Origin of the sequence: Rhizobium leguminosarum, assembly GCF_019798305.1 — a bacterium.
Lineage (GTDB): Bacteria > Pseudomonadota > Alphaproteobacteria > Rhizobiales > Rhizobiaceae > Rhizobium > Rhizobium leguminosarum_U.
This window is the reverse complement of record NZ_JAAXDD010000011.1, coordinates 1-57,092: the sequence shown is the minus strand read 5'-3', so window position 1 is coordinate 57,092 and position 57,092 is coordinate 1. Positions and strand designations below refer to the sequence as shown.

56 protein-coding genes (1 of these 56 running past the window's edge) are annotated in these 57,092 nt (G+C 59.7%); 25 read left to right on the top strand and 31 right to left on the bottom strand.

Annotation, left to right across the window (positions count from 1 at the left end):
- Positions 1-421, bottom strand: partial view of an NAD(P)H:quinone oxidoreductase type IV gene (gene wrbA / locus HFO99_RS20135; protein ID WP_017993703.1) — the 5' portion only. 176 nt of this gene lie to the left of the window's left edge; 421 of the gene's 597 nt are visible here — the first part of the coding sequence; it begins with the start codon at positions 419-421; its stop codon lies beyond the left edge, outside the window.
- A gap of 300 nt (positions 422-721) precedes the next feature.
- Between wrbA and HFO99_RS20130 the strand changes: the two genes are divergently transcribed.
- The 4 genes from HFO99_RS20130 to HFO99_RS20115 all read left to right on the top strand — a co-directional run bounded on the left by HFO99_RS20130 (position 722) and on the right by HFO99_RS20115 (position 4,012).
- On the top strand, positions 722-1,498 hold the full coding sequence (locus HFO99_RS20130) for a competence/damage-inducible protein A (protein WP_130658813.1): 777 nt from the start codon (positions 722-724) through the stop codon (positions 1,496-1,498).
- A gap of 108 nt (positions 1,499-1,606) precedes the next feature.
- Complete coding sequence (locus tag HFO99_RS20125; RefSeq protein WP_128403024.1) at positions 1,607-2,449, top strand: universal stress protein; 843 nt, start codon at positions 1,607-1,609, stop codon at positions 2,447-2,449.
- 181 nt (positions 2,450-2,630) lie between these two features.
- The gene (gene gpt / locus HFO99_RS20120) at positions 2,631-3,125 is read left to right on the top strand and encodes a xanthine phosphoribosyltransferase (protein ID WP_128403025.1); all 495 of its coding nucleotides are present in this window, start codon (positions 2,631-2,633) and stop codon (positions 3,123-3,125) included.
- A 296-nt stretch (positions 3,126-3,421) separates the two neighbouring features.
- A complete protein-coding gene (locus HFO99_RS20115; protein WP_128403026.1) occupies positions 3,422-4,012 on the top strand; it encodes a hypothetical protein in 591 nt (196 codons plus the stop codon).
- A gap of 290 nt (positions 4,013-4,302) precedes the next feature.
- Here HFO99_RS20115 and HFO99_RS20110 read toward each other — a convergent pair whose 3' ends face one another.
- On the bottom strand, positions 4,303-4,584 hold the full coding sequence (locus HFO99_RS20110) for a hypothetical protein (protein WP_222363178.1): 282 nt from the start codon (positions 4,582-4,584) through the stop codon (positions 4,303-4,305).
- 121 nt (positions 4,585-4,705) lie between these two features.
- Here HFO99_RS20110 and HFO99_RS20105 point away from each other — a divergent pair, with 121 nt between their 5' ends.
- Both HFO99_RS20105 and HFO99_RS20100 read left to right on the top strand, forming a co-directional pair.
- Entirely contained in the window at positions 4,706-8,521 is a 3,816-nt protein-coding gene (locus HFO99_RS20105) for a vitamin B12-dependent ribonucleotide reductase (RefSeq protein ID WP_222363177.1), read from the top strand.
- A gap of 356 nt (positions 8,522-8,877) precedes the next feature.
- Positions 8,878-9,216 carry a hypothetical protein gene (locus tag HFO99_RS20100; protein WP_222363176.1) on the top strand — a complete coding sequence of 113 codons (339 nt, stop codon included), beginning with the start codon at positions 8,878-8,880 and terminating at the stop codon, positions 9,214-9,216.
- Between the two features lie 160 nt (positions 9,217-9,376).
- On the opposite strand, the gene HFO99_RS20095 is transcribed toward HFO99_RS20100, so the two are convergent.
- The 11 genes from HFO99_RS20095 to hppD all read right to left on the bottom strand — a co-directional run bounded on the left by HFO99_RS20095 (position 9,377) and on the right by hppD (position 23,258).
- On the bottom strand, positions 9,377-10,180 hold the full coding sequence (locus tag HFO99_RS20095) for an ASCH domain-containing protein (protein WP_222363175.1): 804 nt from the start codon (positions 10,178-10,180) through the stop codon (positions 9,377-9,379).
- A 55-nt stretch (positions 10,181-10,235) separates the two neighbouring features.
- Positions 10,236-13,331, bottom strand: coding sequence for a DEAD/DEAH box helicase (locus HFO99_RS20090; protein ID WP_222363174.1), 3,096 nt, complete (start codon positions 13,329-13,331; stop codon positions 10,236-10,238).
- Between the two features lie 10 nt (positions 13,332-13,341).
- Positions 13,342-14,655 carry an EH signature domain-containing protein gene (locus tag HFO99_RS20085; RefSeq protein ID WP_261323239.1) on the bottom strand — a complete coding sequence of 438 codons (1,314 nt, stop codon included), beginning with the start codon at positions 14,653-14,655 and terminating at the stop codon, positions 13,342-13,344.
- Positions 14,642-15,622 carry an OmpA family protein gene (locus HFO99_RS20080; protein WP_222363173.1) on the bottom strand — a complete coding sequence of 327 codons (981 nt, stop codon included), beginning with the start codon at positions 15,620-15,622 and terminating at the stop codon, positions 14,642-14,644. Before HFO99_RS20080 ends, HFO99_RS20085 begins: the two co-directional genes overlap by 14 nt.
- Complete coding sequence (locus tag HFO99_RS20075) at positions 15,622-17,655, bottom strand: MotA/TolQ/ExbB proton channel family protein (protein ID WP_315860490.1); 2,034 nt, start codon at positions 17,653-17,655, stop codon at positions 15,622-15,624. The genes HFO99_RS20080 and HFO99_RS20075 overlap by 1 nt, the downstream gene beginning before the upstream one ends.
- Before the next feature lie 370 nt (positions 17,656-18,025).
- Complete coding sequence (locus HFO99_RS20070; protein WP_261323252.1) at positions 18,026-18,670, bottom strand: IS3 family transposase; 645 nt, start codon at positions 18,668-18,670, stop codon at positions 18,026-18,028.
- On the bottom strand, positions 18,571-18,951 hold the full coding sequence (locus HFO99_RS33810) for an IS3 family transposase (RefSeq protein WP_315860489.1): 381 nt from the start codon (positions 18,949-18,951) through the stop codon (positions 18,571-18,573). The genes HFO99_RS20070 and HFO99_RS33810 overlap by 100 nt, the downstream gene beginning before the upstream one ends.
- A gap of 65 nt (positions 18,952-19,016) precedes the next feature.
- Entirely contained in the window at positions 19,017-19,649 is a 633-nt protein-coding gene (gene maiA, locus HFO99_RS20065; protein WP_222363172.1) for a maleylacetoacetate isomerase, read from the bottom strand.
- Positions 19,646-20,671 carry a fumarylacetoacetate hydrolase family protein gene (locus HFO99_RS20060; RefSeq protein WP_222363171.1) on the bottom strand — a complete coding sequence of 342 codons (1,026 nt, stop codon included), beginning with the start codon at positions 20,669-20,671 and terminating at the stop codon, positions 19,646-19,648. Before HFO99_RS20060 ends, maiA begins: the two co-directional genes overlap by 4 nt.
- A 54-nt stretch (positions 20,672-20,725) precedes the next feature.
- On the bottom strand, positions 20,726-22,087 hold the full coding sequence (gene hmgA / locus HFO99_RS20055; protein WP_222363170.1) for a homogentisate 1,2-dioxygenase: 1,362 nt from the start codon (positions 22,085-22,087) through the stop codon (positions 20,726-20,728).
- 61 nt (positions 22,088-22,148) lie between these two features.
- Complete coding sequence (gene hppD, locus HFO99_RS20050; protein ID WP_222363169.1) at positions 22,149-23,258, bottom strand: 4-hydroxyphenylpyruvate dioxygenase; 1,110 nt, start codon at positions 23,256-23,258, stop codon at positions 22,149-22,151.
- A 130-nt stretch (positions 23,259-23,388) separates the two neighbouring features.
- Between hppD and HFO99_RS20045 the strand changes: the two genes are divergently transcribed.
- The gene (locus tag HFO99_RS20045) at positions 23,389-23,892 is read left to right on the top strand and encodes an Lrp/AsnC family transcriptional regulator (RefSeq protein ID WP_222363168.1); all 504 of its coding nucleotides are present in this window, start codon (positions 23,389-23,391) and stop codon (positions 23,890-23,892) included.
- A 60-nt stretch (positions 23,893-23,952) separates the two neighbouring features.
- Here HFO99_RS20045 and HFO99_RS20040 read toward each other — a convergent pair whose 3' ends face one another.
- Positions 23,953-24,414, bottom strand: coding sequence for an Lrp/AsnC family transcriptional regulator (locus tag HFO99_RS20040; protein WP_168330138.1), 462 nt, complete (start codon positions 24,412-24,414; stop codon positions 23,953-23,955).
- A 123-nt stretch (positions 24,415-24,537) separates the two neighbouring features.
- On the opposite strand from HFO99_RS20040, the gene HFO99_RS20035 reads away from it, so the two are divergent.
- Entirely contained in the window at positions 24,538-25,329 is a 792-nt protein-coding gene (locus HFO99_RS20035; RefSeq protein WP_222363167.1) for a phenylalanine 4-monooxygenase, read from the top strand.
- A gap of 141 nt (positions 25,330-25,470) precedes the next feature.
- On the opposite strand, the gene HFO99_RS20030 is transcribed toward HFO99_RS20035, so the two are convergent.
- Entirely contained in the window at positions 25,471-26,178 is a 708-nt protein-coding gene (locus HFO99_RS20030) for a type 1 glutamine amidotransferase domain-containing protein (protein WP_222252874.1), read from the bottom strand.
- Between the two features lie 80 nt (positions 26,179-26,258).
- The gene (locus tag HFO99_RS20025; protein WP_222363166.1) at positions 26,259-26,765 is read right to left on the bottom strand and encodes a YybH family protein; all 507 of its coding nucleotides are present in this window, start codon (positions 26,763-26,765) and stop codon (positions 26,259-26,261) included.
- 344 nt (positions 26,766-27,109) lie between these two features.
- Here HFO99_RS20025 and HFO99_RS20020 point away from each other — a divergent pair, with 344 nt between their 5' ends.
- The 7 genes from HFO99_RS20020 (at position 27,110) to HFO99_RS19990 (ending at position 33,350) form a co-directional block, all read left to right on the top strand.
- Positions 27,110-27,835: an SDR family NAD(P)-dependent oxidoreductase gene (locus HFO99_RS20020; RefSeq protein ID WP_222252876.1), complete on the top strand. Its 726-nt coding sequence runs from the start codon at positions 27,110-27,112 to the stop codon at positions 27,833-27,835.
- Entirely contained in the window at positions 27,829-28,299 is a 471-nt protein-coding gene (locus HFO99_RS20015; protein WP_222252877.1) for a RidA family protein, read from the top strand. The genes HFO99_RS20020 and HFO99_RS20015 overlap by 7 nt, the downstream gene beginning before the upstream one ends.
- Before the next feature lie 39 nt (positions 28,300-28,338).
- Positions 28,339-29,343 (top strand): enoyl-CoA hydratase/isomerase family protein, encoded by a 1,005-nt coding sequence (locus HFO99_RS20010; protein WP_222363165.1) that lies wholly within the window; start codon positions 28,339-28,341, stop codon positions 29,341-29,343.
- Positions 29,344-29,495: 152 nt separating this feature from the next.
- Positions 29,496-30,029 (top strand): hypothetical protein, encoded by a 534-nt coding sequence (locus tag HFO99_RS20005; RefSeq protein WP_222252879.1) that lies wholly within the window; start codon positions 29,496-29,498, stop codon positions 30,027-30,029.
- Positions 30,030-30,062: 33 nt separating this feature from the next.
- On the top strand, positions 30,063-30,686 hold the full coding sequence (locus tag HFO99_RS20000) for an isochorismatase family cysteine hydrolase (RefSeq protein WP_222363164.1): 624 nt from the start codon (positions 30,063-30,065) through the stop codon (positions 30,684-30,686).
- A gap of 286 nt (positions 30,687-30,972) precedes the next feature.
- A complete protein-coding gene (locus HFO99_RS19995; protein WP_222363158.1) occupies positions 30,973-31,641 on the top strand; it encodes a VOC family protein in 669 nt (222 codons plus the stop codon).
- 422 nt (positions 31,642-32,063) lie between these two features.
- Entirely contained in the window at positions 32,064-33,350 is a 1,287-nt protein-coding gene (locus HFO99_RS19990) for an epoxide hydrolase family protein (RefSeq protein ID WP_222335940.1), read from the top strand.
- Between the two features lie 144 nt (positions 33,351-33,494).
- Here the strand turns inward: HFO99_RS19990 and HFO99_RS19985 are convergent, their stop codons facing one another.
- A complete protein-coding gene (locus tag HFO99_RS19985; RefSeq protein ID WP_222363156.1) occupies positions 33,495-36,335 on the bottom strand; it encodes an ATP-binding protein in 2,841 nt (946 codons plus the stop codon).
- Between the two features lie 266 nt (positions 36,336-36,601).
- On the opposite strand from HFO99_RS19985, the gene HFO99_RS19980 reads away from it, so the two are divergent.
- Positions 36,602-37,255, top strand: a complete 654-nt coding sequence (locus tag HFO99_RS19980) for a response regulator transcription factor (protein WP_222252884.1) — start codon at positions 36,602-36,604, stop codon at positions 37,253-37,255.
- A gap of 94 nt (positions 37,256-37,349) precedes the next feature.
- On the opposite strand, the gene HFO99_RS19975 is transcribed toward HFO99_RS19980, so the two are convergent.
- The gene (locus HFO99_RS19975; RefSeq protein ID WP_222335942.1) at positions 37,350-38,363 is read right to left on the bottom strand and encodes a L,D-transpeptidase; all 1,014 of its coding nucleotides are present in this window, start codon (positions 38,361-38,363) and stop codon (positions 37,350-37,352) included.
- A gap of 160 nt (positions 38,364-38,523) precedes the next feature.
- On the opposite strand from HFO99_RS19975, the gene HFO99_RS19970 reads away from it, so the two are divergent.
- On the top strand, positions 38,524-39,417 hold the full coding sequence (locus HFO99_RS19970) for a LysR family transcriptional regulator (RefSeq protein WP_222252886.1): 894 nt from the start codon (positions 38,524-38,526) through the stop codon (positions 39,415-39,417).
- 62 nt (positions 39,418-39,479) lie between these two features.
- Here the strand turns inward: HFO99_RS19970 and HFO99_RS19965 are convergent, their stop codons facing one another.
- From HFO99_RS19965 to HFO99_RS19940, 6 genes are all read right to left on the bottom strand, one after another.
- Positions 39,480-40,349, bottom strand: coding sequence for a hypothetical protein (locus HFO99_RS19965; protein WP_222363154.1), 870 nt, complete (start codon positions 40,347-40,349; stop codon positions 39,480-39,482).
- 61 nt (positions 40,350-40,410) lie between these two features.
- Positions 40,411-40,728 (bottom strand): hypothetical protein, encoded by a 318-nt coding sequence (locus tag HFO99_RS19960; RefSeq protein WP_222363152.1) that lies wholly within the window; start codon positions 40,726-40,728, stop codon positions 40,411-40,413.
- A 108-nt stretch (positions 40,729-40,836) separates the two neighbouring features.
- A complete protein-coding gene (locus tag HFO99_RS19955; RefSeq protein ID WP_222363150.1) occupies positions 40,837-41,418 on the bottom strand; it encodes a BA14K family protein in 582 nt (193 codons plus the stop codon).
- Positions 41,415-41,582, bottom strand: coding sequence for a hypothetical protein (locus HFO99_RS19950; RefSeq protein WP_222302485.1), 168 nt, complete (start codon positions 41,580-41,582; stop codon positions 41,415-41,417). The genes HFO99_RS19955 and HFO99_RS19950 overlap by 4 nt, the downstream gene beginning before the upstream one ends.
- An 85-nt stretch (positions 41,583-41,667) precedes the next feature.
- Positions 41,668-42,531: a DUF1236 domain-containing protein gene (locus HFO99_RS19945; protein WP_222363149.1), complete on the bottom strand. Its 864-nt coding sequence runs from the start codon at positions 42,529-42,531 to the stop codon at positions 41,668-41,670.
- Positions 42,532-42,645: 114 nt separating this feature from the next.
- Positions 42,646-43,044, bottom strand: coding sequence for a DUF1236 domain-containing protein (locus tag HFO99_RS19940; protein ID WP_222011950.1), 399 nt, complete (start codon positions 43,042-43,044; stop codon positions 42,646-42,648).
- A gap of 306 nt (positions 43,045-43,350) precedes the next feature.
- Between HFO99_RS19940 and HFO99_RS19935 the strand changes: the two genes are divergently transcribed.
- On the top strand, positions 43,351-43,617 hold the full coding sequence (locus HFO99_RS19935; protein WP_222363147.1) for a hypothetical protein: 267 nt from the start codon (positions 43,351-43,353) through the stop codon (positions 43,615-43,617).
- 95 nt (positions 43,618-43,712) lie between these two features.
- On the opposite strand, the gene HFO99_RS19930 is transcribed toward HFO99_RS19935, so the two are convergent.
- Positions 43,713-44,549, bottom strand: coding sequence for a class I SAM-dependent methyltransferase (locus HFO99_RS19930; protein WP_222363397.1), 837 nt, complete (start codon positions 44,547-44,549; stop codon positions 43,713-43,715).
- A 417-nt stretch (positions 44,550-44,966) separates the two neighbouring features.
- Between HFO99_RS19930 and HFO99_RS19925 the strand changes: the two genes are divergently transcribed.
- Together HFO99_RS19925 and HFO99_RS19920 are read left to right on the top strand one after the other, a co-directional pair.
- Positions 44,967-46,355, top strand: coding sequence for a sensor histidine kinase (locus tag HFO99_RS19925; RefSeq protein ID WP_222363145.1), 1,389 nt, complete (start codon positions 44,967-44,969; stop codon positions 46,353-46,355).
- A 2-nt stretch (positions 46,356-46,357) separates the two neighbouring features.
- Complete coding sequence (locus HFO99_RS19920; protein WP_064251258.1) at positions 46,358-46,981, top strand: response regulator; 624 nt, start codon at positions 46,358-46,360, stop codon at positions 46,979-46,981.
- Between the two features lie 28 nt (positions 46,982-47,009).
- Here HFO99_RS19920 and HFO99_RS19915 read toward each other — a convergent pair whose 3' ends face one another.
- Positions 47,010-47,519, bottom strand: a complete 510-nt coding sequence (locus tag HFO99_RS19915; RefSeq protein WP_222335948.1) for a hypothetical protein — start codon at positions 47,517-47,519, stop codon at positions 47,010-47,012.
- 288 nt (positions 47,520-47,807) lie between these two features.
- Between HFO99_RS19915 and HFO99_RS19910 the strand changes: the two genes are divergently transcribed.
- The 5 genes from HFO99_RS19910 (at position 47,808) to HFO99_RS19890 (ending at position 50,042) form a co-directional block, all read left to right on the top strand.
- Positions 47,808-48,305 carry a hypothetical protein gene (locus HFO99_RS19910; RefSeq protein WP_222252895.1) on the top strand — a complete coding sequence of 166 codons (498 nt, stop codon included), beginning with the start codon at positions 47,808-47,810 and terminating at the stop codon, positions 48,303-48,305.
- Between the two features lie 10 nt (positions 48,306-48,315).
- Entirely contained in the window at positions 48,316-48,717 is a 402-nt protein-coding gene (locus HFO99_RS19905) for a GFA family protein (RefSeq protein ID WP_222335963.1), read from the top strand.
- Positions 48,718-48,754: 37 nt separating this feature from the next.
- Entirely contained in the window at positions 48,755-49,549 is a 795-nt protein-coding gene (gene xth, locus HFO99_RS19900; protein WP_222363143.1) for an exodeoxyribonuclease III, read from the top strand.
- Positions 49,550-49,623: 74 nt separating this feature from the next.
- Entirely contained in the window at positions 49,624-49,854 is a 231-nt protein-coding gene (locus HFO99_RS19895; protein ID WP_222252898.1) for a hypothetical protein, read from the top strand.
- Positions 49,855-49,859: 5 nt separating this feature from the next.
- Positions 49,860-50,042: a hypothetical protein gene (locus HFO99_RS19890; RefSeq protein WP_222252899.1), complete on the top strand. Its 183-nt coding sequence runs from the start codon at positions 49,860-49,862 to the stop codon at positions 50,040-50,042.
- A gap of 32 nt (positions 50,043-50,074) precedes the next feature.
- Here the strand turns inward: HFO99_RS19890 and HFO99_RS19885 are convergent, their stop codons facing one another.
- From HFO99_RS19885 to HFO99_RS19865, 5 genes are all read right to left on the bottom strand, one after another.
- Entirely contained in the window at positions 50,075-52,159 is a 2,085-nt protein-coding gene (locus HFO99_RS19885) for an FAD-binding protein (protein WP_222363141.1), read from the bottom strand.
- A gap of 6 nt (positions 52,160-52,165) precedes the next feature.
- On the bottom strand, positions 52,166-53,335 hold the full coding sequence (locus HFO99_RS19880; protein ID WP_222335952.1) for a Gfo/Idh/MocA family protein: 1,170 nt from the start codon (positions 53,333-53,335) through the stop codon (positions 52,166-52,168).
- Between the two features lie 24 nt (positions 53,336-53,359).
- Positions 53,360-55,015: a GMC family oxidoreductase gene (locus HFO99_RS19875; RefSeq protein WP_222363139.1), complete on the bottom strand. Its 1,656-nt coding sequence runs from the start codon at positions 55,013-55,015 to the stop codon at positions 53,360-53,362.
- A 1-nt stretch (position 55,016) separates the two neighbouring features.
- Positions 55,017-56,561 carry a GMC oxidoreductase gene (locus tag HFO99_RS19870; protein WP_222363136.1) on the bottom strand — a complete coding sequence of 515 codons (1,545 nt, stop codon included), beginning with the start codon at positions 56,559-56,561 and terminating at the stop codon, positions 55,017-55,019.
- A gap of 15 nt (positions 56,562-56,576) precedes the next feature.
- The coding region (locus HFO99_RS19865; RefSeq protein WP_222363120.1) for a TOBE domain-containing protein at positions 56,577-57,092 on the bottom strand (516 nt) is incomplete at its 5' end.

Genomic DNA, 57,092 nt, shown 5'->3' with positions numbered 1-57,092 from the left:
CGGCAACAACCATGCCCTGGTGCAGGAAGGTGGGGATGAAGCCGAGGATGGTCGATTCCTGGCCGCCGTGCTGGGTGGCCGAGGAGGTGAAGACCGAACCGAGCTTGCCGACGAGTTTGCCGGCGAACCAGAGTCCGCCCGTCTGATCCCAGAAGTTACGCATCTGCGAGGCGACCGTGCCGAAGCGGGTGCCGGCGCCGACGATGATCGCATCGTAGTCGGCCAGTTCGTCGACGGTGGCGATCGGAGCCGCCTGATCGACCTTGTAGTAGGAAGCCTTGGCGACGTCTTCCGGAACCAGTTCCGGAACGCGCTTGACGGTAACCTCGGCACCGGCCGACTTCGCGCCTTCGGCAACGGCGTAGGCCATGGTTTCGATATGGCCGTAAGCCGAATAATAAAGGACGAGAACCTTCGCCATCTTCAATCTCCCTTGGAGCACTGGTTGAATTTCGTGACCGAGGGAGTTCTATCAGCGCCTATATCCGAACACAGCCATGCCATGAAGAACTCAGTGTTCAGCATCCGTAGACGAAAATTCACTTGCGTTTTCATTTCAGCAAAAATGAACCTATCGCCGAACAGCATTCAGATTTCCGGCTGGCTCGGCCTGAAATCTGAATGCTGTGCCCGCTTGCACTTTTCGGCATCATGCTCTGGCTGTTTGCAAAGCGGCCGAACGGCACTACCTATTCACCAGCCTCAGATCACGGAACATCCCATGAGCCAAGACATCGTCGTCACCGCCGCCATGCTCGCCATCGGCGACGAACTTCTTTCCGGCCGCACCAAGGACAAAAATATCGGCCATCTCGCCGATCTGCTCACGCTTTCCGGCATCGATCTCAAGGAGGTGCGCATCGTCGCCGACGACGAGGAGGCGATCGTCGAGGCGCTGAACGCGCTTCGCGGCAAATATGATTACGTCTTCACCTCGGGCGGTATCGGGCCGACGCATGACGACATCACCGCCGATGCCATCTCCAAGGCTTTCGGCGTGCCTTGCGAATATGACGAAGCGGCAATGACGCTGCTTGCCGAGATGTACCGGCGCCGCGAGATGGAATTCACCGAAGCGCGCCAACGCATGGCGCGCATGCCGCGAGGGGCGGTGCATATCGCCAATCCGGTCTCGACCGCGCCGGGCTTCATCATCGGCAACGTCCATGTCATGGCCGGCGTGCCGCAGGTGTTCCAGGCAATGGTCGACAATGTGCTGCCGACGCTTCGAACCGGCACGCCGGTGCTTTCGCTCGCCATCGCCTGCCCTTACGGCGAAGGCGAGATCGGCACGCCCTTGACCGCGATCCAGAAGGCACATCCGGAAACCAGCATCGGCTCCTACCCGCGCTATGTCGGCCAGAAATTCTCGACCGAGATCGTCGTACGCGGTCGCTCGCAGGCGGTAATCGATGCGGCCGGCGCCGAAGTCCGGGAGATGATCGACGCCATCCGCCAGAGGAAGGACATCGCCGAAAACCATTCCGCCGAGGCTTGAGGGAAACGCCGGAACTCAGGACCATCCTTGATCCCCATCAAGGAACAGCAGAACGGTCCGGTGCATTCCTTTCCTCGCGCAAGCCATTTCAGCGCAAGGAGAATTGATATGTCTTACAAAACCATTCTCGCCATTCTCGATACATCAGACAATAGCGGCGCGGTTGCCGATTTCGCCTTTGCCATGGCCGCTGAAAGCGGCGCCCATGTGATCGGCCTGCATGCCGAAATCATCTCCGCCGTGCCGCTGGTGGCGCCGATGGAAATCCCCGATCCCGTCGCCGTGCAGGCGCTGCAGGACATGGCGCATAGCGAAACGATTGCGGTCGAGCGTATCTTCAGGGCGAAAGCGGAGGCATCAGGCGCTTCCTCCGAGTGGCGCAGCTTTGCCACATCAACCGGATACGGCTCCGCACCGCTGATCGAAAGTGCGCGCAGCGCCGACCTCTTAATCGCCTCACAGGCCGACCCGGCCAGACCTTCCGACAGCCACGTCGACGTCGACAGTTTCCTCTTCGAAAGCGGCCGGCCGGTGCTGATGATCCCCTATATCATCCGCCAGCCGAAGCCGATCAAGCGCGTGCTTATCGCCTGGAACGGCTCGAAGGAGGCGGCGCGCGCGACCTTCGACGCGCTGCCGATCCTCAAAGCCGCCGACGAGGTGGAGATCTTTTCGGTCGATCCGGCCGACACGGCGCTGCAATCGCCGCTGACCGCAGGTGCCGACATCGCCGCGACGCTTGCGCGTCATGGCGTGAAGACGACGCTTTCGACGGCGCAAAGTGTGGACAAAAGCGCATCCCATGTCATCGAAAACAGGCTTTCGGACAGCAGCATCGATCTTCTCGTCATGGGCGCCTATACGCATTCCTGGCTCTGGCAGATGATCTTTGGTGGCACGACCAAGACCCTGCTGCAATCGATGACGGCGCTGACCCTGTTATCGCGTTGATTGGCTGCTCTTGCCTTTTGCCGGCAAATCCCGCTAATTGCGGCGACCGATGACAGCTTCGAGCCTCGGCCCCATCTCGCGCAGTTCCGGCTGCGCGATTTGCGTTTTGCCGATCGCCGCTTCAAGCCCGTCCGGTCGCCGGCAAACGGCGTGTCGTTTTTTCATGCCGCGGAGCAGCCCGATGTCCCTTCCCGATAAAGCCTTTCCCGTTTCCTGGGATCAGTTCCACCGCGATGCGCGCGCGCTTGCCTGGCGGCTTGCCGGCCTTGATCAGACGTTCAAGGCGATCGTCTGCATCACCCGCGGCGGCCTCGTTCCGGCTGCGATCATTTCGCGCGAACTGAACATCCGGCTGATCGAGACCGTCTGCGTCGCGTCCTATCATGACTATGTGAACCAGGGGGACATGGTGCTGCTCAAGGGAATAGCGCCCGAACTTCAGGAAAATGGCGGCGAAGGCGTTCTCGTCGTCGACGACCTGACGGATACCGGCAAGACCGCCGCACAGGTGCGCGCCATGCTGCCGAAGGCACATTTCGCCTGCGTCTATGCCAAGCCGAAGGGCGTACCGACCGTCGACACCTTCATCACCGAGGTGAGCCAGGATACCTGGATCTACTTCCCCTGGGACATGGGCTTCACCTATCAGGAGCCGATCGCCAAGGGCGCGCGCTGATCGCCACCGATCGCAACGCGCAACCTTCGCATTTACTACTTGAAATTGTTCCAGATTTTGTCGGCGAGGTTTTCTGAATCCGCTATCGGGATCTGCACATCTATTTTATCTTATTCGCATAAACACTGCATAATTCCTTAAATCGGAATCGATTTAAGGATAAAATTATGCAGAAATTCAAAGTGTTACAGCGTCCTTAGCGCGTCTAAAGAAGACGCGCGGCGCTGTAAGAAGCTGCGAATCGCGTCAAATTGCGCTTAAAGCGTGCAACAAACGATGCGATATAAGGAAGCAAGATGGCGCGGTGGGGGCATATAGGAGCGGTTGTGACCGTCGGGTTGGCGACCTTTCTATTTCCGCTGGCGCCTGTCCGCGCTGAGCCTGCCTACATTCCCCTCGTGCGCGACTATGTCGAGAAGCGGATCCGACCAATAGTGGAAACGCCATTGGTGCTGAACGCCATTGCCGAGCAGAACGCGAAATTCGACAATGTCAGCGAAATGGATATGCGCGTGCTCGACGAGACCTACCGGTCGGAGGTCGATCAGCACCACCTGCATATGGTCAAGCTGCTGCTCGACAAATCCGTGTCGCACTATCTGAAAGCCAGGCAGGACGCCTCGCAAGGGGTGATCGTCGAGTTTTTCGTCACCGACTCGCATGGGCTGAATGTCGGGCAGAGCACCATCACCGCCGACTATTGGCAGGGCGACGAGGAGAAATATCTCAGAACCTTCGCCAACAGCTCCCGGGAGATCTTCATCGACCGGGCCGAACGCAACGAATCCACCCAGAATCTCGAAACGCAGGCGAGCTTCGTCGTCATGGACGAAGAGAACAGGCCGATTGGCGTCGCCATCGCTACCATCGCCATCGATGCGCTCTAAAGCGCGTCGCAATCTTTCAGATTCGCTCCCCGCGCTTTAGGTCTTATTTCCAACGCTCGTCGTTACCGCAAAACCGCTTTACAGTTTTGCGCGACATGCTCTCAGGGCGCTGATTTCCTCTGCGAATCGCCATGCGCATTTGCGCCGGAAATGCCATCACAAGATTTGCCGCAGGACGCTTTTTTGCCGTTCCGACCTTTTCCTTAGCCGGCAACACCTGCAAGCCATTGTAATTTCAGCGCTCCCCGGCTTTCCCCAATCTCCACAGGCGCATCCACAACATGTTGTGGTTAGCAATCAATTAAAAGCCAGCCCTTGACGGAATCAGCTGTTTCAAACTTTACTGTTCCTGATGTTGCGGCGGCGACAGGACCGGAGGTAACGAGCCCGGTTCCCTTTTGAAAATTAGGACGCAGAATCAGGGCGATGGACCGGGAACGGTTCAGGCCTGACAGGGTTTTTGTGCGGTTTTCAGCCTCCAAAAAAAGTGACATTGGGACTGGCGATAATAAGCTGTTAATACTATATTTAGTGTTTGCAGCCACCATCACCACAAGATACAGGAAGGTCATCTCCGGATGACACCCCTGTCACGATACGGAAACGAGACTGGCTGCGCGACGACAAAGTGCCGCCGGATAGGAATTTTGCGCCGAGGTCGCGGGGACCGGGCGCCAACACGAGGTCAAGACCATGCGCATCGAACGTCGTTTCACGAAGGCCGGCCAAGGCGCCTATGCGGATATCGAATTCCGCAAGGCGACGAGCGAGATCAAGAACCCTGACGGTTCGGTCGTGTTCCGCCTCGAGAATATCGATGTTCCCGCGCAGTTCTCCCAGGTCGCGACCGACGTTCTGGCGCAGAAGTATTTCCGCAAGGCCGGCGTTCCCACTCGGCTGAAGAAGGTCGAGGAAAACGACGTTCCTTCCTTCCTGTGGCGCTCCGTTCCCGACGATGCTGCGCTGAAGGCCCTGTCCAAGGACGAGCAGACCGGCTCCGAAATCGATGCGCGCCAGGTCTTCGACCGTCTTGCCGGCACCTGGACCTATTGGGGCTGGAAGGGCGGCTATTTCTCCTCCGAGGAAGATGCCTCGGCCTTCAAGGACGAGCTTGCCTATATGCTCGCCACCCAGCGCGTCGCCCCGAACTCGCCGCAGTGGTTCAACACCGGCCTGCACTGGGCCTACGGCATCGATGGTCCCGGCCAGGGCCATTTCTACGTCGATCCCTTCACCGGCAAGCTGACCAAGTCCAAGTCGGCCTATGAACACCCGCAGCCGCATGCCTGCTTCATCCAGTCTGTCGAGGACGATCTCGTCAACGAAGGCGGCATCATGGACCTTTGGGTGCGTGAGGCGCGCCTGTTCAAATACGGCTCCGGTACCGGCTCCAACTTCTCGATGCTGCGCGGCGAAGGCGAAAAGCTTTCCGGCGGCGGCCGCTCCTCCGGCCTGATGAGCTTCCTGAAGATCGGCGACCGCGCCGCCGGCGCCATCAAATCGGGCGGCACGACGCGCCGCGCCGCCAAGATGGTGGTCGTCGACATCGACCATCCCGATATCGAGGAATACATCAACTGGAAGGTCAAGGAAGAGCAGAAGGTCGCAGCCCTCGTCACCGGCTCCAAGGTCGTCGCCAAGCATCTGAAGGCGATCATGAAGGCCTGCTTCAACTGCGAAGGCGGTGACAACGGCGATTGCTACGATCCCAACAAGAACCCTGCCCTGAAGCGCGAAATCCGCGCCGCCAAGAAGGACCAGGTTCCCGAGAACTACGTCCAGCGCGTCATCCAGTTCGCCCGCCAGGGCTACAAGGATCTCCAATTCAAGACCTACGACACGGATTGGGATTCGGAAGCCTACCTCACGGTATCCGGCCAGAACTCCAACAACTCCGTCTCGATCAAGGACGACTTCCTGCGCGCCGTCGAGAATGATGGCGAATGGAACCTGACCGCCCGCAAGGACGGCCGGGTGATGAAGACGCTGAAGGCCCGCGATCTCTGGGAAACCATTTCCTACGCCGCCTGGGCTTCGGCCGATCCGGGCATCCATTTCAACACGACGATGAACGACTGGCACACTTCGCCGGCCGGCGGCCCGATCCGCGGCTCGAACCCGTGCTCGGAATACATGTTCCTCGACGACACGGCCTGCAACCTTGCCTCGCTGAACCTGCTGCAGTTCAAGGACAAGGCCACCAAGCGCATCAACATCGCCGATTACGAACATGCGGTTCGCCTGTGGACCGTCGTGCTCGAAGTCTCGGTCATGATGGCGCAGTTCCCGTCGAAGCGCATTGCCGAACTCTCCTACGAATACCGCACGCTCGGCCTTGGCTACGCCAATATCGGCGGCCTGCTGATGTCGTCAGGCATTCCCTATGACTCCACTGAGGCCCGCGCCATCGCAGGGTCGCTGACCGCGATCATGACCGGCATCTGCTATGCGACCTCGGCCGAAATGGCTGCCGAGCTCGGCCCGTTCCCGAATTTCGCGCCGAACCGCGAGAGCATGCTCAAAGTCATTCGCAACCATCGCCGTGCGGCGCATGGCGAGAGCTCCGGCTATGAAGCGCTGTCGATCAACCCGGTCGCGCTGATCCATTCGGAAAACCCAGACCAGGATCTCGTCGCCCACGCCAAATCGGCCTGGGACAAGGCGCTCGAGCTTGGTGAACAGCATGGCTACCGCAATGCCCAGGTCTCGGTCATCGCGCCCACAGGCACGATCGGTCTCGTCATGGATTGCGACACCACCGGCATCGAGCCCGACTTTGCCCTCGTCAAGTTCAAGAAGCTCGCCGGCGGCGGCTACTTCAAGATCATCAACCGCGCCGTGCCCGACGCGCTGCGCACGCTCGGCTATTCGGAAAGCCAGATCGCCGAGATCGAAGCCTATGCTGTCGGCCACGGCAATCTGAACCAGGCGCCGGCGATCAATCCGTCGACGCTGAAGACCAAGGGCTTCACCGACGAAAAGGTCGAAGCCGTCAATGCCGCGCTGAAGAGCGCCTTCGACATCAAGTTCGTCTTCAACCAGTGGACGCTCGGCGCCGACTTCCTGAAGGATACGCTGAAGGTTTCCGACGAACAGCTCGCCGACATGAGCTTCAGCCTGCTCGACCATATCGGCTTCTCGAAGAAGGACATCGAAGCCGCCAACATCCATGTCTGCGGCGCGATGACGCTGGAAGGCGCGCCCTTCCTCAAGGCGGAACACCTGCCGGTCTTCGATTGCGCTAATCCTTGCGGCAAGATCGGCAAGCGCTACCTCTCGGTGGAAAGCCATATCCGCATGATGGCGGCGGCTCAGCCTTTCATCTCGGGTGCGATTTCCAAGACGATCAACATGCCGAACGAGGCGACCGTCGAGGATTGCAAGAACGCCTACATGCTCTCCTGGAAGCTTGGCCTCAAGGCCAACGCGCTCTATCGCGACGGCTCGAAGCTGTCGCAGCCGCTCAATTCCTCGCTGATCGAAGACGAGGACGATGAGGATGCGCTGGAGGAACTGCTGCAGGCGCCCCTGGCCGCCCAGGCCGTCACCGTCACCGAGAAGATCATCGAGCGGGTGATCGAACGAGTTTCGCGCGAACGCGAGAAGCTGCCGAACCGCCGCCAGGGCTATACCCAGAAGGCCGCCGTCGGCGGACATAAGGTCTATCTGCGCACCGGCGAATTCGGCGACGGCCGCATCGGCGAGATCTTCATCGACATGCACAAGGAAGGCGCCGCCTTCCGTGCGATGATGAACAATTTCGCCATCGCCATCTCGCTCGGCCTGCAATATGGCGTGCCGCTCGAGGAATATGTCGAGGCCTTCACCTTCACCAAGTTCGAGCCGGCCGGCATGGTCATCGGCAATGATGCGATCAAGAACGCTACCTCGATCCTCGACTATGTCTTCCGCGAGCTTGCCGTTTCCTATCTCGGCCGCCATGATCTGGCACATGTCGATACGTCGGATTTCTCGAACACGGCGCTTGGCAAGGGCATCCAGGAAGGCAAGACCAACCTGCTCTCCACCGGCTGGACCCGCGGCTACAAGCCGACGCTGGTGTCCGGCACCGGCGGCGAACGCCAGGCAGGCGAACCCAAGGGTGCGGCGACCGCCGCCCCTGCCCGCGCCACGTCCACCGGCACCGTGACCGCCTTTGCAGGCAGCGCTGCCCGCAAGCTGGAGCCGACGGTCGCCATCGCCACCTCCGAAATCGTCGCCTTCAAGCGCGATTACGAAGAACGCGCCAAGGAACTGGCGGAAGAGATCGCCGAAGAGGTGACCGAGGAACTCACCAGCGACGCAACGGCCTTGTTCTCAGACAAGGCGGCAGCCGACGCGGCAACGGCGAAATCCGAAGCCAAGAAGCGCGAAGCCGAACGCCGCCAGCGCTCGATCATGCAGGGCTATACCGGCAACATGTGCTCGGAGTGCCAGAACTTCACGATGGTGCGGAATGGCACTTGCGAGAAGTGCGACACGTGTGGAAGTACAAGTGGGTGCTCTTGAGTACTCTTCCTACTCCGAACCGGTTCGCACTAAAGCGAACCGCGTCAAAGAAGCATCCGCCCTTTGGGCGGATTCCGTTTAGGAAGACAGGGCTGAGGAGCGGAGCCCACTTCGCAGCCGAAGAAGCTCTGTTTTCACAACGCATGACGGGAAAACTAAGAAATGTGGGCAGACCTCACCTAAGATGAAGTCATTAATTCGATCTAGGGTCGACGGAACGGACTACGGCTAGAGCCTAGAGCGAGCGTCGTACATTCCGAACTTGGACGCCTTCAGGTGCGGCACGAAACCGATCAACTCGTAGACGTTCATCGATTGATCGAGGTTGGGGGTTGATGCGCTCTCGGGGGGACCATGTGTGGGCCGATCGCTTCGACGGCAATGTTGCCGACGTTTTCGGCGTTCAGGACGCGTTCGTCGTCAAGATCGTCGAGGCGCTGAAAGTCAATCTCATGGGAAACGAGAAAACGGAGATCACCCGTGGCAGGACGGACAGCCTCCGGGCGAAAGAGGCCTTCGACGAGGGCTGGAGTCTCTCTACCTTCGTTTCAATGCCAAGGACGACGCGGCGGCCGTCGCGCCGCTCAAAAGGGCAATTCAACTCGATCCCGAGTACGGACGCGCCTACGCCGCGCTCGCCTTGGTTCAGAGTCGAAGACTACGCTCTGGCACGAGGAGGTCCTCTTCAGAGATGATAACCTCCGTTTGTAGCCATGCACCGAGCTTTCGACCAACTGGAAAACGCCAGAAGATACCCTACGGCTCTCGGATATACGGTCCAAGCGCTGGCCCATCTGCGTTTCAGCCCGCCGCCTGGTATGCGGCCGTCCATCTCCGGTACTCCGAGCTACGTTTTCATGATATCCGCACCGTCACATTGTATTGATACGGTCCGGTCTCCTCGACCCGAACCCTGTCGCCTGCGACCACGCCATTGGCGCGGAAGAACGAACCGATCCAACCTCTCGCCCGGAATAATTTCTTCGACCCGTCTAGGTCGGTTCGAACCGTGCCTTGCCCCCAGTCGACAACGATTTCACGGGCCGCCTTTTCAGCCTTGCTAGAACCTCCGATTGCATCAGATGGAAAGCCATCGAAGAAGTTGCGCAGATAGATATGTTTGTGGTCGATGTTACCTTGGGTGATCTCCACCTCGCCAACGAATTTGCGGTTGTTCGCGACGGTGAGCGTTTCCGGCTCGGGAATTGCCGCGAGCACCTCGCCCGATTGTGGACCATGGTTCATCTGGCGGGCGATCGCATCGGTCACCTCCTCATCGAGATTAACCCATGTCACAGCACCGCTTTTGTGGCGATAGCGAACGGGCGTTTCAAGCCGGCGGACGTCGGCTAGCACCCACGGTGTGTTCCAACTCGCTACCTCGCCAGACCTGATCATTTCTTCGGGTATCCGATGTCGCTCGATCGTTTCGATCATTTGCTCGGGTGACTGCAGAGGATTTACATCGATAAGACGAGCCACGCCGTAAACTGAACCCATGCCCTTCCAGACAAGGCCGAACCACCCTCGATGGGACGTAGGCGTCGAGCGCATTTCCCAGTCCTTCTGACCAGCAAGTATCAAACTGATCCAGGGCTGGGCGATCACCAGCGCCTTTGTTACAACGACCGATGACCGAGCGACGATTTGACTGTTCATTTCAATCCTTGTTGGAGGGCTTCCGTTACCGAATTATTTTTCGAAGTCGCCAGCATTAGTCGATCGACAGAGAACCGTCGGCTGCCGCCACGGGCAATTTCAGATTGTCCCGCTGGAACATTCCTTGCATCGCGGCACTCACAGGGTCACCGCTCTCTGTGGCTTTCTCTGCCGTAAGCAGACGCTGTAGTGCGGCGACATCATCATCCGTATCGCCCATCGGCCACAATGCCGAGCTAGCCAGCCGGCGTTTCCGTGTCATCAGGCTCTGCAGCAAGCAGTCGAAGGACTGGTCGCGGTAGGACGGGTGGATGGCCATCGGGATGTGGATTGTCACCGGATGGGTTTGGCCAATCCGGTGAACGCGGTCGTTGCACTGCTCTTCGACGGCCGGGTTCCACCAGCGCGACAGATGGATGACATGTGTCGCCGCTGTCAACGTCAGCCCTGTTCCAGCCGCCTTGGGCCCGAGCACCAATAGATCGAAGCCCTGGTCGTCGACGAGGTGTCGCTGGAAGCGATTGACGATCGCCTGGCGTTGCGGGATGGGGGTATCGCCGTTGATTAGGTCAACGCGTGCCAGCTTGAACTCGGCGCGAACCAGCTCGATAAAGCGATATTGCATTTGCCGATGCTCGATGAACACGAGCGCACGCTCGCCGCGCGAATGCACCTGCCGGAGTATGTCCATGACGGCGGTCAAGCGGCCAGATGCCGTAATGAAGTCTTCGTCGCTTCGAGCCGCCTGGACAGAAGGGTGCACCGAGACCGTGCGGATATGGTGGAGCATTTTGAGCTGCGCTCCCATCCCTCCGATCGCCAGCTTCAACCGGGCGTCATCGTAGGCGCTCGCCTGAGCGTCGGGCATAAGACGCGGATGGATTTTGCGGGCCTTCCTGGGCAGGTCGGACGCTACGGTGTCTTTGACACGGCGAAGCGCCAGCGGCGGACATTCATCGTTCGGCAGGAAAACGCGGCTGTGGAGTTCTGCCATGTTCTCCGACGTTGGCTCGCGATAGCGTGTGTGGAAGTCGCGCAGCGTATTGAGAGACCCAGCGGCCAACTGGTCCATTATCGACCAAAGGTCAGTAGCCGCGTTTTCGATCGGCGTCCCGGTTAACCCGATGCGGAAGTCCGCATTCATAGCCCGAGCCGCTACCGCTCGCAGGCTGACCGGGTTTTTCAGCGCTTGAATCTCATCGAATACAATCGCAGAAAACGGAACGCGTCCGAGGGAATGCTGATAGTTGGTGAGCGTTGTGTATGTGGTCAGGAGCCAAACCCGATGCGCCCTGCCTTCCTCAATGGCTTCATGTAGGAAACCGAGATCGAGTTTTGCCTCGCCCGCGTCGGTATCCCGTCCCTTTGCGCCGACCGACTTGCGTCCGCCGAGGCTGCTTCCATAAAGCCTGATAAGGTGACCCAAGCCTGGTTCCCGGAGATGGCGGCTAACCTCCTGCTCCCAGTTCTCCAGCAACGATGTGGGCGCGACGACCAGCACCGGACCTTTGTTCGTCGGGGTGCCTTGGGCCATCTGCGCTTTAAGCCATGCCAAAAAGGCAATCGTCTGCAGTGTCTTTCCCAATCCCTGCTCATCGGCGTTTAGGACACCGGGAAGCCCCGCTTTCCATGCTTCAACCTGCCATTCGAGGCTTTCAATCTGATGCTCTTTGAGCGGTGTTTCGATGTCCTGTGGGATATTGAAACCCGTGGCCAAGTTTCTCGTTTTCAGCTTTGCATGCCACGAGAGCTCCTCAAAATTCACTGCCGTGTCGAGAACCATCGGGCCATGCTTGAGCTCTGGGGCTCGGGATTCCTCTTGTGGTTCGGCGACGTCCTTGGCATCAATTCGGTTGTTGATCAGCGTCAGCATTTCCGGGCGGGCGGGCAAGCTGTGGTCACCTAGCTCCACGGATGACTGCTCAGCCGTTATCGCGTCTGACACCCTTTCATGCAGTGCTTCCAGCTCGTCACGCGGCATTTTACCCAGAACTTCGCCGAGCTTGCGCGCGAACTCTTCGGGCATCCACGTCGTACCGCTACCCTCTGAAATGTCGAGCGCCACCTTTTCGAAAGCCACGATGCCCGTTACGCGTTCGGAATACTCTCGGGTCTCGACAAGTAGGTCGCCTGCAGCCGCCTCGATGGCCTCTTGCTCGGCTTGTGGACTTAGTCCTTGGAGTTTTCCGTCGGCGCGAAGCTGGGCTTCGACAGCGTCCGAGATTCTGAGGCCCGGATTGCGCATGAACTCACGCCGTTCGTCAGTCGGCGCTTTCTGCATGTCGGCCATGACCTTGAGCGCGGGGGCCGCTGCCCGGTCGACGACGAGATAGCTTCCGGGAGACAGGCGATAAGCAGGCAGCGCGCCGCGTTCGCGCAGCCTTGTCTGGAACACCCCGAGATTGGTGCTGTCGATCTCCCCCATATCTTCGGAGACCTCATCATGACCACTGTCGTCCTGCCCTAGACGCCGAGACGAAAACGGCACCACTTCGAAGTCCGACGAACCTCTGGGCGAAATCGAAAATCGGTCAGCTAGCCGCACCTGCAGGCCGCTGAGAAAGTCGGTCATCGACAGACGCGCCGCGGGGCCTTTGTTTTCCCCGTCGGCTCCCGGGTCCAGCATCTGCCGAAAACGGGCAAGCGATTCCCAGTCGGCGGATTCGCCTTTTCCGGGACGATGCGATTCCGAAACCTCGATGGCGTCCATCATCCATAACGGGATACGCCGCAGCCCAGCGGCCGTTGTTAGGATCGAGCCTACCCGCGCAGGCAACTGACGCTGGCCGTTCCTAAGCCATTCGTGTTTGAGCCGAAAACCACTGCTTCCAATGATGCCTTCGACATCGGTTTTGAGGACCAGATCGACAACCGGGGGCAAGCCGAGAGTCTCGGCAGTAGCCGAGTCGAGTGCCGCCGCCAGCCGATGGCTCAATCGTATCTCGGTAGCGGTTATGACGGGTTCGATGCCCATCTCGTTGCCGATGGCTCTCGTGTCAGCTATCGCAAATAGAACTTCGCGCTCGCCGATCGGGAGGTTCTGGAGATCGACTGGCGCTTTCTTGGGGATCAGTTGGCTGAGGAAACCAGGACGTTTGCTTTGCAGCCCTATCCGTACACCGTCGTCGTCGAATGAGAGGTCGAAATCCACGGGCGTTCCTTTAGATATTTTCTAGCACCCAGCCTTCCCAGTAGCCCAAATGCGACTGAGCCTTGGCATTGGGAAGTAGGCGAATGCGTTCACAGTCGTATTCGGAATTGTAAAGGGTGGGTGCTCTCGGGTCCGACGCGTTGAATATGTGCACTTTGTAACTATGCGAACCTTCCACAACTATCTTCCTACCCACCTGCAGGATGAGGAGCGACGTGTTCGCTCTGGAATAACCCGCGGTCTGGCGGCCAAACCCCAACGTGCCCCTGCTTCCCGAGGCCTTGCTTCGCTTGATTGCTTCAAACCGGGCACGATCGCTGAACGCGACCCACGCGGCGTCGATGCGGCCCTGTTGGTGAAGCCCGAGCCAGAACTTCCGTCGCGGTTCCCACATGTGGCTTTCCTCGACTTCCGAAACGATATCCAAGAAGAACCGGATATTCTCGCGCGTGAGCCAGCTCAGGATGACCCGCATCAGCGGCTCGCTTACCCCAGTCCACGCGCCCCCACGATGAACGCGGGGGTCCCCATAGAGGCCAATGAGGTTTTCGAGCAGGTAGCGCTGGTCGTCCTCGAGTGGGGACGATTGCGTCCAGTGACCAAGGCAGGCCGAAATCGCTTCGGCGGCTCCGCTCAGTTTCGCCTCCTGCCGTTCAGGCTTGAGCCAACCGAACAGGCGGCTCATTCCCTCCCTCTCCTTCAGCGCGGGTGTTAGTCCCTTCATGTACTCGATGTGCGCGTAGTCCATCAGACCCATGGCATGCGGGCTGCGCATCCCGATCGCTTTCAGGCCGTTCCACGGATCATCCATGTCGAGCATCGTCCGCGCCACGGCCGCGTGACCGACAAACGCATCGAGGACTTCCGGAAAATGTTCAAGTAGTTGCTTCCAGCGGCCTCCAAGGCGCTCGCGTACGCTATCAAGAGCCTCGGCAAGCTCGAGCGAATGGCGAGCGCCGGGGACATAGCTGCTGATGTAGACAGAGATCATCGCGCCAATGAAGCCCATACGGGTCGATGCGCGGCATTCGTCATAATAGAAACGGCGCAGGTTTTCGAGGTCAGGCCTTTCACGTCTCTCCTCGTCAAAGAGGGCGCGAGCTGCCGATGTCACCAGCGACATCGGCGTATCGGTCCAATCGCCTTCAGCGAGGCGACGGTTGACCTCGGCGACCAGCTTTTCGCGATCCCGCTCCGGAGGGTTGCCGACGACGTCCGGCCAACGGGAGAGCACCCGCTCTGCCGCGGAAGTCAGTCGGTTGATCGCGGGAAGTGCTGGTGCCTCGAATGGGGCCGACTTCCGCAGTTTCTCAAGGAGGCCCATTGGATGGCTCCTCGTATTTCTCCAACGAGTGGCGGATACGTTCGATTTCAGCCGAGCGGCTCGGACTGTACATGATGATCCGGAGGTCCACCCGGCGATTGGTAGCTTTTCCTTCCAAGGTCTCGTTCGGGCGGATGGGGCGCATCTGGCCATAGCCCGCAACTGAGAGAACGGGCTGCTTGCGAAAATTCTGGAAGTCTACCAGACGCGGCTCGCTCGCGGTCATCGTTGTAAAGGTCGAGTTTGCTCGAGCCGTGGATAGCATCAGATTGCTCTCCGGGTTTCCGTCTGAATCGGTATGCCCTTCGATCTGGAGGGCCTCGATGATCGAAGCCCCCGGATTGCATTGCTCATTCCAGGTCGACAGTGGGCCGATCGTATAGCAGGGCAGAATTTGCTGAAGTCTGGCAGCGATCTTTTCGACGACAGCTTTCCTGTCTGTCTTGAGGGTGCTCACGCCTCGGTCGAATAGTCCTTCTCCCTGAAAGCGCAGCGCATCGCTCTCTTCGCTGATGACGACCTTGAGATCGGGAAAGTCGATTTTAAGCTGGTCGCGCAGTGTCTCGAGAATCCGGCGACGCTCGGCTGCCGACCGGGTCAGGTAGGCTTCCAGCGGGTCAGGCTTTTTCGATTTGGCGATGATATCTTCGAGTTCGGCGATCTTGGCTTTCAGTTCGCTGATATCTTTTTGAAGATCGGCAGTGGTCGCCTTGAGTTCGGCTATCTCCTTGTCTTTTTCGACGAGGATCTGCCGGAGGACTTCGAGTTGCTCGAGCGCGCCGTTCCGCTCAGTTACGACAGTTTCGTAAGTCGACCTGCTAACCGTGTCCTTATCGTTGTACTGGCTCGCAAAAAACGCAAGCAACAGCATGACGATGAAAAGGAAGCTCACGGTCATGTCGGTCATCGACACGAAAGCGCTTTCTTCCTCTTCTTCCTGATGGTGTACGCGAAACCCGCCGCGCATCAAGCTCTCCGTGACTGCGGAGCAAACTGCTCGGCCTGCTCGACGATTTCTCTCATCGTATCGAGCGCCGGGTTCAGTCTCTCCTGCATATCCCGGACATGGCCGAACATGCCGTCAATAGCGCGCGCCACCTGATCCGTATAGGTTTCAAATGCGCTGCCAAGTTTGGTATCCATCTCGTCGAGACGATCACCCTGCCCCCTCATACGGTCGACCAGCGTTGTCAGACCCGTCAGCGAAGCTTCGATGGCACGAGCCTCCTGTCCGAGGACTTGCCTCGCGGACTCGAGCGCCGCCGCGGCGGCCTCCGCGGTACTCTCGGCGGAACGGGAAACGACGGTGGCGACATGCTGGGTGCTGTCGGCCAGCTGACGTACGGAGTTTTCCATTCTCTCGGTCGCGTTTCTTATCGGCGAGGCGGCCGAGACCAGATCGCTAGAGGCCGCGCGGAAGCTTCCGGCCGCATCCGCCGAGGCGTCAGCACCCGCACGGACACCTTCCGCCATGCGTCGAAGGTCTGCGTTGCCCTGGTTCAAACCGGAGAGCATCTCTTTCAGTTGTCCGGCGATATCTTCCAGAGGTGCCATGATTTCGCGGCTTGCCTTGAGGGCGGCCTCCTCCGAGACCCGCGCAATATCCGCACTCGTTTTCCCGAACGCGGCGACGAGGCTCTCTCCCGCAGCGCCGATCGATCCGCTTGCATCGGCAGCGGCTGCCTGCATACGTGCGTGGGCCGCGTCGCTGCCCGATTTGGCCGCCTGCTCAATTTCCGAACGAAACGCCTCGGCGGCTGTCCGCATCTCGGTCGCTGCCTCGGTAATGGCCCGCGCGCCTTCACCTGTGTTACTTCTGATGCCTTCGAGCGTCTGGTTCATGACATCGAGCAGCTGCTCCGCACCCTGCGTAAATGCACCGCCAGTAGACTGCGCTGTCGCAGTCATGGACTTCCTGAGGTCCTCCACGGCCTGGGCGACGCGGGCGGTGGTTGCTTCCATCTCCTGCCCCATGCGACCTGAGCTTTGATCCATGCGGTCGGCGAGGAGGCCGATCTTGGAGCCTGCCTCCGCCAGTCGTTGGCTGGCATCAGACAGGGCCAGCCCGACCGTGTCCGTAAGCTTTGACGAAAGACCGGACACCATGTCGCCGACGCCTTCGGCGCCGAGCTTTCCGACGCGATCGACCACCGGAGCCATCGCTTCGGTGATCGAATTGGAGATGGCTTTGGGAAGCTCCTCCCTTAGAGGACGGCCAAGTTCGGCGACGAGTTCCATACCGATGATTCGGAAGTGCTCCCGCTGCTCGCGAACCGCGTGCAGCTGCTCCGTCGCCAATGCTTCTAGGCTGATATAGGTGAGCTTTCGTTCGATCTCTTCGCAGAGCTTGTGAATAGCCTGTAGAAGCTTGCCATAGAGCCTACGGAATACGACCGTGAAGATGATCGAGCAAAATAGTCCCGTTAGCGACATGATGAATTTCGCGGAGGCGATGCTCAGGAGAGTACGCATTGTGTCGCTGTCGATCCTGGTGCCCTGCGACATTGCGTTCAGCGCAGAGATGAGACCAAGGAAGGTCAGGAAAAGACCGATCGTGACGAAGAGGCCGGGGGTTATGCGCCACGCGCCAGCGCCGAAACCCAAGTCATCGACGTTGAAGAAGGTCGACGGCCGGACGGCGTTGCGCAAGATGACCTTGCCGTGCTCCTCATGGGGTACAAAGGTCTCCCTGTACTCGGTCCACGCGTGAGCAACCTGCTGCTGATGTAAGGACCTCGCTTTTTCTTGGATGCGAGCGCACAGGGCCTCGATGTCTCGACTGAAGTCATATTCATTTGCGCTCGCGGAGATTTGGCTCTTGAGCCAAAGAATCGCTTTCCGCTGCTTGTCTACCCGAACCGCGAATGCGATCGAAGCCGCAACCAACGCGACCAGTAGCATGAAGGCGATGAAACCTGGTGCGGATTCATGCGTGAGGAGGCCCGCAAAGAATAGAATTGACGCGCGGACGAAATCGCCTACCGAAATGATGAACTGCACTTATGCCCCCGATACGCCAGGTGGCAAATCACCACCGCCGATTACTTCGGCATCGCATATTAGTACCCTCTGAGTTGTCAACTGCCAAACTTCAGCCACGAACGATTTTGGCCTGACGATTCCCCTAACTTTATTTTGGATTGCAAATCTGCCACTGACGTAGCGCGATTCTGCGACTGTTATGATTTCAAGGTCGCGGCTTGGCGCGGCGAAGGCTTTAGTTCGGTATAAACTGGTATTAGGTTTGGCAAAACGAGCGGCGTGATAGACTCGTATTCATCCAAGCCCGGCTTGCACGTGCAGAAGTCTGGGACTTTAAAGCCCGCTGTTGGCCGACAGGCTGAACCGCCCCGGATTTGCCGGAGACCGTTTAGTTTAAGTTATGCGGCCAATGCTGGTGCGTCCAGCATGGCGTAGTATCGTTCTTCGGCTCGACTGGCGGAATGTTTCCGATAGGCTCCAGAAGGCGGCGGTTGTTGAGCCAGTCGACCCATTCGAGCGTGGCGAACTCCACGGCTTCGAAGTTACGCCATGGCCCTCGCCGGTGGATGACTTCTGCCTTGTAAAGACCGTTGATCGTTTCGGCCAGAGCGTTGTCGTAGGAATGGCCAACATTTCCGACGGAAGGCTCGATGCCCGCCTCTGCCAAACGCTCGGAATAGCGAATGGATACGTATTGGACGCGGCGGTCGGAGTGGTGGATGAGCCCGCCGCTATGGACGGGTCGCCGATCATGAAGCGCCTGGTCCGAAGGCACAAAGCCCGCATGGGCAGTCCGGCTTGCCCGCCAACCAACGATGCGGCGGGCGAAGGCGTCGATCACGCAGGCCACGTAGACGAAGCCTTGCGAGGTCGCCACATAGGTGAAATCGGATAGCCACAGCATGTTCGGAGCGGGAGCAAAGAACTGCCGGTTCACGCGGTCGAGCGGGCATCGCTGATCGTCGTTCGGATCGGTTTGCCGCGAATGATGCCCTGAAGGCCCATCATTCTCATAATCCGAGCGGCGGTGCAGCGGGCGATGTCGAAGCCTTCCCGCTGCAATTGTCGCCAGACCTTGCGCACGCCATAGACCTGGAAGTTCTCGTTGAACACCCGGCGTATCTCGATCTTCATGGCAGTATCGCGCCGGGCGCGGGCCGACAGGCGTTCCACGTCCGTGCGCTTGGCAACGACCTCATAATAGGTGGACGGGGCAATCTGGCTGCCCCCCCCAAGGCGCTGACCGAGGGCATCACCTACGACGCGATTGACGAGGACGCACTTGATGCGCCTGGGCCGCTTCCGATTTGTCACTACATTCCCGATGTGTCGCCGTGGGCCTACCGCGCTTCTTCGGATCCATTGCCGTCGCTCTGCCGCTACGGCCTCACACGGTCGGGATGCGCCGCCTGGAAGGCCGGCAGGTCTGCGCATCTGGCGTCGATGTCGACGATGCGCTTGAAAGTGGTCATATCAACGCCCCAGCGGCGGGCGTTGTAGACCTGGGGAACAAGACAGAGGTCCGCCATCGTCGGCGCATCTCCAACGCTGAACGCACCATCGGCTTCGCGGATCATGGCTTCCAGTCTGCCCAGCCCGTCTGCGATGAAATGCTTCATCCATTGCTCGCGAGCATCGGGCTTATCCGTCATGCTCATCAGATGCGACACGACATGCAGGTTGCAGATCGGATGGATGTCCATGGCGACCGCATATGCGAGGGCGCGCACTTTCTGGCGATCAGCGATGTCCGGTGGCAGCAATCCGCATTCCGGCCGGGTCTCGGCCAAATATTCGACGATTGCCAGCGATTGCGTCAGTATTTTCCCGTCGATCACCAATGTCGGCACCAGTCCCTGCGGGTTGAGCACCAGATATTCCGGGGTCTTGTGCGCCCCTTCCAACAGGTTGATGGGCACTGTCTGATAATCGATACCCAGGAGATTGAGCGCGATGCGGACGCGATAGCTCGCCGATGATCGCCAGTAGTCGTAAAGGACGACCTCGCTCATTGCAGCCCGGCCCCCTGGTATTTTTCGACCGTCTGCTCAATCGCTCCGAAGATCGAATGACCTGCCTTATCCTTCATCTCGATGCGGACCTGATCCCCAAACTTCATGAACGGCGTCCTCGGGGATCCGGTGTCGATGGCCTCGATCATTCTGATTTCGGCGATGCAGGAGTAGCCGTCTCCTGCCTCTTCCACCGGCTTGCCAGGGCCGCCGTCAAGCTTGTTGGACACCGTTCCCGAGCCGATAATCGTTCCGGCCAGGAGGTTACGGGTTTTGGCGGCATGGGCGATCAGCTGGCCAAAATCAAAGGTCATGTCGATGCCGGCGTTCGCCTTGCCGAACGGCTTGCCGTTCAGGCTGACGAGCAGCGGGAGATGCAGCTTGCCTCCGTCCCAGGCATCTGCGAGCTCGTCCGGCGTTACCGCGACCGGAGAAAATGCCGATGCCGGCTTCGACTGGAAAAAACCAAATCCCTTCGCCAATTCGTCCGGGATCAGACCGCGCAGCGACACGTCGTTGACGAGCATCACCAGGCGGATGGCGTCGCGTGCGGCCTCCGGGCTGCAACCCATGGCAACATCGCCGGTGATGACGGCGACCTCGCCCTCCATGTCGATCCCGTAAACCTCGTCAGCCGCGACGATCGGATCGCGCGGCGCGAGGAACGCGTCCGAACCGCCCTGATAGATCAGCGGATCGGTCCAGAACCTTGCCGGCATCTCGGCGCCGCGCGCCTTGCGCACCAGTTCGACGTGGTTGACGTAGGCGGAACCATCGGCCCATTGGTAGGCGCGCGGCAAAGGTGACGTAGCGTCATGTTCGTGAAACCGGATCGTCGGCTGGGCGCCGGTCTCGATGCCTTCGGCAATCAGCTGGAGTCTCGGAGCCACATGCTCCCAGTCGTCGAGTGCCGCCTGCAATGTGCGGGCGATATGACCGACCTCCGAACAGCGGGTCAGATCACGGGAAACGACGACGAGCCGGCCGTCCCGCGTGGAGTCTTTTAACGTCGCAAGTTTCATGTCCGAAATTCCGTGCCGGAGGATGACTTCACTTGATGCATCACTTGATACCCCTCACTTGATACCAGGGGTTCCGTCGAACTTGCGTTCCAGGCCATCCCAGCATTCCAGGTAATCATCCTGCAGCGTCTCGAGCTCGGCTGCGTATTTCGTCAGTTGCTGCGGGTACCTTGTCTCGAACATGAAGGCCATGGTGTGATCGAGCTTCACGGGTTTGAGCTCGGTATTGGATGCCTTTTCGAAGGCGAGCGCGTCCGGCCCGTGGGGAAGCATCATGTTGTGCAAGCTCATGCCACCAGGCACGAAGCCCTCCTCTTTGGCGTCATACTGGCCGTGGATCAGGCCCATGAATTCGCTCATGATGTTGCGGTGGTACCAGGGCGGACGGAAGGTGTGCTCGGCGACCAGCCATCGCGGCGGAAAAATCACAAAATCGACATTCGCGGTGCCCGCATCTTCGGTCGGCGCGGTCAGCACCGAAAAGATCGATGGATCTGGATGATCGAAGCGGATGGCGCCAACAGGAGAAAATGTCCGCAAGTCGTATTTGAATGGAGCGTAATTGCCGTGCCAGGCCACCACATCCAGCGGCGAATGGCCGATGTCGGTGACATAGAATTTTCCGCACCACTTCACATGGACGCGGCACGGTGTTTCCTTGTCCTCGAATGCGGCGACAGGCGTCTTGAAATCGCGCGGGTTTGCCAGGCAGTTGGCGCCGATCGGTCCGCGGTCCGGCAGGGTGAATTTCGCGCCGTAGTTCTCGCATATATAGCCACGCCAGATCGTCTGCTCGCCGCCCTTCAGAATCTTGAACATCATGCCGCGGGGGATGAGGCATATTTCCAGGGGCTCGACGTCAATGATCCCCATTTCGGTGAACACTCTGATGGCGCCGAGCTGCGGCACGATCAGCAGCTCACCATCGGCGTTGAAGAAATAGTCGTCGACCATGTCCTCATTGAAGAGGTAGGCATGGGCTGACATGCCCACCTGGGTGGTGGCATCGCCTGCCGTCGTGATGGTCCGCACCCCCTCGAGAAACGTCAGTCTCTCCGAGGGTGCGGGGATGGGGTCCCAGCGAAGCTGGCCGAGGGGAAGCGTATGTTCGTCGAGGCACGGCGCGGTTTTCCATAGCGGATAGGACGCATTGGAGAAGCGGCGGGTGTGACGCACGCTCGGGCGGATGCGGTAAAGCCAGGATCTTTCGTTGGTCCCGCGCGGCGCGGTGAACGGCGAGCCGGAAAGCTGTTCCGCATAAAGACCGTAATTGCACTTCTGCGGGCTGTTCTGGCCCTGCGGCAAGGCGCCGGGCAGCGACTCGGTTTCGAAGTCATTGCCGAACCCCGGCATATATTTCAGCTTGTTTGCCGTCGCGGCTTCACCGTCGGACGTCTGGATCGATGTCTGGTCCATGCTCACTCCTCCCCGAACACTCCGGCGCCGCGCGTCTGAAAGATGCGCGGCGCTTTAGAGTTTACTCCGCTGCAGTCCCGATGACACCACGCTTGATCTGATCGGCCTCGATCGACTCGAAAAGAGCGCGGAAGTTGCCTTCGCCGAAGCCTTCGTCGCCCTTGCGCTGGATGAATTCGAAGAAGATCGGGCCGATGACGGTCTTGGAGAAGATCTGCAGCAGGATTTTCGTCATGCCGCCATTCACCACACCTTCGCCATCGATGAGGATGCCGTGTTTCTTCAGGCGTTCGACAGGTTCGCTATGGCCGTTCACGCGTTCATAGGACATGTCGTAATAGGTCTCCGGCGGACCCGGCATGAAGCGCAGGCCGTTGTCGGCAAGCCTGTCGGTGGCGTCGTAGATGTCCTCCGTCCCAACGGCGATGTGCTGGATGCCCTCGCCCTTGTACTTCTTCAGATATTCCTCGATCTGGCTGGTGTCGTCCTTCGATTCATTCAGCGGAATGCGGATCTTGCCGCAGGGCGAGGTTATGGCGCGGCTGACCAGACCGGTGATGCGCCCATCGATATCGAAGAAGTGAATCTGCTTGAAATTGAACAGATTGCGGTAAAAATCCCACCACTTGTCCATGTTGCCGCGGAAGACGTTGTGCGTCAGATGGTCTAGATAATAGAAGCCGATCCCCTGGGGATGCGGGTTGCTTTCGCCAAGCCAGTCGAACTCGGCATCGTAAGCCGATCCCTTGGCACCATAGGTCTCGACGAAATAGAGCAGCGAACCGCCGATGCCGACAATCGCCGGGACATTGAGCGCCTTGTCGTCCCCGTCATAGGGAACAGCACCTTTCAACACCGCGTGGTCGAAGGCGTGCTGGGCGTCGACGACGCGCCAGGCCATCGATGGGGCGCAGGGACCATGATTTGCGACGAACCGCGCCGCATGGCTGCCGGGTTCCGCGTTCAGCAGATAATTGATGTCACCCTGTCGCCAGACGGTGATGTCTTTCGTCTTGTGTTTGGCAACGGCAACGTAGCCCATGCGTGTGAAGAGCTCGCGCAGCGTCTCGGGCTCGGGATGGGCGAATTCGACGAATTCGAAGCCGTCGGTGCCGGCCGGATTGTCGGCGGTGATTTCCGAGGGCGGCGCGTCATGCGGGAAAGGACCCATTTTCTTTCCTCCAGAGGAGATTGCATTTGATATGCAAAGTGTGGCCCAAAACGCGTGCAAAGTTCTTGCATTCTTCATGCTCCAGGAAGAGATTATGCACGATCCATGAGTGTTCTGGAGATTTCGTGCAATGGATGAACCGCTCGACAAATTGGATTTGCGCCTGCTCCAGGAACTTCAAAAGGATGGCAGGCTGACGAACAACGAGTTGGGGGAGCGGATCGCGCTTTCGCCGTCGCAATGCTCGCGCCGGCGCACAAGACTGGAGGCTGACGGATATATCCGCAGCTACCGGGCTCACCTCGATCGGCAGAAGTTGGGTCTCGACATGCTGGTGGTCATTTCCGTGACGCTTGCGACCCATAATAGAGATAATGCGCGCCGATTTTCGCAACTGATCAACGGACTGCCGGAAGTTCTCGAAGCCTATGCCTTAACCGGTGAAATGGACTATCACCTGACGGTCGCGACCCGCGGCCTCGCCGACCTCTCCAAATTCGTCAACGACGTCCTGTTGCCCCACGAGTCGGTCCAGCACGTGAAGACCTCGATCGTGCTCGACACGCTGAAGACATTCGAAGGCTTTCCGGTACATATGCCGGGTAGCAGCCGGCATGGGGACAGCATCCGATAAGTTTGACGGCATCCCCTTGCGTCTCGCCGCACCAATCGGTGACCACCTTGGCGAGACCTGTCAGATCGGCAGTTCGGTCGAGAATTTCAGCTCGCGCAGCACAAAGCTCGAGACCACCGTGCGCACGTGCGGGTTGCGCATGAGATAGCGGGTCATGAAGGCTTCGTAGCTTTCCACGTCGCTTGCCCTTATCTTCAGCATGTAGTCGAAGGCGCCGGACAAGGCGTAGCACTCCATGATCTCCGGCCGCTCTAGCACCACCGCAGCGAAAGAGGCGACCGCCTCTTCGTGGTGATCCTCCAGCGTCACATGCGCGATGACGCAGAGCTTGAGATCGAGTTTTCCAGGATCGAGCAATGTCACACGCTTGCGTATAACGCCGTCGGCTTCCAACTCCTGGATCTTCCGCCAGGCCGAGCTCTGCGACATGCCGGCCTTTTCCGCCAGGTCGGCCAGCGAAAGGCTGCCGTCGGCCTGGACGAGTTGCAGAAGCTTGCGACGAAAATTCCCAGGTTCTTTCATTTTTGGCGTCACTTTCGGGAATATTTGCCACCATTATGGCGACAGCCAGCATGAAAGAAAAGAAAATCCTCCAAACCCGGATCATAATGGCAGCAAAAGCGCCGTTCTCGGGAGGATCAGACTATGACCAAGGAAAGCAGCTACACCGCCAAATTGCCCGGCCCGGATGGTCTCTATGACTACACCCCCGATGAAGATGCGATCTGGGGTGAGCTTTACCGACGCCAGATGACGTTGCTTTCCGATACCGCCTGCCGCGAATATCTGGACGGCGTCACCATGTTGGGGCTGAAGCCCGACAACGTGCCGCAGCTTCTCGATGTGAACAGACGCCTGAACGAGACCACCGGCTTCGGTGTCGAAGGCGTGCCGGCGCTCATTCCGCCGTCGCGCTTTTATGAACTTCTGTCGCAAGGCAAATTCCCGCTCGCAACCTTCCTGCGCCGTCGCGAGCATATCGACTATATCGAGGAACCGGACCTGTTCCACGAGGTTTTCGGCCATTGCCCCATGCTCACCAACCAGAGCTACGCCAATTTCGTCCGGCATTTCGGCGAAACGGCCGTCCGCCTCGGCAAGGGCTATTCGTGGCACCTGTTCCGCATCTTCTGGTTCACCGTCGAATTCGGCCTGATCAATACGCCGCAAGGCCGCCGCTGCTTCGGCGCGGGCATCGTCTCATCTCCCAGCGAAGCGAAGGCGGCCATGGAAGGCAAGTCGTGCGAATTCCGGCCGTTCGATCTGCTGAGCGTGCTCCGCACGCCCTACCGGATCGATATCCTCCAGCCGATCTACTATGTCATCGACGGCTTCGCCGACCTCGAGGCGATCGTGGAGCAGGATATCGAGGCCACCATCCTCAAGGCAAAATCACTGGGTGATTTCGCCCCGGCTTTCGAAGCCAAGGCTTCGTGAATAGCGGGGACAGCGATCTTGTTTCGCCCGCCATGTCACGCAACGGCGATTTCGGCAAACAGGGGACCTGTTTCCATGGTCGCAATGGAAGCCCTGCGACCACGCATCTTGCTGTCTCAACTGGGCCACCTCCGGGGTGACTTACGCGGCGCTCGAACCGACCGCCGGCTGTCTGGCGGACAGAAGTTTGACCAAGGCCTGCGCCCCGGCAGTGGAAGAAGCCGGGTTCTGTCCTGTGATCAACCGGCCGTCCGTGATGGCAAAGCTCTGCCAGTTCGGGGCTTTTTCATAGAGTCCGCCGAGCCGCTTCAATTCATCTTCGACCAGGAACGGCACGACATCGGTGAGCTGAACCTCTTCCTCTTCGCTGTTCGCAAACCCTGTGACGCGTTTTCCTTTGACGATCGGGGCGCCCTTGTATGTCACCCGATGCAGCACCGCAGGTGCATGGCAGACTGCCGCAACCGGCTTGCCGGAATTGTAGAAGGACTCGATCAGGGAGATCGAATCCGGGTTGTCGACCAGATCCCACATCGGTCCGTGACCGCCCGGATAGAACACCGCGTCGAAATCCTCTGAGCGCATATCCGCCAGCTTCAAGGTGCTGGCGAAATCCTTCTGCGCCGCTGCGTCCTGCTTGAAGCGAGTCATCGCCTCAGTCTGATTTTCCGGCAGATCGCTCTTCGGGTCGACCGGCGGCTGACCGCCTTTGGTCGAGGCGAGGACGAGTTCAACGCCGGCATCGCGAAAGACATAGTAGGGTGCAGCTCCTTCTTCGAGCCAGAAGCCCGTCTTTCGGCCGGTGCTGCCAAGAATGTCATGGGACGTAAACACCATCAAGATCTTCATCTGTCGACTCCTTCTTGTTCGACCGCAGTCAGAACCGGCTGCGTGAAGAGAAGTATGGCAAGTTTCCGCTCGCACCACAGCTACACCTTGGTATCGTCGATACCTTGGTATTGGCTGCCTTTCGCCCTGCCGTCAAAGATCAAACGTTGGTAGTCAGCGAGCATCTTGGGGTCTTCGACGGAACCGTGGTGGTGGAGTTGCCGCCAGGTGTCGTTCATTCGAACGAACCAGCGTGTCGTACGAAAGGCGACATCGAGCCTCTCCTCGGGTGTCTCGCATCGGCCTCTTTCGCGGCCGACAAAGAGGTGCCAGTCTTCTCCGCCCTGGCTGGTGAAGTCGTGGAACGCCACCTGCACCTTCGCCTGACCTTCGAAAAGCCTGGAATACCCCTCGGCAATCGCGCCCCAGCCGCGTCGGATTCCGCCGATGGGATTGTCCATGCTCGGAGCTTCGCCCTCGACCCAGACGGCTTCCAGTCCCGTCATGTCGGCAGCGTTGAACGCCCGGTAGAACTCTATCAGCGCGTCTAGCGGACCGTCGCCGGTCTTCGCCTCGTTTCCCGTTATCTCTCGGAGATGCGTCTGCATGTCAGAACCTCTTTCCGCTTGGTTTTAAAGAAGCGCCGGCCCGGGCCGGCTTGCTGAGGATGCGGAAAGGAAAAGGCGGATTCCATTAGACGATGGTGTCGCCAACGCGCGGATTCGGCTCCGGTGATCAACCTCGGTCCCGCCATCCGACCAAAAGGTATCGGCGACACCTTCGTACAATAGGCGGCCACCGTTTTTGGCGAGATGTTCCTGACAGAACGGCAACGGAGATGTCGAAACCGTTCCCGGCTGAAGGCCGGATCAACACACAATTCGCGATCGAGGCAGCGCCCGGCCATGGGTGGTGGGCGGCTGGTCGGTGCGTACCAGTAACGGAGGCGGAAATGAGCCTGCACAAGACAGTGGTGATCACCGGCGCATCCCAAGGGATCGGCGCCGGCCTCGTGAAGACCTTCCTCGATAAGGGTTACAATGTCGTCGGGACGTCGAGACGCATCAGCGAGACGACGGCGTTCGAGCGCAATGACAGGCTGGCGTTGATCGACGGCGATGTCGCCGATCCGGAGACCGCCGAGCGTGTGGCGCAGCGGGCTGTCGAGCGGTTCGGGTCGATCGACGCGCTGGTCAATAACGCCGGCATCTTCGTCACGAAGCCATTCCTCGACTACACGATCGATGACTTTCGGCGCCTCACAGCGACCAATGTCGAAGGTTTCCTTCACTTCACCAAGTCCGCTGTCAGGCAGATGCTTCGTCAGAAGTCGGGAGGAAGCGTCGTCACCATCACGTCGTCGCTGACGGATCATCCCATCGCCGGTGTGACGGCGTCCGTGCCGATGATCACGAAAGGCGGCCTCAATGCCATCACCAAGAGCCTGGCGCTGGAATTCGCCAGGGATAACATCCGGGTCAATGCGGTGTCGCCAGGTGTGGTCGATACGCCGCTGCATGCGACGAACCCAAAAGATTATCTCAAGTCGCTTTCGCCGATGGGAACGATCACGGCCGTCCAGGAGATCGTCGACGGTGTCGTGTATCTGACCGAGTCAGCGAATATCACCGGGGAGGTGCTGCACGTCGACAACGGCGCACATTTGGGAAAATGGTAGGCCGCGACCCGGAGGGGCGCCTGCAGGAACTGGGGATCGTCCTGCCTCCCCCGCCGACGCCTTTTGGCGCCTATGTCGAGGCGATCCAGTCAGGGCCGCTGCTGTTCCTGAGCGGCATGCTTCCGGTGGTTGGCCACGATCCCGTCTACTTCGGGCGGGTGGGCGAGGAGCTTTCGACCCTTGAAGGCTATGATGCCGCGCGCACCGCCTGCCTCAGCGGCATCGCGGCCGCGAGGTCGCACCTGGGATCGTTGAACTCCGTTCGTCGGATTTCCAAGCTCGGCGTCTACATCGCGACATCCCACGCGTTCCGCGAACATCCGAAAGTGGCAGACGGAGCCTCCGAGCTTCTGCTCGACATCTTCGGATCGGAAAGGATTCCGCCACGCATCGTTCTCGGCGTCACCAGCATCCCGCTCGGAATGCCCGTCGAAATCGAGCTCATTCTTGAAATCGAGCCCTAGCGAGGGTTTCGCTCACCAACCCCAGACATGGAGACAATCATGACAATCAGATCATCGAAAAGGGTCGGATCGCAGCCGGTTCTCGCCGTCGTTGCCGCCTCATCCACGTTTCTGACAGCCGCGGCGGTCCTGATGCTGCCGGCGCTTGCGCTCTCCGGCCAGTCGTCACTCAAGCCGGACAGCACGGCACAAGCAAAATCCGCGTCCGAAACGGCGCACGAATCCCAGATCAAAGTGGACAGGCGGACGCCGGCCTATTGGCGGGTGACATTCGACAACCCTCCGTTCAATATTTTCGGTCCGGAGACCATTCCGCAGCTCGAGAAGGTGATCGCCGACATCGAGATCGATCCGAACCTCAGGGTCGTCGTGTTCGACAGCGACGTGCCAGGCTTCTTTCTGACGCACTACAATTTCACGCCGCCTCTGGAGGAGTCGACGAGCCTTCCCTCGGGGCGCACCGGTCTTCATCCGCTTCCCGATATGCTGGTGCGATTGAGCAAGGCGCCGGTCGTATCGATCGCCTTGATCCGTGGACGCGCCACGGGGGTCGGAAGCGAACTCGCGCTGGCGAGCGACATGCGTTTTGCGAGCCGGGAAAAGGCCATTCTGTCACAATGGGAGGTGGGCGCCGGCTTCGTGCCGGGCGGCGGTCCCATGGCACGGCTTCCCAGGCTGATGGGCCGAGGGCGCGCGCTTGAAGTCCTGCTCGGATCCGACGACATCAATGGCGAACTGGCGGAGCAATACGGTTACGTGAACCGTTCCTTCGCAGACGACAAGCTCGATCCCTTCGTCGACGCCCTTGCGGCGCGCATCTCGGGATTCGACCGGGGAGCCATCGCGGATACGAAACGGCTGGTCGATTTCGCCAGCCTGCCGTCCGACCCGGAGATCGGCGCCGGCTGGGACGCCTTCATTTCCTCGGTCCAGCGCCCCGTCGCGCAAAAGAACATCGGCCGGTTGATGGAGATGGGCCTGCAGACGAACCCCGACATCGAGTCCAGGCTCGGCCATTACACGCAGACTTTGGCCGACAAGTAGACTGAAGAGGCGCCGGCGTGAACTGGCAGGTCGCACGGACCTACCGCAATATTCGGTAACGGTGTCCCAGTGATGCCACAGAATCCACTTCACGGGCATCGCAGGCCTTGGCTCGCGAGCCTGCACATCACCATGAACAACGGAGAAATGACATGCACAGCGTTGAGAACCAGATCGTCGATTCAAGCTTTTCCGCCATCATCAATGCCCCGATCGAGAAGATCGACATCCCTCAATGGTGCTTCACCTTATCCGAGAAGGACTACCAGGGTTGCTCTCCGGCCCACATCGCCGCCGGCTTCACCACGGCGCCGGACGGCAGGCGGATGTCGATCAATGTCGAGACCATCGGCGGCAGTCTGATGGTCCAGCATTACGTCGAGACGCTCGGCGAGAAGGATCACCTGATCCTCGACTCCCACTCGGACGTGTTCACCCCGTCGGGCCGCACGACCATCCATGTGACCTGGGAGCTGAGTGCCAAGCGGATCGACGAGGCGAGATGCGAGTTCACCAACCGCGTCAGGTCCTACGCGACTGACGAGATGCTCTCCTTCCTCGACCGCCAGGGGATTCCATTCGACATCTTCCGGACGCAACGCCAGCCGATGTCCATTGCCCATAACAAGGGCGAGACGCCGCTCTTCGCCGCGAATATCGAGCGCGCCGCGCTCCGCAACAGCTGACCGTCTGAATTTAGTTGCCGTACGGAGAGCACCATGAAACCCCTGTCATACGATCCGAACAACACCGGCCTGCTGGTCGTCGATCCCTATAATGATTTCATTTCCGAGGGCGGAAAGATCTGGCCTCGGATTAAGGAGGTGGCGGAAGCCAACAACTGCGTGCCACACATGCAGCAGGTTTTGACTGCAGCGCGTGCTGCAAAGCTTCGCATCTTTTTCGCCATGCATCACCGGTACCGGGAAGGCGATTATGAGAACTGGAAATTCCTGGCGCCGATCCAGCGCGCTGCGTGGCACCGTAAAAGTTTCGAGTTAGGGACCTGGGGCGGAGAATTCCGTGCCGAGTTCGTTCCGGCCGCAGGTGAGATCGTCGCGTCCGAACACTGGTGCTCAAGCGGATTTGCCAACACCGATCTCGATTTGCAGCTGAAGCGGCACGGCATCGAGAGGATCATCGTCATTGGACTGGTCGCTCACACCTGCATCGAAGCCACGGTCCGCTTTGCCGCCGAACTCGGCTACGACGTCACGGTGGTGAGGGACGCGGTTGCGGACTACTCGGACGAGATGATGCACGCGGCGTTGGAAATCAACATGCCCAACTACGCCAGCGCCATCGTGAACACGAGCGATGTTGTTGAAGCCCTTGCAGCGTGACAAGAGCGTCGCGCGGCGCCAAAGAGGCCCTCGGCGGAGACATTCTGCCGGGAGCGAGCGAGCGCCTTCAAGGGTGAACAAAGCTTATTGTCTGCTCAGTCGGACAAACGGAGACGTTTCCTGGGCGGGCATCACAGACGTTCGGCACGGCCTTCATCGACCATCGCCGATTATCGCAGCAACGATCGAACCGACACCATGGGACAATGGACGGCCGCCCTGGGCTGACGCATCGTCCGAAACATCAAGGGCAATGCCCATCACGCTCATTACGGGAGAATTGAAAATGTCCATCCAGGAACGCAACAGGACTGCCGCAGGGAAGGTGCATGACATCGACATGAAGCTCGAAGTCGTGGTTATTCCGGTTTCCGACGTCGATCGCGCAAAGGCCTTCTACACCGGGCTTGGCTGGAGGCTGGACGCCGACGTTTCCGGCGCGAGCGGGTTCCGGGTGGTTCAGGTGACGCCGCCTGGCTCCCCGTGCTCTGTCATCTTCGGCAGCGGCGTCACCTCCGCCAAGCCGGGTTCAGCGCAAGGCCTTCATCTCATCGTTTCCGACATCGAGACGGCTCATGCGGCGCTGGCCGCCCGAGGCGCCGCGATGAGCGGTGTCTTTCATGATGTCGGCGGCGTTTTCCATCATCAGGACGACGAGGGTCGTCTTGTCGGACCGCATCCAACTCGCGGCAGTTACTCATCTTTCGCATCGTTCAGCGATCCCGACGGAAACGGCTGGCTCTTCCAGGAGGTGACGGCCAGGCTGCCAGGCCGCATCGACGCCACCGGCGCGGCATTCTCATCGGAGAGCGACCTTGCGAGCGCCTTGCGCCGCGCCGCTGCCGCGCATGGCGAACATGAGAAACGCACCGGCGGCAATCATGATGTGAACTGGCCGGACTGGTATGCGCAGTACATGATCGCCGAGCGCTCAGGACGGCCGTTGCCCGACTGATGGCTCATTTTGTACTGCCGGCATGTGCCATGGGAGCCTTCGAAGAGTGCTTCCGGCCGCTCAGAGCAAGGCCGCAGCAACTGTTGCGATCGACGCTGGATTGGGGCCGCCATCTGCGATGATGGCGGCCTTTTCTTTTGCCATGTTCGAGCTCCCCCCGTTCCACTGGAACATCGGGCGCGGCCTCGCCCAGTTAGCTCGAATTTTAGCCGACCGGACGAGCGAGAGATGCCCGCTTTGATCACGACATCAACGAGCCTCGTTGCTCCCAATGACGGCCTGTTCGACACGCTCCAAAGGCCCTTTTTGCCATCCGTATTCGGAACCGATCCAATGGTATCGGCAACACCTTGGTGCAATAGAACCTCACTTCCGCACATGAGAGCTTTGGCGCGTCGAAATTCTGAACCCAGGAGACCCTCATGTCATCCATCTCATCCTCAGTCACTCGCCGCACACTTTTGGCAACCGCCGCGGCCGCGGGCGCTCTCACCGTCCTTCCAGCCTCGATCGCCCTGGCCAAAGCCGGTGGCGAGGAAATTCGTCCCTTCAAATACAAGGCGACCGATGCCCACCTCGACGATCTCCGCCGCCGCATCGAAGCAACGCGCTTTCCGGAGCGCGAGATCGTCGATGACGATACGCAGGGCGTTCAGTCCGCGACCATCGAAAAGCTCGCCAGGTATTGGGCCAAGGACTATGACTGGCGAAAGGTCGAAGGCAGGCTGAACGCCCTGCCCCAGTTCACGACCAAGATCGACGGCGTCGACATCCACTTCATCCATGTTAAGGCCAAGGGCGACGGCGCCCTGCCCATCATCGTGACACACGGATGGCCGGGGTCGATCATCGAGCAGATGAAGATTATCGAGCCCCTTACCAATCCGACTGCACACGGCGGCTCGGCGTCGGACGCTTTCGACGTCGTCATCCCTTCAATTCCGGGCTACGGCTTTTCCGGAAAGCCGACCGAAAAGGGCTGGGATCCCATCCGGATCGCGCATGCCTGGATCGAACTCATGAAACGCCTCGGCTACTCGAAATATGTCGCTCAGGGCGGCGACTGGGGCGACGCCGTGACTGAGCAGATGGCACTGATCGCCCCGCCGGAACTGGTCGGCATCCACGTCAATATGCCGGCCACCGTTCCGGACGACATCGCCGCCGCGCTCCGGCCGGGAGGCATCAAGCCTGCAGGACTGTCGGCCGACGAGGAACACGCCTACAACCAGCTCGATGACTTCTACAAGCATGGCCTCGGCTACGCGATCGAAATGGCAAACCGCCCGCAGACCTTGGTCGGGATCGCGGATTCACCCGTTGGCCTTGCCGCGTGGATGATCGATCACGACATCCGGAGCTACGAGCTGATCGCCCGCGTCTTCGACGGCGAGACGGAAGGCCTGACACGAGAGGATATCCTTGACAACGTGACCCTCTACTGGCTCACGAACACGGCCGTCTCGTCGGCACGCCTTTACTGGGAGAACAAGCTTGAATTCTTCGCTGTGAAGAATGTTAGGATTCCGGTGGCGGTCAGTGTATTTCCCGACGAAATCTATGCGGCACCCCGGAGCTGGACGGAGCGGGCCTACCCGAACCTGATACACTACAACAGGCTCGCGAAGGGCGGGCACTTCGCGGCATGGGAGCAGACGACGGTGTTCTGCGAAGAGCTCCGGACTGCGTTCCGTTCGGTCAGAACGTAAACACGCTTCGGCCGCCTGCCTGGTCGCCGGTTTTCCGGCGGCCTTGCTCCATGTGTTGAGCACGGACGCGTTGAACATGGACGTTCCATATCTGATTTCGGTTGCGACGCAGAGACTGTCGTGCAGCGATTTTCGGCCTTCGCTTCAGCCCAGACCGTCGATCAGCATCTTTGCTCGTGACAGTTTGACGCTCGAAAATCCTTCCGTGAACTGTTCGTAAATCGGAAGGAGGATATTGCGGGCCGATCCGCCTCCACCATTGCGACCGAGGAATTCGACCAGGCTGGTTCCTGCTGAAATTTGCCAGTAAATTCCGCCTTGCGCGGAGGCCTGCTGCATTGCCTGTTGGTACAAGTTTTGGACATCAGAGACGTCGCTGATGTTCTGGGCGGCTAATATCTCGCCCTTCTTTCTCAAAATCTCGGGCACCATCCACCGGTAGCCTTTTTGCTCTGAAAAATGCAGAGCATTTCCGATTTCCTGAAGCGCCTCATTAAAACGACCGGCCGCCTTCATCGCAGACGCGAGCTCGCATAAAAAAAAAGGATAAAAAAGCAGGTACGCTGCTTCACGCATCTCACCAATGCCGGATCGAAGCGCGTCGATTCCATTCATAGGATCGCCCGATCGAGCCGCCAGACTTCCCTTCACGCACAGGCCAACCGCGTGAAAAGGGCGCAGGCCATGCTGCAATGCGTGGTCGAGCAACTCTTCGCCGTATTCTTTGGCTCGATGTACTTCGTCAAGGCTTAGTGAAACGAAGGCACCCGACCATGCGAGAGCAACACATAAGACGAATGGCTGCCTTGTTTCGCGTGCTTCCCGGATCGACTCCTCCGCCGTTCGAACCGCCGCGTCCAACTGACCGCGTGAGATCAGGTTCACCGTGTTATGGGCCATGGAGGACGTCCGAACGTCGGCTCCCAGCCTCAGTATATCTTTGCGGCGATTGTCGAAGGGGAAATGCCTCGCCGCCCAATCAAGCCGCTCGCCAGCTTCCTGGTGCTCCGCCTGATAGGTTTGAGGGATTCCCACGAGCCATGCGGCCGTAGCCCGGGACTGTATGTCTCGTCCCTTGACGACTTGCTCGTATTCACGCGCAAACACCAGCGCGTCTTCCAATTCCATCGATCGGGCGGAGAACAGCCAAAGTGCGCATGTCACGCGCTGCTGGTAATCAAAGTCAACGAATGCCTTTGCCAGCGACAAGGCACCGGTCAGCAGGTCCCTGCCGCGATGGCTCATGCCTTGGGTGTAAATCAGCGCGAATCCGAGAGCGCATCGCAAGACCATCTCCGTGCGGCTTCCGCTCTCCTCGCCGATCTGTTCGAGCGCTTTTTCCGCCCAGTCAGCCGCCTCCGAAACGAGCGACGTGGCAGTCCAGAAGTCGCTCGTGGTGGCGGCGAGCCTTGCGCCCAGAATTCCGTCCCCATCGGGCGAGAGAGCCCATCTCAACGCGGCACGCAGATTGTCGATCTCCCGGCGATAGCGAGCAATATCTTCGATCGCAGCCTGAAGATGGCGCTCCTCCGAAAACGGCCGAAAGAACGACAGAAAGTACTTCGCCAGTCGACGCATGGCGCGTTGGTAGCTATCACGGACGCCGAGTTTTTCGCGCGCGTACACCCGCACCGTTTCGAGAAGACGCCAGCGAGGACCTGTTTCCGCTCCTTCGAATGTCACCAGAGACTTCGAGACGAGATTAGAAATGGCGAGAGCCGTTTCCGCCTCGGTTTCCCCACTCACCGCCACGGCGGCATCCAGCGTAAAGCCGGCCGGGAAGATCGCCAAACTGGAAAGCAGCTGGCGTTCGGCTTCCGGCAGCAATTCATAGCTCCAGTCCAGCGCCGCGCGGAGTGTCTGATGGCGAGGCAGAGCCGTCCTACGTCCGCCGGTCAGCAGGACAAAGCGATCGTCCAGTCGGCCGGCGATCTGTTGGAGACCGAGGGTCGCAGCGCGGGCGGCGGCAAATTCGATGGCGAGCGGAATTCCATCGAGATGCCGACATATCGTCGCGATGGCAGACAGCCTTTCCTCGCTTGGCGAAAAATCCCATAGCAAGGCCCGGGTGCGAGCGATGAAGAGCTGGACTGCACTATGTTCCAGAGCGTTGCCGAGATCCTCGCTCGCCGGAACCTCGAGCGGAGGCACGCGGTAAGCGAATTCGCCCTCGATACGGAGAAGCTCTCGGCTTGTTGCGATCACCGATACGTTTTGGCAAGCGCGCACGATCGCCTCGACCATTGAGGCGGCTGCGTCGATGACGTGTTCGCAATTGTCGATCACCAACAACATCTTCCTCGTTCCGATGGCGCGCGCCACCAGCTCTGCGGAAATGTCGTCTCCCTGAAGATGCAAATCGAGGGTTTGAGCTAGCGTTGTGGGAACAAGGTTTGGATCCGACAGGGATACAAGTTCTACGAAGAAGGCGTCGCCATCCAGCGATGGCAGCAAACGGCGGGCGATTTCCGATGCAAGCACGGTCTTTCCGATACCGCCAGGGCCGGTCAGCGTAACAACTCGGTAGGCAGAAGTCAGGTTCAGGACTTGGGTAATCGTCGTCTCGCGGCCTACCAGATCAGACATCGAGGCCGGAATATTCGTAACAAACGAATTCTCGGTCGACCGCGGTTGGATGGGAGGCGTCGGCGCGTGTGCCGGTTTACGATGGCACGTCCACTCGCCAAGGATGCGATAGCCTCGACCAGAAATGGTCTTCAGCAAATTCCTATCTTTTCCGAGAGCCTTACGAATTGCCGATATGTGAACTTGGATCGTATTGTCTTCGACGACGAGTCCGGGCCAGACGCGCTTCATAAGGTCGTCTTTGGATACAATATCGCCTTCCGAAACCACAAGTGTTTCCAGAATTTCGAATGCCCGACTGCCAATGGGTACTGGCGCTCCCATGGCACGCAGCTCTCGCTTCGCGAGGTCAAGCTCCCAACCGCAGAACTCGAAAAGGCCTAGCTCGATCTGTCCCAAAGCACTCTCTCATCCGTCCAGGCAATGGAATTTAGCGCCATAAAACCATAGGAACGCCCCCTATTCCAGGGGCACGGGGCCGCGCTCCAAAGCAGCGATTCAGATTTTTTCAGAATCTCTCATAGCACTTAAGTGCCATTTTGAATCGCTATCCACTAAAAGAAATTCCAGCAGCGATCGCGACAATCAACAGTCGGACGCGAGTACAATTCAATTTCAATATCTTTGCCCCCAGAATTCTCGACACAATTTAAAGGAGAATGGCAATGTACACTGGCAACCACGCTCACGCCAAAACGCACAAAACGCAGAAACGCTCGCCAGAAGACGCAATCGTCTTCATTTTTAGTGACGACGATACTATCTCCTCGGCTTTGAACGCAAACATCTGCTTAAACGGTTGGCAGCCGCACTTTTATAAATCTAGAACGGAATTTCTGACATGCCCAGAGGCAGACTTTCTAGGTTGCGTTGTTCTTGACGCGAGGCTGCCTGATCTCACCGCGTCTGATCTGACACATCTAATATGTGCGCATGCAACCCGTTGCCCAGTGATCGTCCTCACCGGCCATGGCGGGCAAGCGATGACCGTAAACGCAACGAAATTTCATGTCAGCTTCATCCCACAGCCCTTCGACTTGAACGCTCTCACCGAAAAGATTCGTGCGGCCATTCAGGCCACGATGGAGATAGGTCGCCTGGAGGGAAACTACCAGACGCTTACGCCGCGAGAGCGAGAAGTCATGAAGTTCGTCGCCGAGGGGCTACTGAACAAGCAGGTGGCGTTCAAATTGAACATCAGCGAGATCACAGTGAAGGCTCATCGCGGTCAGGTGATGAGGAAGATGAACGCCCGCACGTTGCCGCATCTGGTAAACATGGCAGCGAAGCTCGACATCGGTGTGGGATCCCTGCATTAGTTTGTGGTCTGACAGATGGTCGAGATGCCGGGAAGCGCCCGACATCCTATCGGCAGCAAGCACGAGAAGGGATCGGAATAGAAATAATTCCGTCTCACTTCGGGGCGGCGGGGCTGCCTGCGACGAAATCCACCAAGACCCCTGGCTTGACCATAGCCGCCAACTCTTCGGCATCCCAGTTCGTCAGCCGCACGCAGCCATGCGATCCCACCTTGTCGATGAGCTTCGGCTCCGGCGTCCCATGGATTCCATAGGTCGGCTCGGTCAGGTCGATCCAGACCGTGCCGACTGGACCGTTCGGCCCTTTCGGGATCGTCAGGACCTTGTCGTTCTTTCCCTGCTTGAAGTTGCGCTTCGGGTCATATCTGTAGACCGGCATCCGGGCCACGCCCTTGACTTTGTGCTTGCCTGACGGCGCCGGATTGTCTTGGCTTCCGATCGTTGCGGGATAGACCGCAAGCAGCGATCCGTCCGCAGCATAGGCGCGCACCTGTCCCGTCTTCCTGTCAGCCTCGATGCTCTTAATCTTTCCGTCCCTTGGAGGACCGGGGTTCACCACCCACACCGTGTCGCCAGGGGCGAACTGCGAAGCCGGGTTGAGCGCGTGCACGAGATCGATCCCCATGTGGAACCGCTCGGATAACTTCTCGGTAACGCTCGTATATCCCAAGCTCTGCATCTTTGCTTTCTCGCCATAGTCTTCGGGGATCTTATCAACGAGACCCGCGGCATCCTCTGCCGAGACGACATAGCTTTCAACGATCGGGGCAACGATGGCGCCATTGCCTTCCAGGCGGGAGGCGACTTCCGGATCCAGCCTCCCATCTACGGGCAGATTGTTCATCGCCTCGAAGCCGGCCACGGCCTTGTCGACGTTTTCGCCGGAGAGGCCGTCAATCACGCCGGGAGACGAGCCGGCACGGTCGAGCAGGACTTGAAGGCGAACGATCGCCGGGTCCGGATCTCCCGGCCCAGATTTCTCAGTCCCGATGGACGCAATCGACGCGGTATTGATTTCTTCAGGCCGGAGTTCCCGCGCGGCGGCACCGCCAATGGAAAAGGCCAGAGCGAGCAGCGACATCGGCAGGGCTGTTTTCATGGATGACAAATGGCCAGAGCGGGAACTTGTTCCACTGCGCGAGAGCGGCTGGAGAATTTCGGCGACAGCTACGTCTTCAGCGGAACCGCCGGCTTCTGTTCACGATGATTTCAATATCCAGCCTCGGTAAATTCAGTACAACCGCCACTTGATCCGAAGGAGCTCGTGAATGCCGCGCGAGAGCGTCAATGACCTGATGGCCTTTCTGGCAGTCGCCCGAGAGAAGAATTTTACGCGGGCGGCGGCGAAGCTGGGCGTCTCTCAATCGGCGCTCAGCCACATTGTCCGCCAGCTCGAAATACGGCTCGGAATCCGGCTGCTGACCCGTACCACGCGGGCCGTTTCGCTCACCGACGCCGGAGAACGATTGTTCCAAGGCGTGGGGCCTCACTTCGATGAAATCAATGCTCAGCTGGACGCTCTCACCGAACTCCGGGACCGCCCCGCCGGCAACATCCGCATTACGGCATCCGACCATGCGATAAAGTGGATCATCTGGCCGAAGCTCCAACGCTTCCTGCCCAACAACCCTGACATCAAGGTGGAGCTGATACGCGAGAACGGGCTGTCCGACATCGTGACCGAGCGCTTCGACGGGGGCGTCCGGATGGGAGAGCAGGTAGCGAAAGACATGATCTCGACACGCATCGGGCCTGATTTCCCCTTTGCCGTTGTCGGCGCGCCCTCATATTTCGACGGCAAAGGGGTTCCGGAGCATCCGCAGGACCTTGTCCGCCACAACTGCATCAACGAGCGCCTGCCCACATATGGCGGCTTCTGGGCATGGGAATTCGAAGACAACGGGAAAGAGATCAGGATCAGGGTGGAGGGACAGCTTGCCTTCAATAACTCCTATCAGAGTGTAGAAGCGGCGCTGCAAGGACTTGGCCTGGCGTACGTGCCGGAAGACGTCGCGCTACCTCATATCGCGGAAGGCCGTCTGAGACGCGTGCTGGAAGCCTTTTCGCCACACTGGGATGGCTACCATCTCTACTATCCCAGCAGAAGGCAGTCCTCACCGGCTTTCGTGGCGCTCGTCGACGCCCTGCGCCACCGAGCCTGATGATCGGCGCCGGGCATAGTCATCCACTTTTCTACGGCAAGCAGTGGCCACGGTGTCTTCGCCTATTTCCTGGCCTCACGCGATCTTGCCGTGCGACGGGCCGGCCTCAGTTCCTCGATCGTCGGCAGCCACCACTCGGCGTTCTGAACCGGAAGCATTTTCGCGGGCCAGGTCCGGATGAGTTCTTCGAATGTGGGCGCCCGCCAATATCCCCAGACGTGATCCTCGGTGACGCCGGGATAGAAGTCCACAACGACGTCCGGGTCGACCAGTTCGCCTGAGACTTCGGTAAAGACGACGATTCCATAGGCGATGACCACAGGACGTCCTATTGGCGGCAGGTCGTCGCTCCGAAGCGGGTAACGATGACGCTTTCGTTCGGCAGAGCGGAGCTTGCTGCGCATATCCTGTTCGGTCCTCTTCCGCTCCTCGGCGCGACGTCGTCTCTCCTCCGGCTCGTTTCTGCAAGCCGCCGCCTCGATCTCAGGCCATCTGCGTCGGAGCTCCTCATAGGACCGGAAGGGAACGTGCCATATTCTGAGATCGGCATCCCATCGTGAGAATGGCACCTCGTGCAATTCGTCGACGACGGTCTTCGAGTACGGCGTGCGGATTCGGAAGTCTGCCTTGCCGAGTTCAAGATATGGACTGTCGATGGGATCGAAGGCGAAGGCGTCGCGTCCCTTCGCATCCGCATGGGCGTCGGCTTCGGCCTCGATCTCGGCAAGCCATCGTCCGATGCGACGCGATGCCGTACGGCCGGGAACGAACCAGGCCTTGCGGGCGTCGCTCCAGCGGGCACGGGGGAAGCGTCTTCGGAATTGCTCGACGGTCATCCTGTCGTAGGGGAAAGAAATGTCCGCGCCGGGCTTCGAACCGTCTTCGCCGGACGGCGCCTTGTTGTGATCAGTCGCAGATTTCGTTTCGGTCATGGAAGGAGAACGCTGACGCGCGGCGATCGGTTTCCGGTGAGGCGCTCGCTTGGCCGCCCTCTCAGTGAATTGTCTTCGACGGCTTCTCCGCATGCGAAATGCCATCGAGCGTCGCGATAAGCTTTTCGAATTCGTTCAAGACACGATTGAACTCGGCGTCCTGCATGTTGGTGATTTCGGATATCGTCGAGGACACGGACGCAATCAGCCTGTCGATCCAAACACAGCGCTCGGCGGCCGGCACATTTGCGAGAACCTCCCGCCGATGCGTCTTCAGCTCCCGGAGGATGCGAGCGATAAGGGCTCCCCGGTCCGCTCGGCTCAAGAGCGGAAGCCTCGTCTGCGCCTGCTGGATTTCCGTTATCAACGTCGTCGCCATCCCCGACCTCCAACCCTTCTGCAACCAGGTATCACAACCGTAGCGTTTGCAACACGGACTTTAGTCCGTGGCCAGGTCGTGCAATTGAGGACGCACCATACGACCGCATCAATTGCTTGTCGCAACGAGATCCGACACGTCGCAGCTGCGCCGCGGTCCTTCCCATGGTTGATACGTATTGTCTTCCGGTCGATACGACTTGTAGCGAGTGGCGCACCGGGCTGCTGCCTCTGCATTCACTTTCGGGCCGCCGCTCTCATCGGCCTCGGCGACGATCCGCTGAAAAGGCGAAATGCACTCGCGGGTCTCGCCGCCATAGGATCGATAGCTGTTGGTCGCGGGATCGAAAGAGCGGTAACGGTCCGCACACCAAGCAAGGTGCTCGGGCGAAAATCTTGGCTGTGGCGTCTGAACTTTGGTCGACGGGCGATCAGAATCCGGTGTCGCCTTTGATGTCGCGATCGTCGGCGCTTCGGTCACATAGCTGGAATAGAGAGGCGGAATTCGTTCATAGTGCTGCTGGCGAGGATCGACTTTCACCGGCGTCGTGGTCCAGAGATCGCGCGATGCAAGTTCATTGAAAGTATGAGATTTCGAATCCACCACCACGTGGGAGGCGACAGATGCAGCCGCCATGGTCGCCCCGACGGAGCTTAAGATTCCAAAGACAAGGGAGGCGATGGCTTTCATTGTCCCGACCCCTGCGATTGAGCCTGTGGAACCCAGACGCGGCCCGTCGTGCTGCTATGTCTGCCGCCGGTGGCGACAAGCACGGCGAGAATGCCGGCGATTGCCAGCAGGATGACGATCAGGGGCAAGGCCAGACCACCAGATTTCTCTTCGGAATAGATCATGTTCCTCTCCTCTGCCCCGACGGCGCCGAGCCGTCGGGGCGCCTGCTAGAGCCTTCTTTGCGCGTCCTATTGGACGTGCGGCGCTCTATGCCGCGATGATGTAAACGATCGTAAATGCAGAAGGATCGACGATGACGATCCGGCCATCCGCGAGGAGGAAGAAACGGTAGGCCTTGTACTGCGGTACAATTTCCACGATCCGCGGCGGCAACGGCTCGAGCCTGATCTTCTTCGGGATGGTGGCGCCGACCGAGACCGTGAAGTCCGCCTCGCGAACCGGCTCGACATGAACCTCCTTCACAACGCTGCGGATTTCCGTCTGCTGCTCGACGGAAATGTTCACATTGGTCGTGTTACTCGTCTCGGTCTTCGTGGTGTTCTGAGTGTTGCTATCGACGGATGTGTTGTTAGTCTTGCTGTTCGACTGGGTCTCAGTCGAGCCGCTGGAAGACTTCGCGTCGCCCGACTTCTGGGTCTCGCCGGAGCCGGTCGACGTGCCAGTGTCCTGGCTGCCGGCAGGCTTGTGGTTTTCCGTCGAGGACTGGCCCGAATCGGAAGACTTCGAACTGTCCGGGCTTCCGCCAGGGGCCTCCGTGCCTGCGGCGCCGGAGCCGGTTTCGGTGGAGCTTCCGGACTGGGTCTTAGCGCCGGGCTGAGTTGTGGTCTGACCGGAGGAGCCATCCGTTGAGGTTCCGGACGACGCACCCGACGAGTTTCCGTCGGAGCCGGAAGGTTTCTGCGCATCCTGGCCACTCGATGCTCCTGCGCCACCCGAGGAGGTGGCGCCCGCATCCGGTTGCTGGGTCGCGCCAGCGCTGGACTGGTTGTTTTGGGCAGCACCCTTCTTGGGGAGAATCGGCGCGTCCTGCGCCGCAACGGAGATGATGCCGACCGGCGAAACGCCGATCGAGAGTGCCGTCATCAGCACGGCGAGTGTCTTGGTCTTCATAACAGTCTCTCTGCTTTTTGGCCGCACGACGACGCTCCCGTCTGTCGTGCGGCGCTCTCAGGTTTTAAGATGATTTCCGGAACAATGACGCGGCAGTGGCTGCGTCGCATCAGGTCACTTGATGACCTGGATCACCTTGCGGGACGACGGTTCGACGATGACACGTTCATCATTGACCACCGCGTAAGCATAAGTCGGGTCATCCGGAACAGGCGTCACGACGACCGTCTCCGGCAGCGGCTGGCCGACGACAATCTTCTCCTTCACGACCACGCGGGCCGATGGTGCCGGAGCCTCGCGGACATAGGTGACGACCTTTTGCGGCGGCGGATCGATCGCCGTACCAACGACTGCGCCGGCAACGCCGCCGACAGCAGCACCGACGGGGCCGCCGACGATCGCACCGGTCACCGCGCCACCCGCCGCACCGTTGACCGTCGAGGACTGGGCGAATGCAACGCCCGACATGAGGGTCGCGGCAGTTGCCGCACCGACGATAAGCTTGGAGAGCATTTTTTCCTCCTTCTGTTTCAAGGCGGCCTTCGTGACCGCTGCGAGACCAACTAGCTAACGGCGGGGTCGTTCCACGCCCCGGACCTCAGTCGGATAGGCCTCGGCCCTTGGTCCCAAACCCATTTCCGTGTCCGTTGCCGGCTCTATTTCAGGATCAAAGGGCCCTGTGTCTCGGGCTACAGCACCGCGCGTCTTTTCAGACGCGCAAAGGACGCTGTAACACTTTGAATCACGGCATAATTTACCCTTAAATCGATGTCGCTTTGAGGAATGAGGAATTATGCAGGAGGCAGGAGACTGAAGGAGATGGCGCGATCCAACCGCCGGGAAGCGGGACGCAGGCGTCTGGCGATGCGTTTGCCGCATATGCGGAAGCTGATCATGGCAGCGTGCGACCCGTTGCAGCTCGAACTCTTCGAGGCCTACCAGAAGGCAGTCGAAGCGCGGGACATTCTTCGAGGGCAGCCGTTCAATTCGAACCTGGTGCGGGAATACGACGAGACCTGCCTCGAAATCGAGCAGCACGTCATCCGCGCGATGCAAGAACCTTCCTACGCCCAGCGCAGTAGCTGAAGTCCGGTGAGCCGTCATACTCGGCGGACAGAGCTTTTGGACATTTCATTGGGAGAATCGCGCGATTGATCCGCTGGCCTGCACTATAAGCGGCGTTACGAAACGCGACCGACGACGACGAACGCGCTCATGCCGCCGCACGGACGGACTCCGTGGCGCGATTCCACCTGCTCGGTCACCGCATCAACTATATCTGAAATGCGCTCCGGCGCCCGCCTTTCGATCTCTCCTCTGAGCGGAGTGCCTTGGCAGAAGGCCGCAGCGACGTCATGCGCGGCTGCGACGGAGGTCAACTCGATCCGATCGCAGGAAACTGCGTCAAATCCCGCCGAAGACACCTGTGCCTTGATCAAGGGTATATCGTAGTAGGAATATGGCAGCCGCCTGAGAAAATCCGGTGGATCGAACGGAAAAAGATTTGCCAGACATTCGTCCACGGATCTTGCAAAGTCATTGGCCGAGAGTGAATCCCACGTGGTGAACAGCAAACGACCTCCGCTTCGCAAGACTCTGGCGGCCTCGCCATAGGCCTTCAACTTATCAGGAAAGAACATCACGCCGAACTGGCAGACGACGAGATCGAACATCGAAGGCGCGAATGGGAGATTTTGCGCATCGGCGTGCATCCAGTGAGTCCGCGACATCGTCAGCGACGGTGCGCCGATGTCGATCATCGCCTGACTGAGATCGGTGGCAACGAGTTCTGTTGCATGATCGAGTGTCGCCCGCAAAGCGCGTGTCAATGCGCCGGTCCCCGCAGCGACCTCAAGAACGCTGCCCGGTTTCAATCGCTCGGCGACGATTGCCACCTCCGACGCATAGGGCTCATAGAGGATAGGCACGAGAAGGCTATCGTAAAGCTCGGCGACGCCTTCCTCGAATGGCGCGAGAGAAGGGGCCGATGCGGCGTGGGCGCCGCCTTCGATATCCATGGAAATCGTCACTCACAAGCCTCCATAACCGGGTTCGTCGGCCAGGAAAATATGCCTGAATCTGCTGATGTCTACAGGGGTCAGACCTTGGTCCCAATCTTCTCCGACCGAAGTCCCCGGAGTGGAACGCGCGTCGGACCCGCGCCGTTTCGAACGATACCGAAGGAGATCCGAACATGCACCAGAGTCATAGATCCCGAGTGAATGACGCTTGCAATGTGTCCGTCTTCGCACTTGTTATCGTTCTGGCCGCCCTTCTCTACGTCTTAGGCGCGGCCATGTCCGGCGATACCGTCGGATTGACCCAAAGCATAAGAGGCGCCGAGGTGTTCGACACCAGGAGTGTGCCCTGACGCTGTTTGGAAAAACTCTGAAGACGCGGTAGGTTAATCGGGCAGTCTCTTACCGGTATCAAAAATGAATTGGCTTCGCCGTTGGAATGCTCGCTCACTCGCCTCCCAGTTCTTCATCGCGGGTGGGCTCATTTCGATTGCTGCCATGTTCGTGGTGGGCTTTTTTGTAAGCCACCTCATAGACGAGACCGTCATCCACAATTCGGGCGCGGCGACGGCGCTGTATGTGGACAGCGTCATCGCGCCGCTACTTCCCGATATGCAAACAGAGTCACTGCTGGACGACGCGAGTGCACAGGCTCTCGACGAGACGCTCGGTCAAGGTGCACTCGGCAAGCGCCTTGTTTCGTTCAAGCTGTGGCGAGGCGACGGCACCGTCCTCTATGCGAACGAGAAGGAGCTGGTAGGCAGGAAGTTTGCGGTCAGCGACAAGCTGCAGAGGGCATTCGCAGGGTCTCTCGTCGCGCGCTACGAAATCGCCAGCGATCCGGAAAGCGACAAGGAGCGCGCGCTGGGCAAGCCGCTGATGGAGATCTATAACCCGGTGCTCCAGCCATGGTCCGGACAGGCGGTCGCCGTCCTGGAGTTCTACGAGACGGCTGAAGGACTGGGCGATAGTCTGGCGCATGCCAGGCTCCGGAGTTGGGGCGCCGTCGCCGCTCTCACGGCGACCTTTTTCCTTGTTCTTTCCATTCTGGTGTTCCGGGGTAGCCGCACGATCGAGGCGCAGCGCAAGGATCTCAAAGAACGAGTCATCGAATTGTCTGCACTGCTGGCGGAAAACCGCGGCCTGCAGCGCCGGCTGCAGCGCGCCTCCCAGCGGGCGGCAGCGCTGAATGAAACATATTTGCGCAGCATCGGCGCCGATCTGCATGACGGTCCGGCCCAGCACATCGCCTATGCCTCATTACGGCTGGACAGCGACTTGTTGGTCAACGCTTCCACCGAGCCTGAGGCGCGAGAAAAGGAGCTTGCCTGGATACGCTCGAGCCTGGCCGAGGCGATGACGGAGATCCGCAATATCTGCAGAGGGCTGGTGCTGCCGCAGATCGAGAAATCCTCAATCAAAGAGATCGTCACGCGGGTCGTCGAAGCGCATCAACACAAGACGGAAACCCATGTCGAAACGATTATCGACGAGGATGGACCGGAACTTCCTCCTGCCGTGAAGATCTGTATCTATCGCTTCATTCAGGAGGCCTTGAACAACGCCTACCGCCACGGCGGTGGCGTTCAGCAGGCTGTCAAGGCAGTCTCGCGCAAGGGGCATGTCCGTGTCGAGGTCAGCGATCACGGCGACGGCTTCGATCCGACCGAGGTAAGGCCAACGAGCCTCGGCCTCGTGGGGTTGCGGGAGCGTATCGACAGCCTGGGAGGATCCTTCGACATCAAGACGGGCGAAGGAGGAACGACCGTGACAATGACCTTCGAGCCAATGGAAGTGGGAGAGTAGACATGGCATCAATCACCATCGGCGTCGTGGACGATCATCCGCTTTTTCGCGAGGGTGTAACGCGCAGCCTCTCCGAGATCAGCGGCTTTATCGTGGTTGGTGAGGGGGCCAGCAGCGATGACGCGGCGATGATCGCTTCGGACAGCCACCCCGACATCATGCTCCTCGATGTCTCGATGCCCGGCGGCGGGCTGTCTGCGATCAGTGACGTATTGGCGCGGAGCCCGACGACGAAAGTACTGATGTTGACGGTGTCCGAGGAGGTGGACACATTGCTTGGAGCTCTGCAACGGGGCGCAATGGGCTACGTCCTGAAAGGTGTCGGTTCACGTGGCCTCGCCGAAGCAATCCAAACCATTCTGCGTGGCTCGCGATATATCTCGCCGACGATGTCGGCAAAGGTCATGGAGAATTCACTGAATGGCGGAACCTCCGACAAAACCAATCTGACGCCACGCGAGCGCGAGGTGATGGATCTTGTCGCTCAAGGCTTATCAAACAAGCATATCGGCTTGCGTCTCAGCCTGCAGGAAAAGACGGTGAAGCACCATATGACCCAGATTCTGAGCAAGCTCGGTGCCTCGAACAGGACTGAAGCGGCTCTGCAATGGCGGGAACGGCGCTGAAAGAGGTTATTGCTCCGACTATCACGCTCTAGCGAAGGAAGCGGCTCAGCCGGCGGGCATCGTTGGCCGTCGCCTGACGGCTTATGATCGTGCGGCCCTTCGAGTCTTTCATAATGTAGCGCCCGCGCTGCAGGATCTCAGTGATACCATTCGCATGACGGACGTCGATCGAGCCATCGGAAGCTTCGGTCGCTGTCGCTCCCGATCCTGCTGACGACCCTGTGCTCGAGGAAGAAGACCCTCCGCCGCCGGAGGAATTCCCACCGGAGGAATTCCCACTATTGCCATTCCCGGAACCGCTGTTGCCGTTGCCGCCACCGTTGCCATTCCCTCCTCCGTTGCCGTTTCCGCCGCCGTTGCCATTCCCTCCACCATTCCCGTTGCCATTCCCGTTGTTACCGTCCTTTGCCTGCGCAAAGTCCAGCGCCAGAACAGGAAGGGAACCGGCGAAATTCAAACTGGCCGGCAATGCGGCAGCGACGAGGGCGACCGTCGCGCCGCCTCCCAATCTCAGAAAATCGCGTTTCCGGATACTCATGCCACAGCCTCGTTCGTCCGTTCTTCGCCGTTTCCATGCAATATATGACGTATGAGACTCGCTGTTCCGAGTAAAGAATGCAACCGACCTAGGTAGTAGGCCCCGGCAAGACTTTGGTCCGGCTTACTTGATTGCCGTACTCGTCATTGAGAAAAGTCCGGGCAATCGCAAGCGCTACATTGCTCGCTTCTCCTCATTCAACCTGCCGTGTGAGGCGAAGAAGTATTTCTATGGAACTTCTCCCCTTGTCGTCGCTTTGATTGTCGAAGTGCAACAGAGGAAACTTCCATGGCCAACCCGAACGAATCCCCCGCAGTCCAATCCATGCGAAAAGAGCAGGCAGAGCAGCGGAAGCAGGCGCGAAAAGGCGAACTCGACAAAGCAATTGAGGATACTTTTCCTGCATCCGACCCGGTGTCTGCCACTCACACTTCTATTCCCGCCGGCCGCAGCGACGTCGAAGCGGCTGAGCGTGTGCAGCGGGAGCCGGATCCCACCAGGCTTGACGAGCAATATCCATTTGTCGATCAAGCTCTGCACTCGACGGGCGACACCGCCCGCTCCTCCGACGCCTCCGGTGTCGATCGCCAAGGAATGCGATCTCTTCAGAGAGAAGCAAGCCGCGTGGCCGAGTCCGCATCGGAACTGGCGTCCGGATCGGCTCGCCTGGCAAAGGCCGAAGCCCGTACATTCGTCCATGATCTCGAAGATAGCATACGCCGGCAGCCGCTGACGGCCGTAGCGATCGTCGCCGGTCTCGCCTTCGTCTTTGGCGCGACGCGCTGAGGAGCCAGCCATGGCAGCGCGATGGACTGGCGGCTGTCTTTGCGGATCCTGCCGGTACGAATTCGACGGTGATCCGCCGCATTCGGGATACTGCCATTGCGATATGTGCAAGAAGGCGACCGGAGGCCCTTTCGCGGCCCTGGTCCAGGCGAGGATCGCCGATCTTGCCTGGACGGCCGGTACACCCACATCGTACCGATCGTCGCCGATCGCCACGCGCGGCTTCTGCGGCAAGTGCGGAACACCACTCTACCTTCAGTACGACGGCGATGAACTAATTCGGGTGACCGTCGGCTCGCTCGACCACCCGGAAAAGATCAGCCCGGCGGGACATTACGGTGTGGAGAGCCGTCTTGATTGGGCCGATTGCGGACGGGGACTTCCTGAGGAGGAAACTCAGGAGCGCTTTTAGATGTTGCCCGGAAATCGCCCGGGCTCCCGGGGGTCTCATGAAAATCGCAACTTACAACGTCAACGGGATCATTGGACGGTTGGACATCCTGTTACGTTGGCTCAAGGAGGATGCCCCTGATGTGGTTTGCGTCCAGGAACTAAAGACAGACGATGCCAGGTTTCCGCGAAAGGAGATCGAACGAGCCGGCTACGGCGCCGTCTGGCACGGACAGAGATCCTGGAACGGGGTGGCGATCCTGGCGAAGGGCAAGACACCGATCCTGACGCGGCGCGGTCTTCCCGGCGATCCTGATGATAGCCACAGCCGGTATATCGAAGCTGTCGTCGACGGCATCCTGATCGGATGCCTCTATCTTCCGAACGGAAATCCGTTCCCAGGAGCAAAGTTCGAGTACAAGCTTCGATGGTTTCGCCGTCTGCACCACTATGCCGCCGAACTCCTCGAGTTCGAAGTGCCTTCAATCCTGGCCGGCGACTTCAACGTCATGCCGACGGAGATCGACGTATACAAGCCGGAACGCTGGCTGGACGACGCCCTCTTCAGGCCGGAAGTGCGCAAGGCCTATGCCCATCTTGTTGCCCAGGGCTGGACCGACGCCATCAGACATCTGCATCCAGAAGAGCGTATCTACACCTTCTGGAAATACTGGCGGAACAGCTTCGAACGTGACGCCGGGCTTCGGATCGATCACTTCCTGCTCAGTCCGGCAGTCGCCCCGTTGCTTCGATCGGCAACCGTCAGGAGAAAGCCGCGAAGCTGGGAGCATACGAGCGACCACGCACCGGTCATGATCGAGCTCGACGTTTCCGAAGCTGGGGCCGATCTGTAAGCCGCGATGTCGATTGCAGGGGAACCAGGGAACCTGCAATGCCGGCCGGAGTTAGCTGGTAAAGGAGATTTCCAATGCCTACGAATTCCATCCCCAATTCCGCAAAGCTTCCGCCGAAGTCACTGAATGAGGACACCCAGGACGACGAATTGCCCGAGGCTAATGTCGATGACCAGCGTAAGCCGCCAATCAGCATGGGCAGCGGCCGCGAGGCGGGCGACGGTGTCACCGATACCGATCCGGAAACAGGCCGCGCCGATCAGAAGGACCGCATCCCAGCCCCGCAATTTTCCAACCGGAAGTAACCGCTATGGGCGAAAGCAAGAATTACCTGAACACCGACGAGATCCAGGCCGACGACCAGTTGTCGCCGAAGCCGGTCGAAGGAAAGGACCCGCCGCGGCACGTGCGAAAAAGCGAGGAAGCCGTCGCCGAAGGTTCTGACGACACCGAACGCATCCGGGTGCCGCCGCCGGTCCCGAATCCCGATTGATCAACACACCCCCGCGAAGGTGATGCGCAGCCTTATCCATCCGTGCCGCGGTCGTAGATGCGGCCGGTCAACCAGGCTGGCCAGTCCCGCTCGAAGAAGGATCTGGCGTTCGCGTCGAAGCTGCGGTTCGGACGTGTGGAAAGCCTTATCTCATCCCCATCAAGACGAACAATAATCTGCTCTTTGCGATGCGCTTCGCGTTCTTTCCGAAAGCGATAATCCTGCAACGGTCCTGAGCGCGCCAGCGGGAGAGATTCGCCTTCCGCGTCGCATATCGCACGCGCCCCGCGGCTGCCGCCGCCATTGCGAATGAAGAAATCAAGCGCGCTGAGCACGGCTTCCGAAGCAAGCGCCATATGCCGCCATTGCACGCCGCGAACCGCCTCCGCTGCTCGACCGTAGGCGACGCCGTTATCGCGAATTTCAGCATTCAGCTTGCGTGCATCGAGCAGGGCGCCGCTGACACTTTCCTGATCGCAGAGGATGCCAGCCTTGTCGCTCATTCGCGCCTGCACTTGCGAGCGGATCGATTTGACGGTGAGCAGGCTCTCCGTCCGCAGGGCAGCAAGGATTTCGGCAATGCCTGCCTCTGCCATGGCGGCTATATCCTTCATGGCGGCTCGCTCCGCCCGGCCACTCGCACTGATGTGCTCGGCTGCCCGGGTGCCGAAGACTTGCCCGGCATTGAGCGCTGCTCCACCCGGCCTCGTCACGCCGTGTGTGCCCGCTGCCTCTCCGGCAGCGTAACAGCCGCCGAGACTGCTGCGGCCCCAGGTATCGACCATGATGCCGCCGTTCATGTGCTGGTTGTTGACGGCAAACTCCAGCGGCTCCTTGGCGATATCGATCTTGTAGCGGCGATAGAGTTCGATCGCGAGCGGGTTCATATGCTTCAAGCGATCGATCGGCATGCCCTGGTCGGCGCCGGCCTTGCGGAGATAGTTGCGGACGTCTTCATCCAGTCTTTCCAGGCTGAACGGTAGGTCGCCCGGCACGGATAGGGGATTGCGATTGAAATCCATAAAGACGCGCCGCCCTGCGGCGGTTTCGCTGAAGATGGCCAGATCGACCAGGCTCGAGCCGAAATCGAGCATGCGCGTCGCGTGAAATGGCCACTGATAGCCCTTGCGGAAGATGTTCGACGCTAGCTCCTGCGTGCTGCGGTAGTATTCTGCCAGGAAATGGTGCTCGGCGCCTTCGGCATCGAGCGAGTAGATATGCGGGATCGACTGGACGTAGGTGCCCGACAGATTCCATGGGAACCCTTCCCTGCGTGTTCCGATGCCAAACTGACTTTCAGTCAGGTTGACGAGCTCGACGCCTGCCTCGAGCGCCAATCCGAGAGAGCCGAAGCAGCCGTTGGGATAAACGCTGTCGCGATAGAGTTCACCCGGCCCGCCGGCGGCGAGCACGATCACGCCGCTGACGAACAGCGCAAGGCCCAGCGGGTTCTCCTCCCTGCGGTCGCTGGCGCGCATGGCGACTATCCCGACGACGTGACGATCACCGCCATCGCCGTCGGTAAGGATCTTTACCGCGGTGGTCTGGTTGTAAAACGGCACTCCGAGCCGGATCGCTTCCTCGGCCAGCACCTTAACCATCAGGCGCGAGGTGCGCGGGCCGCAACTGGTGGCGCGGCCGACCTCGTCATGGTCGGTCTGATATCTGAGCGTCCCGCCAAGCGGATCCTGAGGCAGCGGCAGACCCAGGAACTGGAGTGATGCCATCATCCGGGGCGAGCCTACAGCCTCGACATAGGCCGTGTCCTCGTCCATCGCACCGCCGCTGCGGATGGCTCGGGCCATTGCCTTGTAATTGTCGCCCTGATCGGCCGTGTTTGCCGTGTGAAGAGTCTGCTTGTCCGATCCCGAACAGGCCGAGGTTCCACCCCACGCGCTTTGGCTGATAATGACGACGTCGTCGCCGCGCCGCTTCAATTCCACCGCCGCACGCAGACCCGCCGCGCCGGATCCGACGACGACGCAACCTGCCCGGTAGATCGGCACCTCGACGCCGGCGAGCCGGACCACGTCCGAAGGGGTGAGCTCGGGTGGGAGGCGCGGCATGTCGACATCGGTCAGCGCGTCAAGAATGTCCTGCGGAACGTCTATGGTCATCGGCGTTCAACCCAGCGGGATGTCGACCCAGCGCTTTTGCCGGGAGGACTCCATGCATGCGTCGACGATCTGGCAGATGTGATGGCCCGTATCGAATGTCGGCCACATCGGTCTGTTTGCAACGATCGAGCGGATCACCTCGGCCACCTCGATGATCTTGCTTTCATTGTAACCCAGGCCGAAATTCGGCAGGGGAAGGAAAGCCCTGAAGGTGGGGTTCTCAGGACCCACGTCGATCTCCCGGAAGCCGCGCCGTCCCGCTCGGTCGTCGTTGGAGTAGAAGCGCAGCCGGTTTATCTCGTCATAGGTATAGGCGATGCTGCCTTTCGTTCCATAGATTTCGTAGGTCTGCATGAACTTGCGGCCGGTCGCGACACGGCTGAAATCGACGATCCCGCCGGCACCGTTCTCGAACCGGCATAGCAGATTGGTTGCATCGGGATTGGTGATATCAGCCCAGGACTCGCTGCCCGTGAGCTTCACCTGCTCGCCATAGGCAAGGCCTTCGACGACAGGCCGGCGCGGCGTCGCGATGAGATTGTCTGCGATCAGGGAACTGACGCGGCCAACCAGGAAATCCATGAAGCTGAAGATGTGCGAACCGGTATCACCGACGATCCCGGTCGGCGCGAGCTTTCCATCGGCGCGCCACATGAAGGGCGCACCGGGATCGCCATACATGTCGACGTGCTGGCAGCCGCGGAATAGCTTGATCTCGCCGATTTCGCCGGATTGAATGATGTCTTTCGCCAGATCATGGACGGGATTCCGGGGAAAGGCGTGTCCAACGCGGGTAATGACACCCTTTTCCCTGGCGATGTCGGCCAGTTCCCGCGCCTCGACGGCGGTGTTTGCCAGTGGCTTCTCGCAATAGACATGTTTGCCGGCCAGCAAGGCCGCCTTGGCCACCTCGTAGTGGAGGTGGTCAGGCAGGCAGATATCGATCAGATCGACCTCAGGATCAGCGACCGCCAGATTCCAATCCTGAAGAATTCTTGCACCCGGCGCCCTGTGAGAAAGGTCCCCGGCTGCCTTCGAGGGGCCTTCGACGAGAGCGACGATCCGTGCCGTTCCGTCCGACACTCCGAAGAAGTGCGGAAAGGTCTGATAGGCCATCGTGTGGACCTTTCCCATCCAGCCCGAGGCGCCAAGCACTGCAACTCTGACTTCAGACATTGTCGTCTCTCCTCTCGACATGGCCTACCGGATTTCGGCGCGAGCCCGAGGCCGAGTATCGTTGCGTTCGTAGGCGAAGATAGTGGGGGAAAGTGCCGGCAAGCCCCGGATGAGGTCCGAGCCTTTTTCGCCGACCATGATCGTCGGCGCGTTGGTATTGCATGACGGCACGCGCGGCATGACGGATGAATCGCATACCCTGAGGCCTTCCAGGCCATGGACCTTGAGATCAAGCCCGACAACCGCGTCGGGTCCCGTTCCCATTTTGCAGGTGCCAACCGGATGATGGTCGGTCTTTGCGTTGGCACAGCCGTAGTCGAAAAGCTGTTCGTCGGTCGTGACCTTCGGTCCAGGAAGCCTTTCGGCCATGACATAGGGCTTCAGCGCCGCCTGCTGCATAATCTCGCGCGCGATCTTCAGCCCTTCCAGGGACATCGTCCTGTCGTGGGGATCGGACCAGTAGTTGGGATCGATCAATGGAGCGGCAGCCGGGTCTGAGGATGACAGACGCACTGTCCCCCGCGAGCGCGGATGCAGATAGGCGGAGTTAAGGGTCACGCCGGCATTCTTGAGCCGTTCGACGCCTGCTTCGATGCCCGATCCGAGGCCGAGGTGAAACTGGATGTCGGGAGAACGGGCCTCGGGATCGGCATACCAGAAGCCGCCGGTCTCGAAGAGCGACGAGGCGACTGGTCCGGTGCGGAACAGCACATATTGTATCCCGGCCCAAACGGTCCGGTGGAGTTTTGCGACGCCGTCATAGGTGTGATCGCCGGTGCATTCGGCAATGACGAAAAGATCCAGATGATCCTGGAGGTTGCCGCCGACACCCGGCAGATCGTGGAGCACCTTGACGCCCACCGACCGCAGATGGTCGGCCGGTCCTATGCCGGACTGCAAAAGCAGCTTCGGCGATCCGATGGCGCCGGAGGAAACCAATACTTCCCGGTCGGCGCGGACGATCTCCAAGCCGTGCGAAGTCACGATCTCGACGCCTGTCGCACGGGCTCCCTCCACGATAATACGCGCGACGCGCGCGCCGGTCCGCACCGTCAGGTTCTTCCGGTCCTTGATCGGCGAGAGATAGGCGAGCGATGCCGACGACCGGCGACGGTTGCGCTGCGTGAGCTGATAAAACCCCACGCCTGCCTGCTGGCGTCCGTTGAAGTCGTGATTATAGGGAATGCCGAACTCCTGCCCTGCACGGATATAGGCATCGCAGATCGGGAGCGGCGCAGCAGGCATCGAGACGCCGAGCGGACCGCCATAGGAGTGGTAGTCGTCGGCGAAGCGCTGGTTGTCTTCCGCACGTTTGAAATAGGGAAGGATCGAACGATAGTCCCAGCCCTCGCAGCCGTCTTGACTGGCCCAGAGATCATAATCGGCCGCGTTTCCGCGCGTGTAGAGCTGCGCGTTGATCGACGAACCGCCGCCGATGACCTTTGCCTGGGTATAGCGAAGCACGCGGCTCTTCATATGTTTCTGGGGAACGGTTTCCCATCCCCAGCTGGCGACGCCTTTGGTCATCTTGGCGAAGCCCGCGGGCATGTGAAAAAGCGGATTCCAGTCGCCTCCACCCGCCTCGAGCAGGAGGATGCTGACATCTGGATCTTCGCTCAACCGATTTGCAAGCACGCATCCTGCAGGGCCGGCGCCGGTGATGATATAGTCGAAACCCATCTTACTTTCCTATTTTGTCCGTTCGGTCTGCCAGCGCGTCTCGTGCCTGCAAGTCCTTTGACGCGATGTGATCTGCCACTCTCAGTGCCTGGGCGGCGATAGTGAGCGCAGGATTCACAGCGGCCGATGTGGGGAGGAAACTCGCGTCGACGACGAAGAGATTGTCGTGATCATAAGCCCGGCAATACGCGTCGAGCGGCGCAGCCGCGGGATCGTTTCCGATGCGGATCGTTCCGCACTGATGGGAGGGCGTGCGCTTGTCGAAGGGCCTCGCCATCACGATCGGAAACCCGATCGACTTCAGGATTGCCTTCAGCCTGGCGACAAGCGCGAGATGAGCATCCCAGTTGGTTCGCTGCCATTGGAGAATAATCCGATCTCCATCCACCATGACTCGGCTTTCGGGATTGGGAACGTCCTCGCTCATCGCATAGAAGTCGATGGCATGGCCGGTGATGAAGCGCAGAAGCCATTCCGGAGCCTGGGGCAGAGAGCCCTTGAGAACTCTTTCGGAGATGCGCCCGAGGAGCTGCACGTTGCCGAGGGGCGGCCCTCCCTCCCCGTCGGAGAGATAGAAGTCGTTGAAGGCAAACGTCTTCTGGTAGATGGAGGTGTTGCTGAACCGCGGCGAGACCCCGATGACCGCGGAGGCATTGTGGTTCATGAAGTTGCGACCCACCTGGTCGGAAGAATTCGCCAGACCCTTTGGGAAGCGGTCGTTTTTCGAACGCAGCAAAAGCACTGATGATTGGACCGCCCCGGCGGAGAGGATCACGATCTCGGGCGAAACAGTCAGCGTCTCCCCGTTCTTGATGTAGGTCACCCGGTCGATCCGGCTCCCCGCTCCCGTGTCAAGCCCCGTCACCCGCGCATTGGTTTCGAGCCGGACGTTCTCGTGCCTCAGCGCCACTGCAAGGGCTGCGGTCTCGGCGTCCATCTTGCCGTCGCGGGCGTTAGGATGCGCATCCCACGGCGTGCGTGCTTTGGAGAGCCAGGCGTCAAGATCAAGGCCGAGCGGCAGGGAAAACGGATGCAGGCCTTTCCGCTTGAGTCGCGCCCTGATATCGGCGATCGGCGCCTCGTCCGGGACGGGCGGGTACTCGTAGGAAGCCGAGTGGTGCGGTTCTGTGGGGTCTTCGCCAAGGCTGCCGCGGACCTGATACATGCGTTCCGCCTTGCAGTACCACGGCTCCAGCACCTCATACGGAAACGGCCAGGCCGGCGACACGCCCTCCCGGTGCTGGATGACGTCGAAATCCTGCTTGCGATAACGCGACAACACGGCGCCGTAGAACTTCGAATTCCCGCCGACATTGTAGTAGTTGCCGGGATTGAACCCCTTGCCGCTTGCCTCGTACCAGGTTTCCTTCGGTCGAAAATGTCCCCGCTGGAAGATCGCGCGCTGGTCGCGGTTGACAGGAAGATCGGCGATCTGATCACCGGCTTCGAGGATCAATATCTTCGCACCGGTCACGGCCAGGCCGGCCGCGACCGTCGCGCCGCCGACGCCTGACCCGATGATGACGATGTCAGGTGAACCGCTCATGTTAGCACCTGGCCCTCACGCGATCCGCGCCTGGCTATTGGGATCGAAGAACACGGCCTTGTCGAGATTGAATGCGAGGCGGGTTTGTTGTCCTGGGGCGATGCCGGTATCGGCGCGCAGGCGGGCGACGACGGATTTGCCGCCGAGCTTGGTGACGGCGAAGGTGTCGGAGCCGGCCGGTTCCACCACCTCGATCAGGCAATCGCCCTCGGTCAGCGAGCGCGCCTTGCGGTCGGCGCCATCGGGATCGGTCAATGCCTCCGGGCGGATGCCGAAGATCACCTGTCTGCCGGTATAGGCGGTCAGGCCGTCATTGCCTGAGATGACCGGCAGCCTCAGCGGGGCGGCATTCGGCCGCTCCAGCGAGACTTCGAGGCCGCCGGCGCCGTTTTCGACGGTGGCGGTCAAGAGGTTCATCGCCGGCGATCCCATGAAGTCGGCGACGAAGATGTTGGACGGGCTGTTATAGATCTCGGCCGGCGTGCCGAACTGCTGCAGCACGCCATCCTTCAGCACGGCGATCTTGGTCGC

Coding starts and splice junctions, on each gene's coding strand:
- HFO99_RS20095 (WP_222363175.1), bottom strand. CDS start 10,180: ATGAACAGTCAAATCGTCGCTCGGTCATCGGTCGTTGTAACAAAGGCG.
- HFO99_RS19990 (WP_222335940.1), top strand. CDS start 32,064: ATGTCATCCATCTCATCCTCAGTCACTCGCCGCACACTTTTGGCAACC.
- HFO99_RS20010 (WP_222363165.1), top strand. CDS start 28,339: ATGACAATCAGATCATCGAAAAGGGTCGGATCGCAGCCGGTTCTCGCC.
- HFO99_RS19965 (WP_222363154.1), bottom strand. CDS start 40,349: ATGACCGAAACGAAATCTGCGACTGATCACAACAAGGCGCCGTCCGGC.
- HFO99_RS20040 (WP_168330138.1), bottom strand. CDS start 24,414: ATGAAAGAACCTGGGAATTTTCGTCGCAAGCTTCTGCAACTCGTCCAG.
- HFO99_RS19875 (WP_222363139.1), bottom strand. CDS start 55,015: ATGGGTTTCGACTATATCATCACCGGCGCCGGCCCTGCAGGATGCGTG.
- HFO99_RS19995 (WP_222363158.1), top strand. CDS start 30,973: ATGTCCATCCAGGAACGCAACAGGACTGCCGCAGGGAAGGTGCATGAC.
- HFO99_RS19915 (WP_222335948.1), bottom strand. CDS start 47,519: ATGAGTATCCGGAAACGCGATTTTCTGAGATTGGGAGGCGGCGCGACG.
- HFO99_RS20045 (WP_222363168.1), top strand. CDS start 23,389: ATGGATGAACCGCTCGACAAATTGGATTTGCGCCTGCTCCAGGAACTT.
- hppD (WP_222363169.1), bottom strand. CDS start 23,258: ATGGGTCCTTTCCCGCATGACGCGCCGCCCTCGGAAATCACCGCCGAC.
- HFO99_RS20020 (WP_222252876.1), top strand. CDS start 27,110: ATGAGCCTGCACAAGACAGTGGTGATCACCGGCGCATCCCAAGGGATC.
- HFO99_RS20000 (WP_222363164.1), top strand. CDS start 30,063: ATGAAACCCCTGTCATACGATCCGAACAACACCGGCCTGCTGGTCGTC.
- HFO99_RS20030 (WP_222252874.1), bottom strand. CDS start 26,178: ATGAAGATCTTGATGGTGTTTACGTCCCATGACATTCTTGGCAGCACC.
- HFO99_RS19960 (WP_222363152.1), bottom strand. CDS start 40,728: ATGGCGACGACGTTGATAACGGAAATCCAGCAGGCGCAGACGAGGCTT.
- HFO99_RS20085 (WP_261323239.1), bottom strand. CDS start 14,655: ATGGGCCTCCTTGAGAAACTGCGGAAGTCGGCCCCATTCGAGGCACCA.
- HFO99_RS19925 (WP_222363145.1), top strand. CDS start 44,967: ATGAATTGGCTTCGCCGTTGGAATGCTCGCTCACTCGCCTCCCAGTTC.
- HFO99_RS20105 (WP_222363177.1), top strand. CDS start 4,706: ATGCGCATCGAACGTCGTTTCACGAAGGCCGGCCAAGGCGCCTATGCG.
- HFO99_RS19880 (WP_222335952.1), bottom strand. CDS start 53,335: ATGTCTGAAGTCAGAGTTGCAGTGCTTGGCGCCTCGGGCTGGATGGGA.
- HFO99_RS19890 (WP_222252899.1), top strand. CDS start 49,860: ATGGGCGAAAGCAAGAATTACCTGAACACCGACGAGATCCAGGCCGAC.
- HFO99_RS19920 (WP_064251258.1), top strand. CDS start 46,358: ATGGCATCAATCACCATCGGCGTCGTGGACGATCATCCGCTTTTTCGC.
- HFO99_RS20130 (WP_130658813.1), top strand. CDS start 722: ATGAGCCAAGACATCGTCGTCACCGCCGCCATGCTCGCCATCGGCGAC.
- HFO99_RS19950 (WP_222302485.1), bottom strand. CDS start 41,582: ATGATCTATTCCGAAGAGAAATCTGGTGGTCTGGCCTTGCCCCTGATC.
- gpt (WP_128403025.1), top strand. CDS start 2,631: ATGTCCCTTCCCGATAAAGCCTTTCCCGTTTCCTGGGATCAGTTCCAC.
- HFO99_RS20035 (WP_222363167.1), top strand. CDS start 24,538: ATGACCAAGGAAAGCAGCTACACCGCCAAATTGCCCGGCCCGGATGGT.
- HFO99_RS19935 (WP_222363147.1), top strand. CDS start 43,351: ATGGCGCGATCCAACCGCCGGGAAGCGGGACGCAGGCGTCTGGCGATG.
- HFO99_RS20015 (WP_222252877.1), top strand. CDS start 27,829: ATGGTAGGCCGCGACCCGGAGGGGCGCCTGCAGGAACTGGGGATCGTC.
- HFO99_RS19980 (WP_222252884.1), top strand. CDS start 36,602: ATGTACACTGGCAACCACGCTCACGCCAAAACGCACAAAACGCAGAAA.
- HFO99_RS19870 (WP_222363136.1), bottom strand. CDS start 56,561: ATGAGCGGTTCACCTGACATCGTCATCATCGGGTCAGGCGTCGGCGGC.
- HFO99_RS19970 (WP_222252886.1), top strand. CDS start 38,524: ATGCCGCGCGAGAGCGTCAATGACCTGATGGCCTTTCTGGCAGTCGCC.
- HFO99_RS19910 (WP_222252895.1), top strand. CDS start 47,808: ATGGCCAACCCGAACGAATCCCCCGCAGTCCAATCCATGCGAAAAGAG.
- HFO99_RS20080 (WP_222363173.1), bottom strand. CDS start 15,622: ATGCGCGGCGGGTTTCGCGTACACCATCAGGAAGAAGAGGAAGAAAGC.
- hmgA (WP_222363170.1), bottom strand. CDS start 22,087: ATGGACCAGACATCGATCCAGACGTCCGACGGTGAAGCCGCGACGGCA.
- HFO99_RS20060 (WP_222363171.1), bottom strand. CDS start 20,671: ATGAAACTTGCGACGTTAAAAGACTCCACGCGGGACGGCCGGCTCGTC.
- HFO99_RS20005 (WP_222252879.1), top strand. CDS start 29,496: ATGCACAGCGTTGAGAACCAGATCGTCGATTCAAGCTTTTCCGCCATC.
- HFO99_RS20025 (WP_222363166.1), bottom strand. CDS start 26,765: ATGCAGACGCATCTCCGAGAGATAACGGGAAACGAGGCGAAGACCGGC.
- HFO99_RS19955 (WP_222363150.1), bottom strand. CDS start 41,418: ATGAAAGCCATCGCCTCCCTTGTCTTTGGAATCTTAAGCTCCGTCGGG.
- HFO99_RS19885 (WP_222363141.1), bottom strand. CDS start 52,159: ATGACCATAGACGTTCCGCAGGACATTCTTGACGCGCTGACCGATGTC.
- HFO99_RS19945 (WP_222363149.1), bottom strand. CDS start 42,531: ATGAAGACCAAGACACTCGCCGTGCTGATGACGGCACTCTCGATCGGC.
- HFO99_RS20110 (WP_222363178.1), bottom strand. CDS start 4,584: ATGACCTTCCTGTATCTTGTGGTGATGGTGGCTGCAAACACTAAATAT.
- HFO99_RS19930 (WP_222363397.1), bottom strand. CDS start 44,549: ATGGATATCGAAGGCGGCGCCCACGCCGCATCGGCCCCTTCTCTCGCG.
- HFO99_RS19940 (WP_222011950.1), bottom strand. CDS start 43,044: ATGCTCTCCAAGCTTATCGTCGGTGCGGCAACTGCCGCGACCCTCATG.
- HFO99_RS19895 (WP_222252898.1), top strand. CDS start 49,624: ATGCCTACGAATTCCATCCCCAATTCCGCAAAGCTTCCGCCGAAGTCA.
- maiA (WP_222363172.1), bottom strand. CDS start 19,649: ATGAGCGAGGTCGTCCTTTACGACTACTGGCGATCATCGGCGAGCTAT.
- HFO99_RS20125 (WP_128403024.1), top strand. CDS start 1,607: ATGTCTTACAAAACCATTCTCGCCATTCTCGATACATCAGACAATAGC.
- HFO99_RS19905 (WP_222335963.1), top strand. CDS start 48,316: ATGGCAGCGCGATGGACTGGCGGCTGTCTTTGCGGATCCTGCCGGTAC.
- HFO99_RS20115 (WP_128403026.1), top strand. CDS start 3,422: ATGGCGCGGTGGGGGCATATAGGAGCGGTTGTGACCGTCGGGTTGGCG.
- xth (WP_222363143.1), top strand. CDS start 48,755: ATGAAAATCGCAACTTACAACGTCAACGGGATCATTGGACGGTTGGAC.